General features: G+C 47.9%; 55 protein-coding genes (1 of these 55 running past the window's edge). 46 read left to right on the top strand and 9 right to left on the bottom strand.

All coding sequences use genetic code 11. The features are described 5' to 3' along the window. Positions 1 to 147 precede the first annotated feature (147 nt). Together ACO9K6_RS11125 and ACO9K6_RS11120 are read right to left on the bottom strand one after the other, a co-directional pair. On the bottom strand, positions 148 to 585 hold the full coding sequence (locus ACO9K6_RS11125; RefSeq protein ID WP_424767633.1) for an ASCH domain-containing protein: 438 nt from the start codon (positions 583 to 585) through the stop codon (positions 148 to 150). A gap of 47 nt (positions 586 to 632) precedes the next feature. Then, positions 633 to 3,965: a DEAD/DEAH box helicase gene (locus tag ACO9K6_RS11120; protein WP_424767632.1), complete on the bottom strand. Its 3,333-nt coding sequence runs from the start codon at positions 3,963 to 3,965 to the stop codon at positions 633 to 635. Positions 3,966 to 4,313: 348 nt separating this feature from the next. Between ACO9K6_RS11120 and ACO9K6_RS11115 the strand changes: the two genes are divergently transcribed. Both ACO9K6_RS11115 and map read left to right on the top strand, forming a co-directional pair. Next, positions 4,314 to 5,288, top strand: a complete 975-nt coding sequence (locus ACO9K6_RS11115; protein ID WP_424767631.1) for an aldo/keto reductase — start codon at positions 4,314 to 4,316, stop codon at positions 5,286 to 5,288. Between the two features lie 232 nt (positions 5,289 to 5,520). Beyond that, entirely contained in the window at positions 5,521 to 6,264 is a 744-nt protein-coding gene (gene map, locus ACO9K6_RS11110; protein WP_424767630.1) for a type I methionyl aminopeptidase, read from the top strand. Positions 6,265 to 6,280: 16 nt separating this feature from the next. On the opposite strand, the gene thpR is transcribed toward map, so the two are convergent. After that, a complete protein-coding gene (gene thpR, locus ACO9K6_RS11105; protein ID WP_424767629.1) occupies positions 6,281 to 6,850 on the bottom strand; it encodes an RNA 2',3'-cyclic phosphodiesterase in 570 nt (189 codons plus the stop codon). 45 nt (positions 6,851 to 6,895) lie between these two features. Further along, complete coding sequence (locus ACO9K6_RS11100; protein ID WP_424767628.1) at positions 6,896 to 8,686, bottom strand: ABC transporter substrate-binding protein; 1,791 nt, start codon at positions 8,684 to 8,686, stop codon at positions 6,896 to 6,898. A 171-nt stretch (positions 8,687 to 8,857) separates the two neighbouring features. Between ACO9K6_RS11100 and ACO9K6_RS11095 the strand changes: the two genes are divergently transcribed. The 5 genes from ACO9K6_RS11095 (at position 8,858) to ACO9K6_RS11075 (ending at position 14,787) form a co-directional block, all read left to right on the top strand. Beyond that, positions 8,858 to 10,360 (top strand): DUF4153 domain-containing protein, encoded by a 1,503-nt coding sequence (locus ACO9K6_RS11095; protein WP_424767627.1) that lies wholly within the window; start codon positions 8,858 to 8,860, stop codon positions 10,358 to 10,360. A 225-nt stretch (positions 10,361 to 10,585) separates the two neighbouring features. Continuing rightward, on the top strand, positions 10,586 to 11,449 hold the full coding sequence (locus ACO9K6_RS11090; RefSeq protein ID WP_424767626.1) for a metallophosphoesterase: 864 nt from the start codon (positions 10,586 to 10,588) through the stop codon (positions 11,447 to 11,449). A 315-nt stretch (positions 11,450 to 11,764) separates the two neighbouring features. After that, the gene (locus ACO9K6_RS11085; RefSeq protein WP_424767625.1) at positions 11,765 to 12,913 is read left to right on the top strand and encodes a type III polyketide synthase; all 1,149 of its coding nucleotides are present in this window, start codon (positions 11,765 to 11,767) and stop codon (positions 12,911 to 12,913) included. Further along, on the top strand, positions 12,906 to 13,652 hold the full coding sequence (locus ACO9K6_RS11080; RefSeq protein ID WP_424767624.1) for a methyltransferase domain-containing protein: 747 nt from the start codon (positions 12,906 to 12,908) through the stop codon (positions 13,650 to 13,652). Before ACO9K6_RS11085 ends, ACO9K6_RS11080 begins: the two co-directional genes overlap by 8 nt. Then, positions 13,642 to 14,787 (top strand): NAD(P)/FAD-dependent oxidoreductase, encoded by a 1,146-nt coding sequence (locus tag ACO9K6_RS11075; protein WP_424767623.1) that lies wholly within the window; start codon positions 13,642 to 13,644, stop codon positions 14,785 to 14,787. The genes ACO9K6_RS11080 and ACO9K6_RS11075 overlap by 11 nt, the downstream gene beginning before the upstream one ends. 69 nt (positions 14,788 to 14,856) lie before the next feature. Here ACO9K6_RS11075 and ACO9K6_RS11070 read toward each other — a convergent pair whose 3' ends face one another. Beyond that, the gene (locus tag ACO9K6_RS11070; RefSeq protein ID WP_424767622.1) at positions 14,857 to 15,942 is read right to left on the bottom strand and encodes a ParB/RepB/Spo0J family partition protein; all 1,086 of its coding nucleotides are present in this window, start codon (positions 15,940 to 15,942) and stop codon (positions 14,857 to 14,859) included. A 482-nt stretch (positions 15,943 to 16,424) separates the two neighbouring features. Next, positions 16,425 to 17,093, bottom strand: coding sequence for an AlkZ-related protein (locus tag ACO9K6_RS11065; protein ID WP_424767621.1), 669 nt, complete (start codon positions 17,091 to 17,093; stop codon positions 16,425 to 16,427). 350 nt (positions 17,094 to 17,443) lie between these two features. On the opposite strand from ACO9K6_RS11065, the gene ACO9K6_RS11060 reads away from it, so the two are divergent. From ACO9K6_RS11060 to ACO9K6_RS11030, 7 genes are all read left to right on the top strand, one after another. After that, positions 17,444 to 18,217, top strand: coding sequence for a VOC family protein (locus tag ACO9K6_RS11060; protein ID WP_424767620.1), 774 nt, complete (start codon positions 17,444 to 17,446; stop codon positions 18,215 to 18,217). A gap of 111 nt (positions 18,218 to 18,328) precedes the next feature. Beyond that, on the top strand, positions 18,329 to 18,742 hold the full coding sequence (locus ACO9K6_RS11055) for a DUF2203 domain-containing protein (RefSeq protein WP_424767619.1): 414 nt from the start codon (positions 18,329 to 18,331) through the stop codon (positions 18,740 to 18,742). A gap of 121 nt (positions 18,743 to 18,863) precedes the next feature. Next, entirely contained in the window at positions 18,864 to 19,772 is a 909-nt protein-coding gene (locus tag ACO9K6_RS11050; RefSeq protein WP_424767618.1) for an aldo/keto reductase, read from the top strand. 32 nt (positions 19,773 to 19,804) lie between these two features. Beyond that, a complete protein-coding gene (locus tag ACO9K6_RS11045; protein ID WP_424767617.1) occupies positions 19,805 to 20,050 on the top strand; it encodes a hypothetical protein in 246 nt (81 codons plus the stop codon). A 176-nt stretch (positions 20,051 to 20,226) separates the two neighbouring features. Continuing rightward, complete coding sequence (locus ACO9K6_RS11040; RefSeq protein WP_424767616.1) at positions 20,227 to 20,577, top strand: DUF805 domain-containing protein; 351 nt, start codon at positions 20,227 to 20,229, stop codon at positions 20,575 to 20,577. Positions 20,578 to 20,862: 285 nt separating this feature from the next. Then, positions 20,863 to 21,306, top strand: a complete 444-nt coding sequence (locus ACO9K6_RS11035; protein WP_424767615.1) for an RrF2 family transcriptional regulator — start codon at positions 20,863 to 20,865, stop codon at positions 21,304 to 21,306. Positions 21,307 to 21,406: 100 nt separating this feature from the next. Then, complete coding sequence (locus tag ACO9K6_RS11030; protein ID WP_424767614.1) at positions 21,407 to 22,423, top strand: LLM class flavin-dependent oxidoreductase; 1,017 nt, start codon at positions 21,407 to 21,409, stop codon at positions 22,421 to 22,423. A gap of 66 nt (positions 22,424 to 22,489) precedes the next feature. Here the strand turns inward: ACO9K6_RS11030 and ACO9K6_RS11025 are convergent, their stop codons facing one another. Next, complete coding sequence (locus ACO9K6_RS11025) at positions 22,490 to 23,143, bottom strand: M15 family metallopeptidase (RefSeq protein ID WP_424767613.1); 654 nt, start codon at positions 23,141 to 23,143, stop codon at positions 22,490 to 22,492. Positions 23,144 to 23,293: 150 nt separating this feature from the next. Here ACO9K6_RS11025 and ACO9K6_RS11020 point away from each other — a divergent pair, with 150 nt between their 5' ends. From ACO9K6_RS11020 to ACO9K6_RS11010, 3 genes are all read left to right on the top strand, one after another. Further along, positions 23,294 to 23,737, top strand: a complete 444-nt coding sequence (locus ACO9K6_RS11020; RefSeq protein ID WP_424767612.1) for a MarR family winged helix-turn-helix transcriptional regulator — start codon at positions 23,294 to 23,296, stop codon at positions 23,735 to 23,737. An 82-nt stretch (positions 23,738 to 23,819) separates the two neighbouring features. Continuing rightward, the gene (locus tag ACO9K6_RS11015) at positions 23,820 to 24,794 is read left to right on the top strand and encodes a ring-cleaving dioxygenase (RefSeq protein ID WP_424767611.1); all 975 of its coding nucleotides are present in this window, start codon (positions 23,820 to 23,822) and stop codon (positions 24,792 to 24,794) included. Between the two features lie 62 nt (positions 24,795 to 24,856). Continuing rightward, entirely contained in the window at positions 24,857 to 25,705 is an 849-nt protein-coding gene (locus ACO9K6_RS11010; RefSeq protein ID WP_424767610.1) for a pirin family protein, read from the top strand. A gap of 175 nt (positions 25,706 to 25,880) precedes the next feature. Here ACO9K6_RS11010 and ACO9K6_RS11005 read toward each other — a convergent pair whose 3' ends face one another. After that, positions 25,881 to 26,189, bottom strand: coding sequence for a thioredoxin family protein (locus tag ACO9K6_RS11005; protein WP_424767609.1), 309 nt, complete (start codon positions 26,187 to 26,189; stop codon positions 25,881 to 25,883). A 438-nt stretch (positions 26,190 to 26,627) separates the two neighbouring features. On the opposite strand from ACO9K6_RS11005, the gene ACO9K6_RS11000 reads away from it, so the two are divergent. From ACO9K6_RS11000 to ACO9K6_RS10875, 26 genes are all read left to right on the top strand, one after another. Next, the gene (locus ACO9K6_RS11000) at positions 26,628 to 26,837 is read left to right on the top strand and encodes a VWA domain-containing protein (RefSeq protein ID WP_424767608.1); all 210 of its coding nucleotides are present in this window, start codon (positions 26,628 to 26,630) and stop codon (positions 26,835 to 26,837) included. An 88-nt stretch (positions 26,838 to 26,925) separates the two neighbouring features. Beyond that, the gene (locus ACO9K6_RS10995; protein WP_424767607.1) at positions 26,926 to 27,519 is read left to right on the top strand and encodes a TerD family protein; all 594 of its coding nucleotides are present in this window, start codon (positions 26,926 to 26,928) and stop codon (positions 27,517 to 27,519) included. Positions 27,520 to 27,547: 28 nt separating this feature from the next. After that, positions 27,548 to 28,123, top strand: coding sequence for a TerD family protein (locus ACO9K6_RS10990; RefSeq protein WP_424767606.1), 576 nt, complete (start codon positions 27,548 to 27,550; stop codon positions 28,121 to 28,123). An 83-nt stretch (positions 28,124 to 28,206) separates the two neighbouring features. Then, positions 28,207 to 28,785 carry a TerD family protein gene (locus ACO9K6_RS10985; RefSeq protein WP_424767605.1) on the top strand — a complete coding sequence of 193 codons (579 nt, stop codon included), beginning with the start codon at positions 28,207 to 28,209 and terminating at the stop codon, positions 28,783 to 28,785. Positions 28,786 to 28,821: 36 nt separating this feature from the next. Continuing rightward, entirely contained in the window at positions 28,822 to 29,403 is a 582-nt protein-coding gene (locus tag ACO9K6_RS10980; RefSeq protein WP_424767604.1) for a TerD family protein, read from the top strand. Between the two features lie 76 nt (positions 29,404 to 29,479). Then, positions 29,480 to 30,736 carry a TerD family protein gene (locus ACO9K6_RS10975; protein WP_424767603.1) on the top strand — a complete coding sequence of 419 codons (1,257 nt, stop codon included), beginning with the start codon at positions 29,480 to 29,482 and terminating at the stop codon, positions 30,734 to 30,736. A gap of 24 nt (positions 30,737 to 30,760) precedes the next feature. Then, on the top strand, positions 30,761 to 31,546 hold the full coding sequence (locus ACO9K6_RS10970; RefSeq protein ID WP_424767602.1) for a DUF475 domain-containing protein: 786 nt from the start codon (positions 30,761 to 30,763) through the stop codon (positions 31,544 to 31,546). A gap of 89 nt (positions 31,547 to 31,635) precedes the next feature. Beyond that, entirely contained in the window at positions 31,636 to 32,841 is a 1,206-nt protein-coding gene (locus ACO9K6_RS10965; RefSeq protein WP_424767601.1) for an HpcH/HpaI aldolase/citrate lyase family protein, read from the top strand. Beyond that, positions 32,783 to 34,177: a phosphoribosyltransferase family protein gene (locus ACO9K6_RS10960; RefSeq protein ID WP_424767600.1), complete on the top strand. Its 1,395-nt coding sequence runs from the start codon at positions 32,783 to 32,785 to the stop codon at positions 34,175 to 34,177. Before ACO9K6_RS10965 ends, ACO9K6_RS10960 begins: the two co-directional genes overlap by 59 nt. Then, positions 34,167 to 35,309 (top strand): cysteine protease StiP family protein, encoded by a 1,143-nt coding sequence (locus tag ACO9K6_RS10955; protein WP_424767599.1) that lies wholly within the window; start codon positions 34,167 to 34,169, stop codon positions 35,307 to 35,309. Before ACO9K6_RS10960 ends, ACO9K6_RS10955 begins: the two co-directional genes overlap by 11 nt. Further along, on the top strand, positions 35,306 to 36,100 hold the full coding sequence (locus tag ACO9K6_RS10950; RefSeq protein ID WP_424767598.1) for an HAD family hydrolase: 795 nt from the start codon (positions 35,306 to 35,308) through the stop codon (positions 36,098 to 36,100). Before ACO9K6_RS10955 ends, ACO9K6_RS10950 begins: the two co-directional genes overlap by 4 nt. A 56-nt stretch (positions 36,101 to 36,156) precedes the next feature. Continuing rightward, the gene (locus ACO9K6_RS10945; protein ID WP_424767597.1) at positions 36,157 to 37,176 is read left to right on the top strand and encodes an ATP-grasp domain-containing protein; all 1,020 of its coding nucleotides are present in this window, start codon (positions 36,157 to 36,159) and stop codon (positions 37,174 to 37,176) included. Positions 37,177 to 37,296: 120 nt separating this feature from the next. Beyond that, positions 37,297 to 38,013: a hypothetical protein gene (locus tag ACO9K6_RS10940; RefSeq protein ID WP_424767596.1), complete on the top strand. Its 717-nt coding sequence runs from the start codon at positions 37,297 to 37,299 to the stop codon at positions 38,011 to 38,013. Between the two features lie 17 nt (positions 38,014 to 38,030). Then, entirely contained in the window at positions 38,031 to 39,125 is a 1,095-nt protein-coding gene (locus ACO9K6_RS10935) for a toxic anion resistance protein (RefSeq protein WP_424767595.1), read from the top strand. Positions 39,126 to 39,659: 534 nt separating this feature from the next. Further along, the gene (locus ACO9K6_RS10930; protein WP_424767594.1) at positions 39,660 to 40,457 is read left to right on the top strand and encodes a TerC family protein; all 798 of its coding nucleotides are present in this window, start codon (positions 39,660 to 39,662) and stop codon (positions 40,455 to 40,457) included. Positions 40,458 to 40,548: 91 nt separating this feature from the next. Further along, entirely contained in the window at positions 40,549 to 41,139 is a 591-nt protein-coding gene (locus ACO9K6_RS10925; RefSeq protein ID WP_424767593.1) for a thymidine kinase, read from the top strand. A 205-nt stretch (positions 41,140 to 41,344) separates the two neighbouring features. Beyond that, positions 41,345 to 41,677, top strand: a complete 333-nt coding sequence (locus ACO9K6_RS10920) for a hypothetical protein (RefSeq protein ID WP_424767592.1) — start codon at positions 41,345 to 41,347, stop codon at positions 41,675 to 41,677. Positions 41,678 to 41,803: 126 nt separating this feature from the next. Then, positions 41,804 to 42,823, top strand: a complete 1,020-nt coding sequence (locus ACO9K6_RS10915) for a LacI family DNA-binding transcriptional regulator (RefSeq protein ID WP_424767591.1) — start codon at positions 41,804 to 41,806, stop codon at positions 42,821 to 42,823. A 309-nt stretch (positions 42,824 to 43,132) separates the two neighbouring features. Continuing rightward, positions 43,133 to 43,306 carry a hypothetical protein gene (locus tag ACO9K6_RS10910; protein WP_424767590.1) on the top strand — a complete coding sequence of 58 codons (174 nt, stop codon included), beginning with the start codon at positions 43,133 to 43,135 and terminating at the stop codon, positions 43,304 to 43,306. A gap of 8 nt (positions 43,307 to 43,314) precedes the next feature. Further along, a complete protein-coding gene (locus tag ACO9K6_RS10905; RefSeq protein WP_424767589.1) occupies positions 43,315 to 43,914 on the top strand; it encodes a hypothetical protein in 600 nt (199 codons plus the stop codon). A 63-nt stretch (positions 43,915 to 43,977) separates the two neighbouring features. Further along, positions 43,978 to 44,190 carry a hypothetical protein gene (locus ACO9K6_RS10900; protein ID WP_424767588.1) on the top strand — a complete coding sequence of 71 codons (213 nt, stop codon included), beginning with the start codon at positions 43,978 to 43,980 and terminating at the stop codon, positions 44,188 to 44,190. 295 nt (positions 44,191 to 44,485) lie between these two features. Beyond that, a complete protein-coding gene (locus tag ACO9K6_RS10895) occupies positions 44,486 to 45,847 on the top strand; it encodes an FAD-dependent oxidoreductase (RefSeq protein WP_424767587.1) in 1,362 nt (453 codons plus the stop codon). Positions 45,848 to 45,889: 42 nt separating this feature from the next. After that, positions 45,890 to 46,105 (top strand): hypothetical protein, encoded by a 216-nt coding sequence (locus ACO9K6_RS10890; RefSeq protein WP_424767586.1) that lies wholly within the window; start codon positions 45,890 to 45,892, stop codon positions 46,103 to 46,105. Then, a complete protein-coding gene (locus ACO9K6_RS10885; protein ID WP_424767585.1) occupies positions 46,102 to 46,275 on the top strand; it encodes a hypothetical protein in 174 nt (57 codons plus the stop codon). The genes ACO9K6_RS10890 and ACO9K6_RS10885 overlap by 4 nt, the downstream gene beginning before the upstream one ends. A 637-nt stretch (positions 46,276 to 46,912) precedes the next feature. Beyond that, on the top strand, positions 46,913 to 47,344 hold the full coding sequence (locus tag ACO9K6_RS10880) for a MarR family winged helix-turn-helix transcriptional regulator (protein ID WP_424767584.1): 432 nt from the start codon (positions 46,913 to 46,915) through the stop codon (positions 47,342 to 47,344). A gap of 271 nt (positions 47,345 to 47,615) precedes the next feature. Continuing rightward, on the top strand, positions 47,616 to 48,656 hold the full coding sequence (locus ACO9K6_RS10875) for an NADH:flavin oxidoreductase/NADH oxidase (RefSeq protein ID WP_424767583.1): 1,041 nt from the start codon (positions 47,616 to 47,618) through the stop codon (positions 48,654 to 48,656). Positions 48,657 to 48,939: 283 nt separating this feature from the next. Here the strand turns inward: ACO9K6_RS10875 and ACO9K6_RS10870 are convergent, their stop codons facing one another. Then, positions 48,940 to 49,320, bottom strand: a complete 381-nt coding sequence (locus tag ACO9K6_RS10870) for an SET domain-containing protein (protein ID WP_424767582.1) — start codon at positions 49,318 to 49,320, stop codon at positions 48,940 to 48,942. Between the two features lie 268 nt (positions 49,321 to 49,588). Here ACO9K6_RS10870 and ACO9K6_RS10865 point away from each other — a divergent pair, with 268 nt between their 5' ends. From ACO9K6_RS10865 to phnE, 3 genes are all read left to right on the top strand, one after another. Further along, positions 49,589 to 51,511, top strand: a complete 1,923-nt coding sequence (locus ACO9K6_RS10865) for a DEAD/DEAH box helicase (RefSeq protein ID WP_424767581.1) — start codon at positions 49,589 to 49,591, stop codon at positions 51,509 to 51,511. Between the two features lie 431 nt (positions 51,512 to 51,942). After that, the gene (phnD, locus tag ACO9K6_RS10860; protein ID WP_424767580.1) at positions 51,943 to 52,884 is read left to right on the top strand and encodes a phosphate/phosphite/phosphonate ABC transporter substrate-binding protein; all 942 of its coding nucleotides are present in this window, start codon (positions 51,943 to 51,945) and stop codon (positions 52,882 to 52,884) included. A 2-nt stretch (positions 52,885 to 52,886) separates the two neighbouring features. Then, positions 52,887 to 53,461, top strand: the 5' portion of a protein-coding gene (phnE, locus tag ACO9K6_RS10855) for a phosphonate ABC transporter, permease protein PhnE (RefSeq protein ID WP_424767579.1). The gene runs 172 nt beyond the window's last position; the window shows 575 of its 747 coding nt (coding positions 1–575); it begins with the start codon at positions 52,887 to 52,889; its stop codon lies off the right edge, out of view.

Below are 53,461 nucleotides of genomic sequence, written 5' to 3'. Positions count from 1 at the left end.
TCTTTAGGCATGAAAAAACTCCCCTTACAGTAGCAGGTTTTATTATTTCACCTGTCTACCGTATGGGGAGCATATCACGGTCGTTTAAACCGTTTAGACAGCTTCTTGTTATTGGCCTATAGCTCTACGACTCAGACTAGGGAAGCATCATTCTGATCCCTCTGATATGTACTCCCACAAACCAAGCTTTCCTTTGGCCGGGATGAAAGCGCTCAGTATTTGCCGATCCTTGATTTCCCAGGCGTAATAGCCGGTATCATAGTCGCCGAACAGGTAATCGACACCCGAAACGACCTGTCCTTCATCTAGTATCGCAGACGTTCCGCTGTTCTCGATCACCTGATAGCAGTTTGTAAGCTGGCAGGTTGCCATGATAACCCCGTTTGGAAGCATTTCCGCCGAGTATCCGTGTTTGGCGAGCTTTGCGATGACCAGCTCATGCCTGCAGACCTGCTTATCCGTTTTTTGGCTGGCATGGATGGCAAGCGGACCGCGATATTTTGTTTTCCAAGATCGGGTTTCGTATTTGGTCTCGCCAAGCACCAGTAGAGAAGCCCAGGGCTGAATCATCGATAGTACCTTCATTCATCCGCCTCCTAAATGAATAAAAGCTTCTCCCTTTAAGCGTTGTTTTATTCCAGCATAAGGATCTCGCGAATATCCTGCTCGGACAAGGAAGACAAAGTTTCCTGTCCCGGCTGGATCATTTCGTCGATGAGGCTTTTCTTCTTCTGCTGAAGCTCGTACATTTTATCCTCGACCGTTCCATGCGTCACGAGACGGATCACCTGTACAACATTTTTTTGTCCGATGCGATGCGCGCGGTCGGCGGCCTGCTGCTCGACGGCAGGGTTCCACCAGAGGTCGTACAGAATGACGGTGTCAGCTCCCGTCAGGTTGAGACCGGTGCCTCCAGCCTTCAAGGATAGTAGGAACAGGTCGCGCTCGCCGTTGTTGAAACGGCTGCACAGCTCAACGCGCTCGGCGGCGGGAGTCTGGCCATCGAGATAGAAATACGGCACACCCAGATAGCCAAGCTCGCGCCCGATCAGGGCGAGCATCTCGGTGAATTGCGAGAATATAAGCAATCGCTTGCCCGCGCTTTGACATTCCTCAATAATTTCCAGCAACTGCTCGAACTTGGCGGAGCTGCCTTTGTAGTCTTCGACGAACAAGGACGGATGGCAGCAAAGCTGACGCAGTCTGGTGATGCCTGCCAAAATTTTAATTTTATTTTGATGGAAGCTCTGCTCGTTCAAATGCTTGACCGTTTCCTGCTGCAGCTTGGCCAGCAAGCTCACATACAGCTTCTTCTGATCCGGCAGCAGCTCGGACGCCTGAAGCGTTTCGATTTTCTCCGGCAGCTCCTGCAGGACGTCGCGCTTGAGACGGCGCAGAAGAAAGGGACGTGTGCGGCGAGCGATTGTCTCACGGGTAAGCTCATTAAACGTTTTGCGGCTGGGAAACAGCTCGGGAAAGACAGCGCCGAAGATCGACCACAGTTCCTCGAGTGAGTTTTCTATCGGCGTTCCGGTTAGCGCGAAGCGGTAATGGGCCTGTATTGCTTTTACGGCTTGGGCCGTCTGGGTCGTATGGTTTTTGAAATATTGCGCTTCATCAAGTATGAGCGTATGGAAGTCTTTCTTCGCATATTGAACAATATCTCGTCGAAGCAGCGGGTATGACGTAATGATAATGTCCGCTTTTGCCGAATCTCTTATCACCGTATTGCGCTCCGCTTTGGTACCATCGGCGATGACGGCGAGAAGCTCTGGGGCAAACTTTTTCAGCTCGTTCAACCAGTTGTAAACGAGGGAAGCGGGCGAGACGATCAGCACAGGCTTCTGCTGCTGGCGTATTTCAGACAGCATGGAGACGATAAAAGAAATGGCCTGCACCGTTTTGCCAAGTCCCATATCATCGGCAAGAATGCCGCCAAAATGGTAGTGCGCGAGCGTCTTCATCCATTGGAAGCCATACTTCTGGTAATCACGAAGCACGGGAGCCAGATGCTCCGGAACAGGGAAGTCCAGATTGTCCGGGTTCCGCATATTTTCCAGCAGCTGACGAAATGATTTGCCAAGCTTAACGGCCTTCCTGTTCTCATTCGAATCAATGAGGTGCATGGCGCGAACGGCCGGCACACGAAAATTTGTGCCCTGCAGCTCGCTCTGACGTATGCCTACATCGTTTAAGAAACGAATGATCTCTTGAAATTCCGCGGTTTCAAGCGGCAGCAGCGCGCCATCCGGCAGCCGGTGGTATTTGCGCTTGAACTCAAGTGATTGCAGCAGGTTCCGAACGTCCGATTCTGGAATGCCGTCCATATTAAATTTGAATTCGAGCCAGTCGGTTCTTTCGTTTATATCGACCTTGATAGAAGGAGGCGCATGCTTGGTCACGATCCGCACCTTCACGGCCGACGTGGCGTATACCGCCAGCAGCTTCTCCAGCTGTGGAACGATATGCTGCAGAAATTCGTACTCCATATCCTCATTCTCCATGTAGTAGCCTTCCTCGGTTTTGGCGAAGGGGGTCGAATCCATGAGCTCAAGAATGCGCCGCTCTTTCTCTCCGTCCCGCATAAGAATGCGATCGGTGCCGCGTTTCTTACCTCTCACATCGAGCGGATTGATGACGATATCGCCATATTGGAATTCAAGCCCAGCGAGAAGCCGGTCTCTGACCCGATCCAGATACAGCTTGGCTTTGAGCTGGGTTTGCAGAATGCGGTCTGCGATCGTCTCGGCGATTTGGACGCTGCCGAGCTTCATCAAGCCGGGTACGACCTTTTCCATGAAAGGCTCCATTTGCTCGGGAGCAATATGGATTTTTGGCTGTTGTGAAGTGGAGAGCAGCTGCTTCAGCTCTGCAAGGCGCTTGCACGCGTCTGAATTTAGCTTGATCAGCCTTCCTTCGGATACAGCCAGCTCGTACTCTTCCATAATCGTTATCTGATCGAGCCCTTCGATAACAAGCTGATAACCGTCGCTTCGGGCTTCATCGAATGAAAAATGGAGCGGAACCGCCTCATCGGACAACTGAAGGCCGTCAAATGTACGGCCGCCTTGGACTAGCTTCACGGAAGGCGCAGCAATGATCAGAGGCAGCAGTGCCTCCCATGTGAAGGGAGGGACGAGCAGCAGCCGGTCGCCGCCCGCAGGCGCCTCTTTTAAGAAGGAGCGCGTGGAGGAGTCCCGGTACATCGTTTCATAGCGAAACACTTGAATGAGCTGCTTCATGATCGCATCGTTAGCGAGCGAGAAGCTGTACAGGGCCGGATCATAGGTGAAATGCTTGGAGAACATGTATGGCTCGCGCCTGTCGACTTTATCGAGAAAATCTCTTACTTTCTGAACGATGTACAGCCGTCCTGGGCCGACCTTCAGCTCAATGCCGATCATATGCTTACGAAAGCCGTAAGGGTGAAGCTTGCATGTGATTTCTAGTTCGAGCGGAGTTCTGGTGTCAAAAAACTGACCGCTGCCGCTGGAGCGAAGCGGCTTGCCGCCGAACAATCCGAGCAAGTCACTGGCAAGCCGTGTATCTGAACTGAATAGTGCCGCATTCCGCGCATACTGCGGGCGAAGATGCCCCTCAGCTTCGTAGTCTTCCTCTTCGTCTAAGGGCTGATTCTCCGGATGCAGCAGGGAAGGATATTTGCGTGCCGGCTTATTGCTGGCTTCCTCCAAAGCATGAATTTGCAATAGCGCGGCCGCGATATGCTTGCAGTAATGGTCATAGGTGCTGAAAGCCAGGCAGCTGCAGTGGGCATCCACATCACCGCTGCGATCCATAACGATAGACACGTCATATCTCATTTCTCCATGAACGACCGCATCATAGCTTGTCTCTTCGGCATGGGTGATCGATACTTTTCCAGCCTTATAGTAGTCTTCGCCTCTCTCATAGAAGGCGTCGCCGCATAGCAATTTAATGATTCGTATGGATAAAGGTGCACGCATGGCGTTAGTCCCCCCGGTAGACGGAAACGGGTGTTCCGATAAATTCATTAGTTCTTATCATATCAGATGTCACAGGGACAGAGCCAACAAAAGAATAGGCTAGTCGTTATTCGTGCTTCAACACGGGAACCCGAGGGAGTTTGGCTGGAGTTGGCCCGATTTATGGATGGCTAGTTAATCAAGCGAGTGGAATGCGGTCAGAGGAGCAATATAGCGAAAAAGTGCGAGAAAACTTATCTTTCTAAGGGAATGCGATGCGCTGCAATGAAACTGATTTTGCGTGGATAGAAGTCAACGTTATAATTAGGACAAGCAAATGAAGCAGTTAACTTAAAGGAGCTGATTGTTATGGAATATCGCCGACTCGGCGGCAGCGGCTTAAAGGTATCGGCGTTGGGGCTAGGTACGAACTCCTTCGGGAAACGTGCTGACTTCGAAGCCTCCAAGCAAATCATTCATCATGCGCTGGATAAAGGAATCAATTTTATCGATACCGCTAACATCTATGCGGGAACGCAGTCTGAGACGATTATCGGACAAGTATTAGAAGGTAACCGCCACAACGTCGTGCTCGCAACCAAGGCGGGTCTGCCAAAAGGACAGGGAGTTAACGAACGGGGCTCATCGCGTTACCATTTGCAGACGGAGCTCGAGAACAGTCTGAAGCGGTTGAAAACCGACTACGTGGATCTGTATCAAATTCATACCTTCGATCCGGAGACGCCGCTAGAGGAAACACTCCGCACGCTTGAGGATATGGTGCGTTCGGGGAAGGTTCGTTATATCGGCGCCTCCAACTACCATGCATGGGAGTTGATGAAGGCGATTGGAATCAGCGACCGGCTCGGGCTGAATCGATACGTATCGACCCAAGTCAGCTATTCTCTAGCCGACCGGACGCCGGAGAACGAGCTTGTCCCGATGTGTCTTGACCAGGGTGTCGGCATCATACCTTATTTCCCGCTGGCAGGGGGGATCTTATCAGGCAAGTACAGCTCAACCGGGCATGCGCCGGAAGGTTCGCGCGCGCAGACGGATCCGAATTTCAAACGATTTCTGGACAGCAAGACGATCGCGCTAAGCGATAAAGTCGGAGAGCTGGCGAATCAAATCGGCTGCACTGCCAGCGTGCTATCGCTGTCCTGGCTTATGCAGCAGGCGGTCGTATCGACGGTGATTGTAGGCGCGACACGCGTGGAGCAGCTGGAGGAAAATGTGAAGAGCATCTTATTGGAGTTGAGTGCTGATATCCGCTCAGAGCTTGCGGCCATTAGCGAGTCCTTCCGTTATGGAGAGCCATTCGCGATTTATCGCTTGTCTTAAGAACGCTCGAAGGCAACTATCTAATCCCCTTGTGTGTCGCATTACGATAACAACAAGAATTGGAACGATTGTAAACATCAATCGAAGCCTCCGCCCAAAGACGGTTCAAATCCATTCTTACCCCTCACCCTCCATGATCTGTATAATATATTGTATTTCATATTTGTACGCAGCAGCATAATACGCGTTGCGTAATACAATATTAGTGCAAGAAGCTGAAGGGAGGTTTAGCATGACGGCAGATTCACTGAAGGATAAAGAGGGACTTAGGGAAATCGGCAGAATCGTAGCATTAACATTAAACGAGATGAAGCGCCAAACACGTGTTGGAATGACGACGAAGGAGCTGGATGAGCTCGGTGGACAAATATTGCAAAATCACGGCGCAGTCTCGGCACCGAAGAAACGATACAATTTTCCAGGTCATACTTGTATTAGCGTAAATGATGAGGTGGCCCATGGCATACCGGGCAGCCGGAAGCTGCATCCAGGCGATCTTATCAACATTGATGTATGCGCGGAGAAGGATGGATATATAGCGGACACAGGACACTCCTTTCAATTGCCGCCCTATAACGAAGCCTTGCTTCGCTTATGCAATTACACGCATGATACGATGATGAAAGTCATTTCATCCTTGAAGGCCGGCGTCAAGGTTAATGAAATCGGCCGAATTATTCAAGCGGAGGCGAGGCAAGGCGGCTATAAGGTTATTGAAAGCTTGTGCAGTCATGGTGTTGGTAGAGCGGTGCACGAATGGCCGCAAATACAACACATTAACAACAAGCGCGATAATCGCATCTTGAAGGAAGGACTTGTCATTACGATTGAGCCGTTCCTATCAACCGGAGCTAATTATGTTGTCCAGCAAATGGATGGCTGGACGCTCCGCACGCCTGACAGAAGCTTCGCGGCGCAGCATGAGCATACGATTATCATTACGAAGGATAAGCCGATTATTTTGACGGTTGCCTGATGGTGCTGGAGTGCATTCAGCGCAATGGGAATGTGCCGATCGCTTCATACATGGGTGACGCATGCATGTGGGTTCGCATCAACACGAAATGCTCCGCCGTCCAACCGAAGCCCGTCGGAAGTGAAGCTAAGGCTTCCATCGGCATGTCCTTTTTGCCCACATAATTCCGGGCCAGTGTAATATGCGGGCTAAAGGGTCTATCCTCTGGTATGAAACCGAGGGGACGAGTCTGCTCTATGATTTTATTGTGCAGTGAAACTAGTCCTTCCAGTTGGCCGGATACGCCGGACCAAAGCACGCGAGGAGCCTTCGGCTGGCCGAAGGCTCCTCCTTTACTTAGGACCAGTTCAATTTGAGCTGCTTGTACCTCCCGAAGAGCGCCCTGCAGCGTTCCCGTCTTGTCAGCAGATACATCGCCGAGAAACTGCAGCGTGATATGATAATCCGCAGCATGCACCCATTTTCGAAACGGCAGCCGTTCTTTCTCAGTAGATACCCACTGATTCAAGGCCTCGGCAGCGTGGCCCTTCAGCGGCAAAGCAACGAATAAACGCAATGTGTTTTCCTTATTGATGGCTTTTTCCATTCCTTTTACCCCCGTAAATTTGCTGTACACAGGAATCATTCTCTACTACGTAAACCAAATATCGCGGAAACGGACCCAGCCCAGCGATTCCAGCGAAATGCCGCGGACGGATGGGTGGAAGGCGGTCTTCAGATGCTTCCGGTAGAGGAACAGCAGGCTGTGCCTCTCTTTGAGCTGATCTTCAATTTGTCTGAATAGTTCCGCTCTGCGCTCCGGCTCCGGCTCGGCCAGCAGCAGGCCGATGCTTCGCTCGAGCATGTCATTAACGATCGGCAGCGCATGCTGCTGCATGCTCTTGAACAGATCGATCAGCCTAAGCTCGCGATGCTCGTCCAGCATAATCGCAAAGAGGAGGAGATCGGCAGACATGCGGGCGGAGCCCTTAAAGTCTTCCGCGGAAATCAGATGGATTTCAAGCGGAATGCCGGATCTCGCGCATACTTTCTGGATGATCGCTGCATCCGCTTCGTATTGGGGGATCGTCGCCAAGCTGAGCGTCTCTCCATTATAGCCTGATGAGACCAGCTCTTTTTGGATGCCCGCCCAATCCATCACCGCTTCGCTTACGCTCTCACGATTCTGAGAGGTTTCTTGCCAGAAGCTGTTCACGGCTTCGGTGACATCGCCCGATAACAGCTGCAGCAGCTCCGTCCGATTAATTGCTAAATCAATTGCCGATCTAATTGTTGGATTGGCGAGCTGACCATCCTTTCTATCATTGACGGTAATGAATTTGCATGTCATGCCGGACTGTCTGACCTGCTGCCAGCGCTGTGCGGCCGTATCCGACAATCTCGCATTGTGCATGATCTGGAAGGTTTGCTGCTCATCACTGCTCTCGCCTAGAGCTTCATCTGCTAATGTCCAGACCTCAACCCGATCCAGAAAGGCTCTCCCGCGAAAATAAGGCTTAAACGCCTCTAATATCCAAACGCCCTGCTCATGTCCATCCAGTCGAAAGGGGCCAGTGCCGACAGGCCGGCTGCCGAATCGGTCACCCGCGGCTTCACATGCATCCTGTGGCACAATCGATGCCCGGTTCGTTGATAAAAACGAAAGGAAGGCTTCGTTCCGCTTCGCTAATTGAATGCGAATCGTCGTGTCATCCGGCGTTTCCATAGATAGGATATCCGAATATACCCAGCTGTATAAGCCTTGCGGCGCCAGCGCTTTTAATCGCTCCAGCGAATATTTGACATCGGAGGATTCGAGCTCCCGGCCATGATGGAACAGCACCCCTTTGCGCAAATAGAAGGTCCATAATGTACGCGAAGCATCGACCTCCCAGGCATGAGCTAGCTGCGGCAGAATCTGCTCGCCCTTCGGATCGATCTGAACAAGACCGTCGAACAGCTGATTCACGAGATGTGATTCGCCGGTGTAATGGATAGCTGCCGGATCTAGGGTATGGATATGCTGCGGCAGCGGAAATCTCAAAATATCGGTTCGCCGTTTGCCCTGCACAGCCGTATGAAAGCCGAATTGACTGGACAGCCAGTCCTGAAATTGCCCGCGAAGTTTCGCTGACTCCTCTTGCTGCCCCAGCAGCTGAAGCGCGGAACGCAAATCCTGCTTCCGCACCATTTCCTGCGCTTCCTGAAGGGCGATTTCCTCCAAGCCTGCCAGAAAGGTAAGGCTGGAGCGATTGCCCCGACCCCGCTTAGGCGCCCAGGTTAACCAATTTTCCTGCTGCATCCGCTTGAGCAGCAATACCATATTTCGATGTGTGCAATCCAGCAAATTTGCAAGCTCCTGCGTCGTAGCTTCAAATGGATGATCTTCGTGAATAGAAGGGAATGCAGCTCTGATTGCTAGGTAATGCCGCCTGATCTTCATATAAAAATACACCTTTCATAAAATATGAAATTTTCCAATTATAACTTGCACTTTTTGTTCTTGTTTTCTAGGTTACAATAAAAGGAGGTAAATAACAAATAGCATAACCTGTGGCAACTGCTGCTCTCGCGGCAGCGTATTCTGCAGACGGCATGCTAAGGAGTGAATGATATGAGAGATCCGGCACCATGGCAGAAAAGGTATGAAAGAATGCTCGTTCTTGCCCTTTTGTTCGGGGTGATTAGTCAGTATTTGTACATTGGGGCGTCTGCCGGCATTTCCGCTTTACTATTTGTCTTCGGCTTCTACGGACTGTTTTTCTACTCCATTAAGGGGAGGATGGGAGGCTTCGAGAAATGGCAGGGACAGGCGAGCTCAGGCTTGCTGCTCTTTATTCCTATATTTCTGTTAACGCTGACGTATGCTTTATATGCAAACAGCCTCTTTCGGATGTTGAATAGTTTTGCGATATTTGCCTTAGTTGTTGCGCAAACGGTGCTGCTTACGCGCAGCAGCGTGCAGCCTTGGTATAGAGGGGGATTTTATACCGAGCTGCTGTTTCTCAGCTTAGTGAAGCCATTCGCGTTCGTCGCGGTGCCGTTCACCCTGTTTAATGACCGTTGGAAAACGAACAGAAGCGAAAATTCAACCAGGAGCACGCTGGGCAAAATAGCGCTTGGCCTCGCTCTCTCCGCTCCCATTCTGATCATTGTCGTTTCTCTGCTTGCGTCTGCGGACCAAATTTTTCTTTCATGGCTGATTGAAATTCCGGACGCGCTGGGCCGGTTCTCGTTCGGTGAAGGGGTGCTGCGGGTAATCGCTGCCGGCCTCTTCGCGTTGTATGCATTCTGTTACATATGGGGGCTGTTGTTCCGCAAATCGACCGATACAGCCAGCGGCATGCAGCCATCCGTGCAAGACAACAGCGTCATTCAGCGTAAAAGGCTTGAATTTGATCCCATTACGGCAGGCACGCTGCTCATTATGATGAATATCGTGTATGTACTCTTCGCCGTCATTCAATTTTCATACCTATTTGGAGCGGCGAACGGGCTGCTGCCAGAATGGGCGGCTTATGCCGAATACGCGCGCAGAGGCTTTGCGGAATTAATTATGGTTGCCCTTATCAACATCGGTTTGCTTATGTGCGGACTTCATCTGATCCGGCGCACGAGCACATTAGCGGAATGGATTCGCAAGCTTTCGCTTAGCGTGCTGATCGGCTGCACGATCGTGATGCTCGTATCCGCCTATAGTCGGCTTTCTTTATATGAGGATGCATACGGCTTTACGCAGACAAGACTGCTGGTGCACGGCTTTATGATTTACTTGGGCATTCTGCTTGTCGTTGCGATAATCCGTATTTGGAAGGAACGGTTTTCCTTGGCGAAAGTGTACATTTGCGTATCCATCGTCGCTTATGTGTTGATGAACTACGTCAATTTGGATGCGCGTATCGCTGAGACTAACATTGAACGCTTCGAGCGTACCAAAAAGATCGATGTTGCTTATTTAGGCACCTTGTCGGTGGATGCGGCCCCCGCACTGCTGAAGCTTCAGGAGAAGTATCCGAAGCTGGAGGGGCTGAATGAAGCTATCGAGGGATTGCGAGATCAGGCTCGTAAGGACTACAAATGGCAGTCATGGAATCTGTCGAAGGAGCGGGTGCAGTGATGAGCGGGAGGCAGAGCTGTAGTGTGGCTAAAATAGCATTTTTGGATCGGTGCGTACGCTCCTGAGGTTATCCGGTTTGACCAAAGCTGCCAAACACTTTATAGTCGAAGATAACTAGCATTCGATTCAAATTTATAGACCCTATGCTGTAGTTGGCGCTATTAAAAGTATACTGCGGCCGGAGGGCGATTTTACCTGAAAGGTTAGTAAGGAGTCTTGTAAATTATGCGAAAAAAGAAGCGAAAGCTTTATCTCATTCCTCTGATCATACTAGCGTTTGCGGCCTTTCTTTATTTTGAAAATAACGAGCTCAGCGTAACTGAATTTCAGATTAGCTCCAGCAAGCTGCCTGAGGGCTTTGATTCCTATCGTATTGTCCAACTGACGGATCTGCATAACAAAGCCTTTGGCAAGGAGCAGCAGCGATTGGTTCGAAAGGTCAGCGGGCTAAAGCCGAATCTTATCGTTATGACTGGCGATTTGGTGGATAGCAAAAGGTACAACGCCGAGGTTAGCCTTACTCTTATGCGAGAAATGACAAAGCTTGCGCCTGTTTATTATGTAACGGGCAATCACGAATGGGCCTCGAACCGATATGAGACGCTTGAAGAAGGCTTGCTTGGCCTAGGCGTTCATGTGCTGAGGAACGATACCGAGATTATTACCCTCGGTCAAGGCGAAATTCGCATGGCCGGTGTGGATGATCCGATCTTTAACGTGGTTGCCGATGGCGATGTTGATAAGATGAATGAACATATCAGCAAGGCACTTGAGGCAGCGGAACCGCAGGAAAATGATCTCTTTACGATTCTATTATCCCATCGTCCGGAGCTATTCTCAGTTTATTTAAAGCATAAGATAGATTTGACCTTCTCCGGCCATGCACACGGCGGTCAGGTCAGGGTGCCGTTCGTCGGCGGGTTGATCGCGCCAGGTCAAGGCTTCTGGCCGAAATACGACGCAGGAAAGTATGAGGAAGAAGGTACAACGATGATTGTCAGCCGAGGACTTGGAAACAGCGTCGTGCCGCAAAGGCTGTTTAACCGTCCAGAGGTCGTGCTGGTGGAGCTTACGCGTTCAAACCATTAACCTATAAGGAAAAAAGTGACCCACAGCTACGATGCTGTGGGTCTTTTCCATATATATATTACAAAAGGGGGTTGAATTCAGTATAGAGGGTTTATATTAAAACAAGATGAAAATTAGATTTCAAGTTTATTACAAATGAAATTTGGACGCAGCTGCTTGACTATGGAGTTATAGTTTTGGACTGAAAGCATCATCCACGAAGATCTGCTAGATCCGAATAAGAACCGGAAAAAGTCATATTGTGGACATGCTAAGAATAGATTTGATTATAGGAACAAACTTGTCCGTTAGATGAGAGAGGATGGATGTAACCGTATGGAGCATACAAATCCCGTGATTGCGATAGTAGGAATGGGGACGGCGTTGCCGTCTTATCGGCTTGATCAGATGGATACAGCGCGCAGATTAGCTGATGCGCTAAGCGACAAGCCGGATTCGGCACGCTGGGCGAGGAGAATATTCAAGCAATGCGGCGTAGAGCGCCGCTATACCTGTGAGCCGAACCTGCTTGCTGAAGCCTCGGAGTGCCGTTACATGCAGAGCAATTCGGCCGCGGATGCACCCACGACTGCTGAACGTATGGACATTTACAAGAGAGAGTCCGTCCCTCTAGCGTTACAAGCGGCAAGAGAAGCGTTAGCGGACAGCAAGACGGAGCCAAGCGGCATTACGCACCTGATCACGGTTAGCTGCACCGGGCAGTTTTTACCCGGCATCGATGCTGCCTTGATACGCCAGCTTGGCTTAGCGTCTAATGTCACCCGGATCCCTCTCAGCTTTATTGGCTGCGCTGCAGGTCTAAAAGCAGTCTGCTTGTCCAAGCAGCTTGTATCAAGCGATCCGAAAGCAAATGTTCTTATCGTGTGCGTCGAGCTGTGCACGCTCCATATTCAGCCGTCAGGCGATCGTGATTCGCTGTTCGGCGCATCCTTCTTCGGTGATGGCGCATCGGCTTGCGTAGTAGGCGCTGCCGGAGAACAGCATCGGCATATTTTTCAGTTAGGAGACGATCATTCCATTCTCCTCTCCGAAGGGGCGGAGGAGATGGTGTGGGAGGTGGGCAATTACGGCTTCGATTTGTACTTGTCGACCAAAATCCCAAAGCTGATCGGGGAATGGATTCCGAGCGAGGTAGAGCGCTTATGCGGAGACTACCGGCCAGAGCTATGGGCGATTCACCCCGGAGGACGGGGCATCGTCGATACGCTTCAAGCCAGGTACGGGCTTAGGGATGAGCAAGTCGCGCCAAGCCTTAGCGTCCTTCGCGAGATCGGGAATGTTTCCTCTGCTACGATTTTGTTCGTGCTGGATGCGATGAGAAAGCAGCTGCAGAAGAAGGGTTCAGCAGGGGCGGGAGGAATTGCTCTGGCCTTCGGACCGGGCCTGACTGCGGAGATGATCAAAATCGCTTATGCTCCATCGATCTTAACAAATGAGCAGCTTGCGGGCGAGCTGTATGCCTAGCGCGCTGCAGAGCCGGGCGACGGCTGCTGAATTAATGGACGATTTCTCGAGTGGAGGAGACGAGCTACGCGAAGCGCTGCGGCAGCTCCGGCTGCTCAATCGGCTGTATGCTGCAGCGGCGCCTACGCTCCATGGGGTAAAACGGCTGTGGCGCGCAGCAGGCAGGCCGGAACAATTGTCTGTCCTGGATATCGGTGCAGGCTCCGGCGATGTGAATCGCAGATTACTAAAATGGGCTGATGCCAATGGGGTTAAGCTCACGATTACATTAGTTGATGTAACGGAGGAAGCTTGCGCGGAGGCGAGGCAGTTGTTCCGCAACGAGTCTCGTGTTCAGGTGCGGCAAGGGGACTTATTTGCTTTGCCACGCGAGAGTGCGGATATGATTACGGGAACGCAGTTCTTGCATCATTTTTCCGAGGATGAGCTTCCGTCTGTCGTTGCAAGCATGATGAACGCTGCAAAGCTTGGCGTTGTGATTAATGACATTCATCGCCACTGGCTGGCATGGACTGCGGTATGGCTGACGACGCATATCCTTTCCTCGAATCGCTATATCCGGCATGACGGTCCGCTGTCCGTGGCGAAGGGCTTTCAGGCGAAGGATTGGAAAAGGCTCAGAAATACGCTGGCATTAAGGGAGTTTTATTACAGCTGGAGACCTTTATTTCGTTACGCAGTCGTGATCGGCAAGCCAATACTAAAGCCAATCGACGGAGTTGAACAGAATGGGATATAGGGTTGATGCAGCTGTACTCGGCGCTGGCCTTGCGGGAAGCAGTCTGGCTAAGGACTTGGCCGATAGAGGCTGGGATACGGTGCTTCTTGATCGTCAGACTTTTCCTCGGCATAAGGTATGCGGGGAATTTCTTTCGCCGGAAGCGCAGAGTACGCTGGAAGCTTTCGGCTTGATGGAATCGCTTAAGACGCTCCGGCCAAGTCTGATCGAAAGGCTGCGGTTCGTGTTTGAAAATGGAGCGGAAATCGAAATGCCGCTTCCCGGCACAGCCTGGGGACTCAGCCGATATTCGCTCGATACCGCACTGCATCATGCCGCTGTGGAAGCTGGCGCAAGAATCCGGACTGGTGCTGTCGTTACGGCTGTTCAGCCTAGCGGAAAGGGCTATAAGGTATGGACAAGGCAGAACGGGGAGGATCGCCTTATTGAAGCCAGGACGGTCATTGCGGCATGGGGCGGAAATCCGAGATCCGGGCTGCCGGGCTATAGACCGGGACGCTCTGCGAAGCAGTCGTATATGGGGGTAAAATCACATTTTCACGGGATTGAGATGGAGCCGGTCGTGGAGATGTATTTTTTTCGCGGAGGCTACTTAGGGATATGTCCGATCGAAGGCGGACTTGTGAATGCGGCGGCGCTGCTGGAGCGGGAATCCTTTACGAATACGGGAAAATCGATACAGGCCTTCATCGAAGAAGCAGCACGGAGAAACCCAAGACTGAAGAAGAGGCTCGCACACGCCGAGATGGTGGCGGGCACGCAAACTGCTGTTGCTCCTGTTCTTCTTAATCGCAGGCCGGTTCCATGGGATAAAATGCCTATCTTAGGCGATGCGGCTGCAATGATTCCTCCACTTTGCGGAGACGGGATGTCGATGGCGCTGCGGTCGGCGGCCTTGTGCGCTCCGCTTACAGATCGTTATTTACGAGGAAATCTCTCGATGGAGGAATGGCGCGATACATTCACACGCTCTATACAGAAGGAGTTTAATAGACCGTTACGATGGGGAAGCCTGCTTCAATGGCTGCTGGGCATGCCTCAGCTGTCCAGACTGCTGCCTGGTGCTGCAAGGCTTGCGCCGGGAATCGCACAGGAATTGGTTCGAGCTACAAGATTGAAGCCGTATCGAGCGTAATGCGAACATTACTCAAAGAGAAAAAGGCTGCTTCCAGGGTCATGGACCTTGGAAGCAGCCTTTCTGTTGCTACTCCTGTAATGACGCTATAGCCGTTACGGATGTGGTCTTGACGAGCTCACGCACCGTTCTCCATTCTGTCAAATGCTGCTCTAGGCTGTTAATGATCGAGTTTACGGCATGGGCAAAGCGGTCTTGCTCGCTTGCGCGGATCGCAGCGACGGAATTCAGCACATCTGCCGGCAGCGGACTATGGGGTGGAAGCGCGGCCGCGAGCGTTTGAAGCATGAGCTCAATCGGAACAACTGTAGCTGAGGGCTGGGACACATCTTGCTTCGTTGCCCGTTCTTGCTCTTGTGCCGGTTGTTGTGCCAGCTCCTGCTCCTGCTCGTGCTTCTTCGCCTTCGCAGACGGCTTCGGCTCTGCAGCGGGCTTGGCGCGTTCCGCCTTGTTCTGTTCGTAGGTCGACCACGTTTCGATAAGACCGCTGCCTGTCTTGAATAGGAGCTTGTCCTTGGTGCTATCCGAGATCGACTTGTCCTTGAACAGCTTTGCTATCTTCTTCACATCGCTTACCGGCAGCTCGTCTCTCGCAACGATGAGCGCGAGCGGATCACGGTGCTCGATTGGCAAATCCTTTAGCGGGAGCAGTTGGTCCTCCGTCAGCTTGTCCTTCCGGATTTCGGTGCCGTTCACAATCAGCTTCTTGACTGCATTGCCGAACTTCAACAGCTCGCATTTGTTTTTGATATAGCTTTCCGGTTTGCCAAGCTTGCCAGAGAGAAACTTAGTAGAGCTTCTGAATTTCGGATCGTTCAGCAGCTTGTTGAACGCCTCCGCTTCCTCGATTGGCGAGAAGCCTTCGCGCGTTAAATTTTCCGCGATTTGCTCCAAGTAAATTTCCATCTCATCCGTAACGGTAGAGACGATGCAAGGAATTGTTTTACGGCCGAGCATTTTGCTCGCTTTGTAGCGGCGGTTCCCATATATGATTTTATAACGTCCGTTACTCGTTGTTCTAACTTTAATGGGAGATAGCAGCCCTAGCTCCTCGATGCTCTTCATTAATTCCTCCAGCGCTTCCTCGTCGAACTGGTATCTAGGCTGATCGGTATCCTCGTCAATTAACTCCGTTAAAATTTCAATGATATCCATTTTAATTCTCCTTACTTTTTTATGAAGTAAAGCTGGCATGGGAAGCGACGGCTTCCGTTTTAGTTGGCTGTTTCGATTTGAGTGCGTCCGATAGGAACCTATCTATTATAGCTCATGGGCTTATTTGAGGAAATGATTGGTTTGACTACTGCTATGAGTTACATTTATGGTAGTAATTTAAATAATCGGCTGATGGGGCCCGTTTCATATCATCGATCACATAAGGTGATGTGCTGCAGGAATGCAGCAGAATGGGCGGCTTATGCTGTGTTGAGTGAGGAAGGGGCTAATTCTGCTGTAAATACCGAAGGTAATTATATTGAATCCAAAATCACGAATTTCAATTTTAGTAAATCCTACATTACTCTTGTAGAAGATAGGGATAACTTTGAAAAAGTGCTTCAAGACTCGAGAGCAATCTAAGCTAAAGGAAGATGCCCAAGCAAAGTATGAGCATCTTCCCAAATTCCCCAATCCAGAACCTACAAATTAAATTTTAGCTTCTTATCTAAGTATTTCATTGCTTTTTCCGTGCAAACGCTGCTTAGCTCCGCTTTGACGGCAGCTTTAGCGCTTGCTAGATTATCCGGCGCAGCGGGTTTTCTGCCAAGCGTCACGTTTAGCCAATGTTCCGCGCTTTCGAAGCACATGCTGCTCCAGCCGCCGTCGAAGTCGCTCTCCTGTGCGCCGGTGATAACGATATCCGCAAAATTTTGAAGCTCCACAAGCGCACGCTCGTAATCCTTTTTTTGTTCCTTGGGGGTCAGACCGGATGCCTTTCGCAAATTGCGAGAGTCGATTCGGCCAGCCTCTTTTATAATGCTGAAAATGTTTCTGGCATCCTTGGACATCAAGCCGCTGCCATACCTTTCCTCCACACTTTTGCCCTGCGAGAGCAGCATCTGAACGGAAGGGAAGAAACCAACCTGGATGAAGGTCAGCTTGCTGCCAAAAAATTTGCCGTAAGCCGCATGCTCATCCTGTACGATTTTGACGCGCCACAGCCATGGATCGAGCTCGGTACCGGTATGCCATACGTTATCTGCGACTACGGCCGTTAGGGAAGGATGCTCGGGAATAAGATCGGAGAACGGAAAAATCTTAAATTGCTTGACTAAATGAACGAATTCCGGATAAATCGATATGTTCATGCTTTCACTCCTAAATGAAGGTAGCCAATTCTATTAGTATTATCCATAATTATCGTATCTCACACAATCTAAAAAATAAGATTGAGAGGCGTATAAGGTTAAAAAGAAAATGGATTATCTTTATCGTGAGGTCGGGAAAATAAACGGGCGATAGGAGGTACGCATGACGGCGTTAAACGCACCTTCCGCCAGTAGGAAGTATGTGCTTGAAGGATACTATGGCGAAGTCGGTTTAATAAAAATACATTTAATGGAATTGTTTACAAAAGAACATATGTTCTGTATAATTTGTGATAGATAAAGTGTCTAAAGAGGTTGAGCAGTCTATTGGAAAATAAGGAGGCATCGAGATGGAAGCGATGCAAAGTCCGATTGAGAATATAGTAGGAAGCGTATTTATTCATGTGTCCAATCTTAGGCGCTCGGCTGAGTGGTACAGCATGGTCATGGGATTGCCGCTGCTGGAGGAGAGGCTGAACGGCGGTCCTGTTTATTGGTTGGAGCTGGAAGGCGGCACGGGGATGATATTGGACGATAACAGTCACAATAATCCGGATACCGAGCATGTGCTGTTCAGCTACAAGACGGGGGATATCGATGAGGCGTATCGTTATTTAGATAAAATGGGAGCGAGGCTGCTGTATCCGATTGAGCGTCCGCATCCCGGGCTCGCCTTTTTGGGTTTTGCCGATAAGGACGGCAATGCAATCATGGTAACGCAATCCAACTACCATTCCCCGCCTTTGGAGCGGCTTAAGCAAACGGATAGTCCCATTTCGAACAAAGTGGGTTCGGTCTTCATTAATGTCACCGATATCAATCGCGCCATTCCGTTTCATAGTGAAGTGCTCGGTCTTCCGTGCCGTCAAGCTGAGCCAGAGGAGTCTATTTATGTGCTGGAAATGAAAAGCGGCAGCGATGTGCTGCTAGACAATAATCGCTTTCGTCAAGGCGATGATTATAAGACTTTGTTTATGCTTCTATCAAGTCATATTGAGGGGGCGAAGGCATATTTGGTTGCAAACGGAGTACAAGTATTTACTGATATCGAGCGGAATGGAGAAATAGCCTTCTTCACCGTTAAAGACCCGGATGGCAATGTCGTAATGGTTTGCTCCGAATAATGGAGTAGTACCATATAGAGTGATGGATCAAGTGGATTTCAACTTATAATAAAGGTCAGGGTATTTCTAAAGCAGAGATAGACAATATGGACATAAGGAGTCGATGACACCATGGAGAACAAACGATTTACACGCAGTGAAGCGAATGCGCTGCTCCCTCAGTTAAAGGCCGATTTGAGACAGCTTCAGCAAGTAATGGAGCAGTTCGAGGACCTCCATACGGAGTATCAAATGACGAAAGCGACGTATAAGCAGGCTCACAAGGGGAGCATGGACGCGCAGGATCCTTTTTTTGAGATGGAAAGCAAGCTTGATTTTATGAAAATAGAAACCGATCTGTTGATTGAAAATTTTTCCCGTAAAGGTGTCCTTCTAAAAATGATTAAGCCCGGCCTGCTTGACTTTCCGGCGATGCTGGACGGTGAAGAAATTCTGATTTGCTGGAAGGAAGGGGAAGACGAGGCTTCCCATTATCATGGCTGGCATGATGGCTTTATCGGGCGTAAGCCGTTTCCTGAAGCATGAGGGTGCAATGCGCCATGTCCTCCATGGTTATCCGCAACCTTCTAAGAAGCTCGTGCGTCAAAGAGTCACGGCTTGAAAAGTTTATTAAAGAAATCGTAGGGTGAAGAAGGGAGTGTTCCCGATGAAGCGAAATCGATTGGGAAAATCAGAGCTTGAGGTGAGCGAGATCGGCTTTGGCTGCATGTCGCTTGGAACGGATAAGGAAAAGGCGGCTAGCATCATTCACGAAGCGCTGGATCGCGGCGTTAATTTTCTCGATACGGCGGATTTATACGATGAAGGGCGCAATGAGGAGATTGTTGGTGAAGCGCTGCGTGGACGTCGCTCTGATGTCATTCTGGCAACGAAGGTAGGCAATCGCTGGGAGCCCGGCAAGGCCGGCTGGACATGGGATCCGTCCAAGACTTATATCAAAGCAGCGGTCAAAGAGAGCCTGCGCAGACTGCAAACCGATTACATCGATTTGTATCAGCTGCACGGCGGAATGATCGAGGACAAGATCTCGGAAACGATAGAAGCGTTCGAGGAACTGAAGCAAGAAGGGTATATCCGTTATTATGGCATATCCTCGATTCGTCCGAACGTCATTCGGGAATATGCGGAGCGCTCCAATATCGTTAGTGTAATGAGCCAGTATAGTATTTTGGATAGAAGACCGGAGGAGACGGTGCTTCCTTTGCTTGCAGATAAGGGGATAAGCGTTATTGCCCGCGGGCCGGTGGCGAAAGGGATTTTATCGAGCAGAGGAATTGAAAAAGCGGGAAGCGGATATTTGGATTATGGTAAGGAGGAGCTGTTGGAGCTCATACAAGGCTTGCAGAGGCTGGATGGCGGCTCCCGGGATTTAGCGCATACGGCTATTCGATACGCGCTGTCTAATCCGGCTGTAGCTACCGTTATACCAGGAGCCAGCTCCATTGAGCAGCTATTACATAATCTAGAGGCGGGCAGCGAAGAGGAGCTGACGCAAGCTGAGCTTCATGCGATTCGGCAACTAAGCAGGGCTAACCACTATGAACAGCACCGTTAGAAAGATGAGGATAAGAGAAGGCGGGATTGAGAATGGATCTGCATTTAGCTGAGGAGCAGGTAAAAGAGTGGGCCATAAAACATTCATATGCGCATGATGAAATATTCGAACGAATGGAGCTTTATTTTAGAGTGAAGCTTCTGGATGATGTGATCGATGTGCTCGCTGATTTCATTGACGCGGAGAACATACCCGAAGTGAAAGAAATGACACAGAAACGGGCTATGGATATACATCCGCGTGCTTACCCTGAATATTTGAGGCTCTATATCAATTAAAGTAATTAAAAATGAGTGATTTGAATAAACTCCCTTTATAAAGCATTCGAGGTATAATATGTTGTGATTTTGAGTATTCATCTTTAATTATGTATTCTTTTTACCGAAGAATATAAGAGTTATGAAATTTACGGTTCCCGTAAATATAATAAATAACTAGATGAGGTGGCGTTCAGATGGAATGGTATTTGAAAGTGTTAAAAAATTACGTGGGATTTCAAGGAAGAGCAAGACGTAAGGAATATTGGATGTTTGTGCTTTTTAGCTTCATCATTTCACTTGTTCTTACCATAGTGGAAGCAGTGACAGGTATGCCTGCGGTATTAACAGGGCTTTATTCCTTAGCTATTCTTCTGCCATCTTTAGCTGTTAGTGTACGAAGACTGCACGATACGGGAAGAAGCGGTTGGTGGTTATTGATTAGTCTTATCCCACTAGTTGGAGGTATTATCTTACTTGTATTTATGTGTTTAGATAGTGAAGAGAATAATAAATATGGACCCAATCCAAAATATTTAAACAACTAAAATAAAATCATTTGGTATAAAAAGAGAGATCTTCGTGGAGGTCTTTCTTTTTATTTGTATCATCCAGCAGCAGCCCTGGACTGACCCCTTACATTCATGACGACAGGCTGGGCAGAGGATGGAACCGTTGAGCCTTAAAATGTGCTATGATAATAGCATGAAAACCAGCAACGGGGTGAAATTCCTAATGCGGTTTTTATCGTTGCTTATCATAGCACAAGATTTGACTTCAAGAACTGTATGAAATATGATTACAGTATCTCTTCTAGAGAGGGAGTTCCCTTTATGAACAGTGAATTTACTGTAGCGGTTCACAGCTTGATGCTGTTAGCTTATTTGCCCGATCATATGGCCAGCAGTGAGGCGATTGCACGTAATGTGGGAACGAATCCAACACGAATTCGCAAGGTTATGAGTATTTTGCGGAAGCATGGCTTTGTCACAACGAAGGAAGGCATCGGCGGCGGTTATATTTTAAATTGTGAACCACAAGAGGTTACGCTCGCTGACATTTATCGAGCGCTCTCCGGCGGGACGCTGAAGCCGCATTGGTGCTCTGGTAATCCGGAAGAGGATTGTGTGATATCCGCCAATATACAAGGTGTTATGGATCATTTTTTCCACGAGGCGGAGCAGCATTACGTCGCTTATTTGGAGCAAAATACGCTGCAAACGGCTTTGGACAAGATCAAAGAATGTCGACAGCAGTATAAGGTACAGCAGCAATAACGAATGCTGAGTAAGCCGCGGCATTTGTTTTTTTGTTGGCCAATATGTACTTAAAATTAATACAGTTAAAGAGCCGATAACGAAGAAAAAGGTGATCATGATGTCTACTGCACTGCAAAAAAACGAAGCTTATGGTATCCCCCTGTCAGTTCTCGATGTTTCTCCTATCGTTGAAGGAGGCACTGTCGCCGAGTCACTCAGCAACACATTAGATCTTGCCCAGCATGCGGAAAAATGGGGCTACAACCGCTACTGGCTTGCGGAGCATCACAACGCGCCGAGTATTGCCAGCTCAGCTACATCCATTGTGATTGGTCATGTAGCTGCAGGAACCTCAACGATTCGCGTAGGCTCTGGCGGCATCATGCTGCCTAACCACGCACCGCTTGTTATCGCCGAGCAGTTCGGTACGCTGGAGTCGCTGTTTCCAGGCCGAATCGATTTAGGGCTGGGCCGGGCGCCCGGCACAGACGGCCTTACAGCCGCAGCTTTAAGAGGCAGTCGGCGAAGCAACGGACAAGATTTTCCCGAGCAGCTTGCCGAGCTAAGAGCCTTTCTGGATCCGTCCAGTGCGGAAGTGGGTATGCCGATTCGCGCGATTCCGGGCGAAGGGCTGGATATTCCGATCTGGCTGCTTGGGTCCAGCGATTTTAGCGCTATGCTGGCTGCGCAGCTGGGTCTTCCGTTTGCATTTGCCGGACATTTCTCGCCGAACTTTACCATTCCGGCCATGAATCTGTATCGCAGCAGCTTTAAACCGTCCGCTATACTGGATAAACCATATGGAATGGTTGCGGTTAATGTGATCGCTGCGGATACGGACGAGGAAGCGGCATACTTAGCCACGTCGATGCAGCAGCTTTTCCTTACGTTTATTCGCAACACACGGGGTCCGCTGCCTGCGCCGGTCAAAGATATGGATCAGGTGTGGACCATACAGGAAAAAGCAGCGTTGCAGCAGCAACTGGGCTCATCGATTATAGGGGGACCAGAGACGGTTCGCAATAAGCTAAAGCAGTATATTGAAGCGACAAAAGCGGATGAAATCATGGTTGCCGCACATATTTTTGACCATCAGGCCCGTTTGCATTCCTATGAAATTATCGCTGGGCAATGAAAGTGCAAGTAAAATGAACGAATAACAAAAAGAGTGAAGATCATGAATAGGTCTGCACTCTTTTTGCTAGGGATTCAATTGTTCTACCGGTGGCCGCTGTCCGCGCTGCAACTCGCGAATGGAGTATCCAAAATCCATTTGCAGGTGCGGATAGTCTGGAAAGTCATCCCAGTCACCGCCCCACGAGAAGCCGAGCCGCTTAGCAATCTCAACGACCTCCATCCAGTCCGCATGACCGTTGCCGTTGCCGTCATATTCCATATCCCAGACGACCTCGCCTTCCTTCGTTCGCAGGGCAAAGTCAATCGCGAGGCCATAATTGTGATAAGAGCCGCCGCCGCGTACTTGCGTGACAATCGAGCCTCCGGTTGTGCGTCCTTTTGCATATATTGCATCCTGCTCCGCGTTGGAACGGAAGCCGTCAGTTATGAGGATGGTAATGTCTGCTTTTTTCGTTTGAGCGATTAGCTCCGTTTGTTTGGCGAAGACGGAGGGATGAAGCTCTTTGACAGGCGGAGCGGATATTTCATTTGGTATAATATCGATAGGAGGAAGAGAACGCTCCAACTCCCATATGGCTCTCCATAATATAATGGCGGAAAGCAGCAAGGTTATAAATAATAGCAATCGATTACGTTTCCGTCTGCTTCTTGCTGCAGTATCCGGTGTCGTTCGTCCAACCGGCATCGGATGCTGGTGCAAAGAATTCCGTTCAATCATGCGTGTTCTCCTTATATGCGGTATTCGCTTATAGTAACATACTGCGAGCAGAGTTTCCCTAGTCCTAAGTAGGGGATTGGCCTCCATACATTTGACTTTTAATCAGTTTAGATCTAAACTGATTAATATAACGAAGGCTGAGGTGTTGATATGACACAAGATCAATCGAATTCCTTCTTATCTAAGCGCGACGAACGGTTAGGCTTAATGATATGGTTTCGTTTATCGCGGGTTTATAGCCAGAGCGTTCGGGAGACCCATCAGCATTTGAAAAAATGGGGCCTGTCCGCCGCTCAGTTTGATATGATCGCGCAAGTTGGCGTCCATGATCGGTTAACGCAGCAGCAGCTGGCCAATAAGCTTTTTGTAACCAAGGGCAATATTACACAGCTGCTTGGCAAGCTGGAGGGGCAGGGCTTGGTGCAGCGGGAGCAAGAGTGGAAGACGAAATACGTATCGCTAACGGAAAAAGGCAAAGAGCTCTTCAACGAGGTTGTTCCGATGCAAGAGCAGTTTCAAGCTTCACAGTATAACGGCTTGAATCAAGCGGAGAAGAAGCAGCTGCTTGAGCTATTGAAGAAAATTCAACATTAGTGCGATGTCTCACAATACAAAAACGAAGCGTAGGCTTTCGAAGTAAGTTTTGCTTCACAAAACTTTGCAGGAGGTTGTTCATATGATGCTCAAAGGCATTCACCACGTATCCGCGATTACAGGCGGAGCGTCGGAAAACTTTAACTTTTACACACAGCTATTAGGCCTTCGATTGGTCAAGAAGACGGTAAACCAGGATGAAACGTCGGTTTATCATTTATTTTATGGGGATGAGAAAGGAAATCCGGGGACGGAGCTTACGTTCTTCGAGTTTCCGATGACCGGCAAAAATCGCGAAGGTACAAGCAGCATCTCCTCCTTGTCGCTTCGCGTTGCGAATGATGCGGCACTTGCGTTTTGGAAGAAGCGTTTCGAGCAGAAAAGCATCGATCACGACAGCATCATTGAAAGAGCTGGTCGTAACACGCTCGCTTTCAGAGATTTTGAAGGACAGCGCCTAGTCCTTGTATCTGATGAGCATAATGAGGGCGTTGCTGGCGGCGTTCCTTGGGAGAAAAGCACGGTGCCAGCCGAATACGGCATTCTCGGACTCGGTCCTGTTCAGTTAACGGTGAAAAATCCGGAGCCGACTGTGCTTGTGCTGACAAAGCTAATGGGCTTCCGCGAAAAAGGAAAGTATCCTTCGACCATTGCTGGCCAGCCGGATATTGTTGTATTTGAAACCGGTGAAGGCGGCAGCGGCGCTGAGGTTCATATCGAGGAGCGCAACGATCTTCCGCGCGAGCAGCAAGGCTATGGCGGTGTCCATCATGTCGCGTTCCGCGTCGATAATGATGACGAGCTGCGCGAGTGGATTGAGCATATCAAAGGCGTACGCATTCCAAACTCCGGCTTTGTTGATCGTTACTACTTCCGCTCATTGTATTTCCGTGAACCAAATGGCATTCTCTTTGAGCTTGCGACTGATGGTCCAGGCTTCGATACAGATGAGGATATTAACCACCTGGGTGAATCCCTTGCATTGCCTCCATTTCTGGAGCCGCATCGGGAGCAAATTGAATCCAGACTGAAGCCTCTTCAGACAAAGCTGCAGTAAGAATTTGTTTTTCGAAAGTTGACAGAGGACATACTGAGACTTTCAAAAGGAGGCCACATGCCATGAGTACAGAGCAACAGGTCTATAAGCGGAGCATCAAGAAGGTCCGTACAGCCGAAATCAATCATATCAGCCACCAACATAAAAATAGTCTTATTCTTGAACAAGGCCGCTATGAGGAGCATGATCCATTCCTAATGCTGGCAGAGGATTGGTTTCAGAAAGGCTCCTTCGACGTCCATCCGCATAGAGGAATCGAGACCGTAACATACGTGATGGAAGGAAAGCTTGAGCATTACGATAATGCCTCCGGGGGCAAGGACGAGCTGGGGCCGGGCGATGCGCAGTGGATGACGGCCGGTCGCGGCGTTATTCATAAAGAGGATCCGGCGCTGGGAGAAACGGTTCATTCTCTGCAGCTGTGGGTCAATCTTCCGGCATCGGATAAAATGACGGCTCCCCGCTATCAGAATCTTCGCAGCGCGAATATGCCGACCAGAGCCGAAGAAGGCGCGGTTATCCGTGTTTTCTCGGGCTCATCGGGCGATGTCCAAGCAGACACGCAAAATGTCGTGCCAATTACGATGGTAGAGATCACCCTCGAGTCAGGTGCGAGCGTAAAGCAAGATTTACCGGGCTCTTATAACGGCTTCCTATATGTGCTCGAAGGCGAAGGCGAGTTTGGCAGCGAAAGGACAAAGGCCAGCCAAAGGCAAGTGTTATCGCTTAGCCGGGAGGAAGGCAGTGAAGCAAGCGAGGTAGAGATTAATGCGCTTACAAAGCTTCGCGTGCTCTTATATGCAGGCGAGCCGCTTGGCGAGCCGATTGTCGCTTATGGTCCATTTGTTATGAATACAGAAGAGCAAATTCGCGAGGCGTACGAGGATTACCGGAACGGGAAATTCGTATAAATCGTTCACCTTCCATTGCTGCAGAAGGAAGGCTTTACGGTTACGCGCAGCAAATAGCATACTGATCGCATATACATGAAGGCAAGCCCGTGGTAAACGGTGCTTCCGCAGCCGGATGATCCTGCCAAGCAGCAGCAGCTGCAGGAAATACACAGATTGCGCATCTAAATAGATTTCACTTCAACATGAGATAAACGTGATCAACTGATTTCATCGCGTATTCTTTCTGAACAGGCTTGCCATTTTCGAGCAGAACCAGGCATGGGACGCTTGCGATTTGCCATTCGTCACGCAGCCGGGGGGCGAAATTAATGTTGAGCTTAAAAAGCGGGACAGAGATCCCTGCGACCTCGGCGATTTCCAGCATTCTTTCCCCGATTTTGCACGTGCCGCACAAAGGCGTATAGAAAAAAACAGCGGTTCTGCCGCTGACCTCGTGAATTTGTTTTTGCAAAGAAGCTTCGTTAATTTCATGTATGGCCATCTTCATGCTCCTTAACGGTGATAGCTGTAATGATTAGCAGCTGCTTTAATCCGCTGTGGCGGGCATCAGCGCAAACAAGCAGACCCTTCATGAAGCGAGGTCTGCTTGTTCTTATTCTTGAGAGAGCAGGATTGACAATAGAAATAACCCGTTAATGAGAATTAGCACTCCAAAGATTAAACCAGTTTTGTTCTTCTTAATAAACTCCACGAGATCACCTCGTATAAGTGGATTTACTACTAATAATTATCGCGGTTGTATGCGGATATTTCCACCTTTTTTTCATATTGTAACGGAACTGTCGCATTCTTATGTAACTTATGGGAATATCCAGTTTTTATGTGTGCTTGCTTTCAAATTTTGCAGTAATTTGTATTTAAAAGGACGGATGAGATAAAATGACTGAAGAAGAAAGGATTATCCGGTGTATGTGCGCGCGTGGGTCTTGCACTCGATATTTCAGAATCTAAGGCGCAGCTATTTCGTAATGGAATTGTGCAAAACACTTGCGAACAGACGCTTGGCCTGGCCATGAATTTTGATGATAATCAAGCGGCAGATGTTTTTCTGTTCGGAATTAGCGATTACGCGATTGGCGAGATCGAGAAAAGAATAAAGGTACTTTCGAACGGATGTAGAATAATGTAAGGGTGCAATTTTTTTGGAACTTAAATGTCGAATAGGCGTATAGCTACTTATTGAATCAATACTTTCATCGAAAGGAGGTGCAAATGCGATGGGAATCTCTCTCGTTAAAGGTCAGAAGGTCGATTTAACTAAAGGTAATGCCGGCCTCAGCAAGGTTATCGTTGGATTAGGCTGGGACCCAGCTGAAACAAAGGGCGGTTTCTTCGGCTTAAAGAAAGCGGCTAACGTGGACTGTGATGCATCGGCCTTGCTGCTGGATGCGAACGGCAAGCTTAGCGGCGAGAAAAATCTCGTATGCTTCTACAATAAGCAAAGCGGTTGTAATTCAGTTGTTCACACGGGTGACAATATTACAGGCGAAGGCGATGGCGACGATGAGCAAATCATTGTGCAGCTTGATCGTGTTCCTGCTAATATTCACAAAATTTTATGCGTGGTCAATATTTACGAGTGCGAATCCAGAAAACAGGATTTTGGTATGATTAAATCCGCGTACATCCGCATTCTCAACCCGTCAAACAATCAAGAGCTTATTCGCTTCAATCTGACGGAAAATTACTCCGGTAAAACGGCGTTGGTCGTCGGTGAGCTTTACCGTCATAACGGGGAATGGAAATTTAACGCAATCGGTGAAGGCACACATGCTCCCCATGTCGATATTTTTGCTCGTCAATACCAATAATTCTTCATAGAAGAGAGGGCATTGCACAATGGCTATCAGCTTATCCAAAGGACAAAAAATTGATCTTACGAAAACAAATCCCGGTCTATCGAAAATTATGGTAGGTCTCGGCTGGGATACGAATAAATATGACGGAGGCAAAGACTTTGATCTTGATGCATCTATATTTTGCTTGAATGCACAAGGCAAAGCTGGCTCTGAAGCTGATTTTATTTTCTACAACAATCCTAAGAACGCTAACGGTTCAGTCGTTCACGAAGGCGACAACCGTACGGGCGAAGGCGATGGCGATGATGAGAAAGTAAAGGTAGATCTCGCTCAAGTTCCAGCTGAAACCGATAAAATTGCATTCTGCATCACGATTCATGAAGGCAAAGAGCGCAGCCAAAACTTTGGACAAGTTTCGAATGCTTTCGTACGTATCGTTGACGAGCAAAGCGGCACAGAATTGATCCGTTACGATCTTGGTGAAGATTTCTCCATCGAAACAGCAGTCGTTGTAGGCGAGCTTTACCGTCATTCAGGCGAATGGAAATTCAGCGCAGTCGGAAGCGGCTTCCAGGATGGCCTTGCCGGATTGGTTCGCGATTACGGTTTAGCTTAAGACAAATAGCAGCTTTTACCCGCGAAGGGTCGCCTATGGCGGCCCTTTTTATAAATGATACAATTCGACGAGGAGGCACTCTGATGCCAGTTAATTTATCTAAAGGACAGAAGGTTGATCTGACCAAATCCAACCCGGGCTTGACCAAAATTTCCGTAGGTCTCGGCTGGGACGTGAATAAGTACGATGGAGGCAGTCAGTTTGACTTGGATGCAACTGCATTTTGTTTGAATGCATCGGGTAAAGTGAACAGCGAGAAGGAATTCATTTTTTACAATAACCGTTCCAATTCGAATGGCTCCGTTGTCTCCTCGGGTGATAATCAGAGCGGTGAAGGCGCCGGCGACGATGAAGTGATTAAGATAAAACTAGCAGAAGTGCCTGCGGATACGCAGAAGGTCGCTTTTTGTATTACCATTCATGATGCCGCTCAAAAAAACCAAAACTTTGGCCAGGTTGCGAATGCGTATGTTCGGGTAGTGAACGAGGATACAGGGGTTGAATTAATTCGTTATGATCTGGGTGAGGATTTCTCTGTGGAAACGGCAGTCGTTGTCGGCGAAATCTATCGTCATAACAGCGAATGGAAATTCAGTGCTGTAGGCAGCGGTTATCAGAATGGCTTGGCAGGCTTATGTAATGATTTTGGCGTTCTAACTTAAATAATAAACATGCTTTTCGTTAAGGAGGAGTAAACCATGTCCATTATTAACCTTTCTAAAGGACAACGTATAGACCTTACCAAGACGAATCCAGGACTTACTAAGGTTGTCCTTGGCTTAGGCTGGGACACGAATAAATATACGGGCGGCGGCGAAATCGACCTGGATGCGAGCGTTTTTTTGCTGCATCAGGACGGGAAAGCCAAGGACGAGAAAGATTTTGTATTTTATAACAACCTAATTGGTTATAATGGAGCGGTTGAGCATACGGGCGATAATCGTACCGGCGAGGGTGACGGGGACGATGAGAAGATCAAGATTGACTTCTCCAAAGTGCCTGCCCATATTCAACGCATCGGTATTAGCGTTACGATTCACGATGCGGAAAACAAAAATCAAAATTTTGGACAAGTATCGAATGCTTTTGTCCGTTTGGTAGACGAAATCTCCGGCAGAGAAGTGCTTCGCTATGATCTCGGAGAAGAATTTTCGATCGAAACGGCGATTATTTTCTGTGAGTTGTATCGACATGGCGCTGATTGGAAATTTCAGGCGGTCGGTTCCGGCTTCTCCGGCGGCTTGGCTGCGCTTTGCCGCAATTACGGACTTGCCGTTTAATTCATATTCTCTTTAGGTTGGCATGAGCAGGATTGCATGTCACCCTATCCTATGACTAACGAAGGGCGGTTTAAGCATGGAGCTAGCATTAATGAAGGGTCAGAAGGCCGATATTACAAAAAATAACCCCTCTTTTCGAAATCTTGTAGTAGGGATGGGCTGGCAAGCGGGTACCGGGATGGAGGTTGATTTATCGGCATTTCTGCTGCGTGATAACGGAAAAGTGGCGGGAGACCAGGATTTGATATTTTATGGTAACCCGAAGGACGGAAGCGGCTCGATCGAAATAGCTGGCGCAAACAAGAGGAGCTTGGCCGGTAAGACGGATAATGAACAGGTTATGATTCGTATTCATGATGTACCGAGGAACATTGAACGCATTTCTTTCGCATTAACGATTCACGAGGGAGAAACGAGAAGACAGAGCTTTGCGAGCGTAAATGACGCATATATTCGAGTGATTGACGAAGGGACGGGGCGCGAAATTTTGCGCTATGAGCTTGGAAAAAACTTCTCTGTAGAGACTGCTATTGTCGTAGGAGAATTATATAGATATAATGGCGAATGGAAATTTAATGCTATCGGTTCCGGCTATTCGGGGGGCTTGGCCGCGCTGTGCAACAGCTTCGGCATAGAGGTGAAGGCTGATACACCTGCGCCAGCGCCGACGCCGGCTCCAAAGCCGACGCCTCCACCAGCACCTGCGCCAAGACAGGCACCAACACCAGCGCCAGTAAACTTAAGCAAAATATCACTCACCAAACGCGGAGATACGATCAATCTGCAGAAAGGCGCAGGCGCGCTGGGTGAAATCGTCATTAATTTGAACTGGAATCAGAAGAAAACGACTGGGTTTTTCGGCCGTTCCAGCGGCGTGGATCTCGATGTCGGCTGTCTGTTTGAATTAAAGAACGGGATGAAGGGCTCTGTACAGGCGCTGGGTAACAGCTTTGGCGATTTCTCAAGAGCGCCTTATGTGTCTCTTGACGGCGATGATCGAACAGGCTCTATAACGACTGGTGAAAATCTTCGAATCAACGGCAATAATGTATCGGAGATTCAAAGAATCGTAGTTTATGCCTATATTTACGCAGGGGCTACGAACTGGGCTGAGGCGAATGGCGTCGTCACAATTAAGCAGTCTGGCGGGCCGGATATTGAGGTTCGAATGGACGAGCATAACAATCGAATGGGCATGTGCGCGATTGCGATGATCGAGAACGTAGATAATCAAACCTTCAGTATACAGAGGCTTGTCCAATATTTTACAGGGCATCGTCAACTGGATGAGGCATTTGGCTGGGGCCTTAGATGGGTGCAAGGCAGCAAGTAATTGTAATATCCGGAGGTTGTCTAAATGGTTGATTTTTTTCAAAGTATAGCCGCTAATTTTGGCGACTTCTTTAGCTGGGATAGTTTAGCGTCTGTCTTTACGCCCGCCAATCTCGGTATTATTGCAACACTTATCATATTAGAAGGTTTGCTTTCAGCGGATAATGCGCTTGTTCTTGCCGTTATGGTTAAGCATTTGCCGAAGAAGCAGCAGAGGCGCGCTCTATTTTACGGTATACTGGGTGCCTATCTCTTCCGCTTTGTTGCGATTGGCGTAGGCGTCTATTTGGTTCAGATTACGTGGATCAAAGTAGCAGGAGGCTTGTATCTTCTATGGATCGCGTTAAGCAATCTATACGAGCTTCAATTTAAGCTCGCCCGCGTGGGCGGCATTCCGCTGCTTCCATACATCGGGAAGAAGGAAGAACAGGAAGAAGAAGTTAAAAACAAGGGCTATGGCTTCTGGCGTACCGTTCTTGCCGTTGAGTTAATGGACATTGCCTTCAGTATTGACAGCGTGCTTGCCGCTTTCGGCGTAAGCGAAGAGGTATGGGTGCTGTTCCTTGGCGGTATTATCGGGGTATTGATGATGCGTGGTGTCGCTCAACTCTTTCTTATGCTTATTGATAAGTTTCCCGAGCTGGAGAAGGCGGCATTTATTCTCATCATTATTATCGGCTTCAAAATGATTGTCGGGGCATATGGGCTGCACATTCCGGACTCGTGGTTCTTTGGACTAATATTCCTCGTATTTGGCGGCACGATTATCCTTAGCCTGATCCGCAAGAAGAGAGACGCAGAAGCAACATAAGAAGCGCACATACACCTGCTGTCGGAATATCCCTCAATGAAATGTGAGGGATATTTTTTCACTTTTGATTCATAAAGGAGGAATGAACTTTGAGGTACTTTAACTATCTTACCACTGATGAAGAGCAGTCCTTCTTCCACTCCTTGCCAAAACAGTTTAATAATTGCGCCGATAAAGATGTGCTTGCTCATGCCATAGGCGCAGCGCTCTATATGCCGGCAACCAAGGACAGTATTGCGGACGATTTGTCCGCCGGCAAACACGAAGGACTCGTATCGATGGTCATCGACCTTGAAGACGCAGTAGGCGATAATCAGCTGGAATATGCTGAGAAAATGCTGAAGCAAACGCTGCAGAGGATCAGTCGGTATCTTTCGATTGGCCTGCTGAGCACTGAACGCATTCCGCTTATTTTCATACGAGTACGGTCAGTTGATCAGTTGAAACGGCTGTTAGCTTATTTTGGAGAAGAGATTGAATACGTTACAGGTTTTGTATTTCCGAAGTTCGATGTGAAGACCGGGGAAACGTATTTCAGACTTCTGGCGGATTATAATCGAGACAAAAGGAACTCGGACACCGTGCTGTACGGCATGCCGATACTGGAGAGCTCGAATGTGATCTACCGCGAGAAACGACTCGAGACCTTGCATGGCATTTCCCAGTTGCTTTATTCCTACAAGGAGTACGTGCTGAATGTCCGCATTGGGGCGACGGATTTCTCGAGTCTGTTCGGACTTCGCAGAAGCCCTGACAATACGATCTATGACATTGCCGTCATTCGGGACTGCATTGCGGATATCATAAACATGTTTGGGAGAATGGACAATCATTACGTCATTTCCGGACCGGTCTGGGAGTATTTCAAGAGCGATCGCGTATTTAAGCCGCAGCTGCGGCAGACGCCCTTCGAGGAGAGCATGGGCAAGCACGGGCGAATTTTGCGCATGTCTTATATCAACGAATATGTAGACGGCCTGATTCGTGAGGTGGCCATGGACAAGGAAAACGGCATTATTGGCAAAACGATTATTCATCCTACTCATATTAAGCCGGTACAGGCGCTCTATGTCGTTACACATGAGGAATACATGGACGCTCTTCACATCCTAGAGAACGGTCAAGGCGATTTAGGCGTTATGAAAAGCTGCTATTCCAACAAAATGAATGAATTCAAGCCGCATATGACCTGGGCGAGACGCATTATGATCAGAGCAAACATTTATGGGGTGCTAAATGAAAACCAAAACTTCACCTGCTTACTCGCAGAAGAACGAGAATCAGCAATCGTATAATATTATTGGAGATTTAGAGGTTTCCATTGCGGTGACGGGCAATCCCTTCGACCTGCCGTTGGAGCAGCTTTTTCAGATGGCAGCGAGAATCAATAAAAAACGCAGCTTTTTATTTGTCAGCAAGGTGCTTGGCAAGCATATTCCGGTACAACCGCATGTGTCTCTTCTGGCAGGAGCATCGCTCGGACTGCTGTATCAGCACGACAGGGGCAGACCGCTTCCGGTTCAATTAGAGCAATTGCTGCATGCGTTTGAAGCGCCTGAGACTGCAGCAGAAGTATTTGCTGCGCTGAAGCGGGACAAAATGGCAGTAGGCGAGCGAACCTTGTTTATTGGATTCGCGGAGACGGCAACGGCACTCGGTCACAGTATGTTTGACGTGTTCGAAGGGGAAGCGGCATTTCTTCATACGACCCGGGAGAGTATCGCTTATATGACCTCTTGCATCGATTTTGAGGAGGAGCATTCTCATGCTACAGCTCATCGCTGCTATGCGACCGATCCATCAATTTTCCGGGAGGCAGAGACGATCATTCTGGTGGATGACGAAATGACAACCGGCAAGACGGCATTAAACATTATTCACGACCTGCATTCGAAGTATGGCAAGAAAAACTATGTGGTGGCCAGTCTGCTTGATTGGCGGTCGAAGGCGGATATTCAGCGTTTTGGAGAAGTGGAGCAGGAGCTTGGCATTTTAATCAAGTGCCTGTCTCTCGTTGCCGGAGAAATAACGGTTCATGGCGCTCCGATCGAGAGCACCGACTACCTTGAGCAGAAGATCATAGAGGACGCCGAAGCGTATATTGACTTTTTATACGTAAATAGCAGCTTTTCAAGTGTTGCCTCAGCACCAAACGAAGAGACGCCTTATCTAAGAAATACCGGACGCTTCGGCATCACTGCTGAAGAAAGCGGTTTGCTGGATCGGGAGGTCGCGCAGGCAGCGGCTTACTTAGCTGGGCATCGCTTAGGTGAACGAGTGTTATGCATGGGGACCGGCGAGTTTATGTATATTCCGATGCGTGTTGCCGCGGAGCTTGGGACGAATATTTGGTATCAATCCAGTACACGCAGCCCTATTCATCCCTATCCAGAACCGCAGTATGCTGTTCATTCCGCTTATCGATTTGCATCGCCTGAGCAAGCTGATGTAACCAACTATATGTACAATATTCCTCGCGGCCTTTATGATGAGATGTTTGTCTTTATAGAACGAGAGGTGCCGGCACAGCAGCTGGTTGAATTGAAGGAAGTACTCACTTCATTAGCGATTCCGCGTATCCATATCGTCTATTTCAGTAAAAGGGAGGAGGGCGAAGCTGTTGAAGCCTAACCCCGAAATCAGAAAAATTCCCGCTCCGGCACTGATTGGAAGCTATAGGCAGGAGGATGTCATTTTTCTTCTTAAAGATCTAAGCCTTATAGAACTGGAGAAGCGAACGGAGGAGCGCGAAGCGGCGATGCAGACTGGCGGACATTATTCCGAAAGCTTGCCCATCGAGTACCAGCCTACGCCAGAATATATTCAGCTATTTCACGAAACTCTTCGAGACTCCGCAGAGAAGATCGCACTTGCGGTGGGAACCGTCTCCGAGATGCTCCTCAAAAAGCATGGACCTCATATCGTGCTTGCGTCTCTTGCAAGAGGCGGTACGCCGATCGGCGTATTAATGAAACGGTATTTGAAGCAAGTTTACGGTATTGAAGCACCTCACTACAGTCTCTCTATTATTCGGGGTAAAGGGATAGACGAGAACGCACTTCTTTTTATTCATCAGAATCATCCCGATAAGCATGTACAATTTGTTGACGGCTGGACGGGTAAGGGCGCCATTCGCAAGGTGCTTATTGCGGCGTGCAGCGATATGAAAGTGAAATATGATCTGAGCTTTGATGACGAGCTTGCGGTGCTGGCGGATCCAGGCCGCTGCGCGGGAATTTTTGGTACGAGAGAGGATTTCCTCATCCCTAGCGCTTGCCTCAATTCTACGGTATCCGGTTTAATCAGCCGTACTGTATTGCGTGACGATCTCATAGGCCCTGATGATTTTCACGGCGCGAAATATTATCGGGAATGGAAGGAGTCGGATCTGTCCAATCGGTTTGTGGATACGATTTCGTCTTATTTTGAACAGACCAAGGCTGACGCGAAGGCGAAAGCTGATCATATAGAAGCAAATCCAGAAGATAATCAAGTAACCTGGCAAGGATTGCAGGATATTGCAGCCATACAGCAGGCATTCGGCATTACTGATATTAACTTTATTAAGCCTGGAGTAGGCGAGACGACTCGCGTTCTGCTGCGAAGAGTACCCTGGAAAATTCTTGTTGACCGGCTCAGCAATCCCAATCTGAAGCATATTCTTCTGCTTGCGAAGGAGCGCGGCGTAACCGTAGAGGAATATCCGAATATGAAGTATTCCTGCTGCGGGATAATCAAAGCTCTAAAGGGGGATCGCGAATGATTTTTGCAAGCGATTTAGACCAAACGTTGATTTTTTCTGCTAGATCAAAGGGAGATATCGAAATAGAGGATATGATTCCAGTTGAGCTGCATGAGGGCAAACATATTTCGTATATGACAAAGCCGGCTATGAATAAGTTGAAAAATCTGTCGGATATTATGCCGTTTGTTCCAGTTACAACTCGCGTTCCGAAGCAGTTCGATCGTATATTCGGTATTAAGGAACAGCTTCAGCCGGAGTATGTCATCGTAAGCAACGGTGGAACCATTTTGCAAAATGGGCGTATTGATCAGGAGTGGCATGGCTTTGTGCGGGAGGCTGTGAAGCAGCATTGTGCGGAGAACACGGAAATTGCAAGTCTGTTCGGGAAAATCGCATCGTCGCATTGGGTGAAATCAACCGATTTGTGCGATGAGCTGTTCTTTTCAATTGTGGTAGATAGAGACCAATTGCCGATTGATGCGCTTGGGGAGCTGAAGCTGAAGCTTGCTTCTCTAGGGTGGAGCTATTCGCTGCAAGGGCGGAAGATTTATTTGGTTCCCGAGAAAGTAAGCAAGGGCGCCGCAATTCAATATGTGAAGGAAAAGCTGGGGTCGGGCTTCGTTTACGCAGCGGGTGACAGTCTGCTGGATGAGAGTCTGCTCCTTGCAGCTGATTATGCCATCTCGCCAGTACATGGCGAGCTTGGGCGAGCTTATTCGGCGCACCCTCATATTCGGTTTACGACAGCAAGAGGGGCATTGGCCTCCGAGGAATTGTTGGATTCTATCTTGGAGCATGCTCTCAAATAAGGCTCAGTATTAAATTGAATATTAATCTTAATTACAATGGAAGAAGGTAAACGGATATGATACGGGTTTATATGAATCGTTGGTTTTCGGTTGCGTACCACTATATCAATATGATTCGAAATAATCCGGATGGCGAGCAATTTGAATTTTACGGCACGCATCCCGATATTCATCATATATCGCTTCTGGCAGCCGATCATAAAGGGACGGAGCCGGCAGTCTTTGGATTTGAGTATGTACAATTTTGTGTGGATTTCTGCAAGGAAAATCGGATAGATATCTTCATTCCTCGTCTACATATGGAGGAAATTTCGCGTTATGTGCATTTATTTGATGAAATCGGCACGAAGGTAATGGTGTGCCGCAATATCGAGCTGCTTGATGCGATGATCGAGAAGGATAAGTTTTATGAAGCGCTGGCGGACAAGGAACTGGTTGCGATTCCAAACTACCGCGTTGTGAACACGGCCGAGCAATTCAAGCAGGCATATGAAGAAATTTCGGCAGAGGGGCATAAGGTATGCTTCAAGCCAACGAAATCCGAAGGCGGAATGGGCTTCCGGATTATCGACAATGCTCGTGATCCGCTTGCTGAGTTGTATGGCTACGTGACCTTGTCGACGAGCTTTCAACAAGCCTATGAGACCTTATCCTTAACCGACCGATTCGAAAATTTGATGGTGATGGAGCTGCTGGATGGTGTTGAATACAGCATCGATTGCGTTTCGAGCGCTGAGGGAAAGCTGATTACAGCGATTCCGCGCCGCAAATCGACGGGGCGAACGTATCTTCTGGAGGAGCAGCCCGAGCTGCTCGATATAGCGGCTCGCATCGCGCAAAGCCTTCGCATTCCTTATGCTTTTAATATTCAGGTGCGTTATAACCAAGGTGTGCCGAAGCTATTGGAGATCAATCCGCGCATGTCGGGCGGTCTTTATATTACGTGTCTTTCAGGAGTCAACATGCCATATTTAGCTGTTCAAGCGCTGCTGGGCAAGGAAATCGACGCTCCGACTCCGAGGTTCGGCATTCAGGCTGGCTATGTGGAGCAGCCGCTGCTGATGAACGAGTTATAGACTCAATTTTCCCAATAGATCGTACTTCCAATTGACTTCCATACACAAAAAACGACATAATTAAATGATGTATACAAGCTCTGCTTCTTGATGCTGTACATTCCGGATGGAGGTGCAACAATGAGTACAATGAATAAGACAATCGCTTTTGCATTGGGCAGCTATGTCGTTGCTCTAATTGTTTATTTTATTTCATCCCCCTTTATTGCGTTAGCTGTTCCAGTTGTTGGACTTTTTGGCGCGATGCTGCTCAGGCAACGGGACCGTAAGAAATTCGCGGAGCAGGTTCGTGATATAGAGCTTCAGGTCAGGCCGCAGGTCCCGCCCATCCCAAATCAGAATGCGGGCTCAGTCCGTCCAGCAGGTTCTAATAATCAGCCTGTACCGCAAATGGCGCCACAGACGTTGCAGCCACCTGCTCCTGCCGGACCGCCGATGGATCCTGAGCTCGCTTCCGCTCAAGAATATATTGGGATTATTGAAGATATGGTTCTGCTGGAGGGCGAGAAAAATAATCTGGATGATGAAATCGTCCAGAAAACGTTATCGCTGCTTGCACGTTTGAATCGCTTAATACCGGATCTGGTTGCACTTGGAGATTCCGGCATCAATCATAATATCGTTCGACTTGTCAGGAAGGATCTTAATTCAACGATTAATCCGTTCCTTCGACTCAGCGGCGAAGCGAAGCGGCAAAACCGGCGCTTGCTCTTGGACGGCATTAAGGATGTGGACTCCAAGCTCACCTTCTATACGAAGACATTGGAGCAGAAGGATTTGATGGAGCTGCATACAAAGGCTGAATTAATTCAACAACGTTATCGTCTTAACGACTAATAGAGGAGGAATTAACGATGGCACAACAGCTCGTACAATTGAAGAACGATGATTTAAGCAAGGTGGAGCAAGAGGTTCAGAACACGATGCAGAAATTAGCTTCGACAGACGTCATGCAGCTGGACTCCCTTATGGATGAAATTACAAATAAGGGGCAGAAGACGCTGCAGCGCTCCAGTCAGACGCTGACGATGCTGGAGCGTCCACTTTCCGACCTGATGTCTGGCAAGCGGAACGAGGTAGCGAGTAACATGCTGAAGCTTCGCAATGAGGTGGAGGATTTGAGTAGAAGCAAACAGCTCACCCTCGTACAGAAGCTGCTGCGCAAGGCGCCCATGAAAAATTATATTTATAAATATCAATCAGCCAAAACGAATGTAGAGGTTATCGTAAAATCGCTGCGTGACGGTCGGGATAATCTCGAAGAGAACGTCGTTCATATGAGAAACTTGAAGCGCAGCAGCTTGGATAATGTGTATGATTTGCAGCTGCTGATTGAATACGGAAATCGTCTTAAAACGATGTTCGAGGAAGAAATAGCGAAGCCGGAGAATGAGCACCGCAAGACGCATCTGGAGCGTGGGCTTCGCAAGGTCGTGACTAAGCTTCAGACGTATACGGAAATGGTTATGCTATACCAGCAGGCTATTGCCGCTACCGATATTATTAATGATACGAATGATAAGCTGATGGATGCGCTTGACAGCTCGATTGATAAGACGCAGCATTTGATGTCGGTATCCGTTCTTATTGCAAGTGCGATTGACGATCAGATGAAGGCGATTGAAGCGGTTAATTCGACAAATGAAATGCTCGGCAATCAATTCGCGGAAAATGCGCGTCTTCTGAATGAGACGGCGGACAGAGCGAATCAGGCGCTCACGAAGCCAGCAATGAGCATGGAGCTTGTGGAGCGCGCGATGTCGGATCTGTTCTCAGCGATGGACAAGTATGAGAATTCCAACCGTCAGATCATTCAGACCGTTTCGCAGCAGACGCAGAAGATGACGCAGATCAACCAGCAGGTGGGACAGCGTCTCGGTCTCCAAGAGGGCTCCAGTGCAGGTCAAGCTCAAATTCAGTCACCTGCGGCAAAAGGATTTTTGGAATAAAGAAAAAATAAGCATAAGCACATAAAGTGATAATGCCCGGCATACTGTTAAAGAAAAAACCGAGGTGTTGCTGCTATGCTGGGCAGTATTTCTCTTTTTGTGCTCGTTATTGTGCTGATTGTCATTGCAAGCTCGGAAAGAGCAGAGTTTATTATGGAAGAATATGACTAAGATTCTATTGGCGTTCGTCTCTCATTCATGTAATAGGGTGATATTTTATTAGCTGATCGGAGATGTTCCGTCTGGAGTTTACGTATGGGATTGTTTATTTGGCGTTGAATATTATTTTTATCATTTGTGAAACTTATTGTTGAGATAACTCGTATCAAGATGTATGCTAGATACAAGTTCAGATTATATAGGTTAGTACCCAGCTCCAAAGGGGAGTAGCTTCCACAATAAAGTCGTCAATACGAGAATCGACCTTCTCCGGCTTTATTGGCAACGCCACAACGTTGTTAGCGAGACCTTTGCCTACCCAAGGCAAAGGTCTCTTTTTTGGTGCTGACTGAACGAAAACAAGGAGGAATAGAGATGGATTTAGGTTTATTGATGGAGTATGGCTGGGTATTGCTTGTCCTGATTGCGCTTGAGGGATTGCTAGCGGCAGATAATGCGCTTGTCCTTGCGATTATGGTTAAGCATTTGCCCGAGAAGCAGCGTAAGAAAGCATTGTTTTACGGATTGGCGGGTGCTTTCGTATTTCGCTTCGGTTCGTTATTCGCAATCTCGTTCTTAGTAAATGTATGGCAGGTGCAGGCAATTGGTGCATTATACCTGTTATTTATAGCGCTGAATCATCTCTTTAGAAAAGTACTCGTTAAGAAAGCAGAGGATGAGGCTGCTGAGGAACAGAAGAAAGAAAAGAAAAAAAGCGGCTTTTGGTTTACAGTATTTAAGGTTGAAATTGCCGATATTGCGTTCGCGGTCGATTCTATCCTTGCAGCTGTAGCTCTTGCCGTGGCACTTCCAACTACAAACCTGCCGAAAATCGGGGGCATGGATGGCGGTCACTTTATCATCATCTTCCTTGGCGGCTTTATCGGACTCGTCATTATGCGTTTCGCTGCAACGGTATTCGTAAAGTTGCTTCACCGCAAGCCTGGATTGGAAACAGCGGCATTTATCATCGTTGGCTGGGTAGGGGTAAAGCTCGCGGTATACACGTTGTCCCACCCGTCTGTCGGCATTATTTCTTACGAATTTGCACATTCGACAGCGTGGAAGCTTACGTTCTACATCGTGCTTGTTCTGATCGCAGTGCTCGGCTACTTCCTGTCGAGTACGAAAGAAGAAGAAGACAATGATAACGTAGCTGAGGCTGCTCGTTAATAGGCTTTGGGGAAAAACTGAAGTTATTGCTCGTGATCACTTCCGCTTCCTGTATAATAGGAGTATTGAACTGTTGCAGGAGGAGATTGAATTGGCTCAGCTGTATTACAAATATGGAACAATGAACAGCGGCAAATCGTTCGAAATCATTAAAGTCGCTCACAATTATGAGGAGCAAGGCAAACCGGTTCTCATCTACTCGCCATCTGTTAGCGCGAGAGGTTATGAGGATCGCGTTGGCTCAAGGGTTGGCTTCGAGCGTGCAGCTATTGCGGTCTATGAAGAAACGAATCTCTATGAGAGCGTAAAAGCGCACGTAGCGTCATCGGCGAATTCGAAAATCTACTGCGTGCTTATCGATGAGGCGCAATTTTTGAAGAAGCATCACATTCTCGAGCTCACTCAAGTTGTGGACGAGCTGAACATACCGGTCATGGCTTTTGGTTTGAAAAATGATTTTCAAAACCAGCTGTTCGAAGGCAGCTATAATTTGCTCGTACAGGCCGATAAAATCGAAGAAATAAAGACGATTTGCTGGTTTTGCGACCGCAAGGCAACGATGGTTATTCGATTTAATGAAGGACAACCTATGAATGCCGGCGAGCAAATCCAGATCGGCGGCAACGAGGATTATAAACCGGTCTGCAGACGCTGCTATAATAATGCGTTTCGTAAAGCTTAATTTAATAGTAATGAAGAGTCCTCAACCTGATTATTCAGGCTGGGGACTTTCTTTTGTTAACGATGCCAGATGGTTATCATCGTGATTCAGTCTATTACAGCATGGTTGACGATGAGTGGGCGGACGTTAAACAAGGGTGGAAGGCTTTTGGCAAGATGAATTTTTCATACGGTATCGAGTTGAATTTTGCAAGGCAGGTTTACTGGTGCATTATATTTTTGCGGTTGACCATGGATGGGAGCTGCGGATATTTAACAAGGATGAACTAGTTTTTGAGTACAAGTGTGATTGGACAGATGATATCCAGATCGAGAAAAACCTTTATGATATTGCATTGATCAGACAATTAATTACGGAGCAAGGCAACTCGGCAGAAGATATTGAATCCTTGTTTGATCTGAATGAGGATGTCTTTACATCCGAGGAGCCGCCAGCGCACACAATGGCACAGAAGCTTGGCTTGGTAAACTATGAATGGATATCGGCAGATTATCTTGACCGTGATGAGTTGGATCAAGAGATAGTAGTGGTGCAATAGACTAGAGTTTAAGTACCTAAAATTATAAGTGTATTCGCTACGAACGGTTTATTGACAACGGACAACGTATTACACATAATAAGCTTATAATTGTGGGAGCGCTCTAATGAAAGCAGGGTAGACAAGATGCACACGTTGGAAACGATCGCAAAGCTGGCAGGCGTATCAAGGGGAACGGTATCTCGGGTCGTCAATAATCAGCCTGGCGTCAAGCCGTTGGTAAGGGAAAAGGTATTAAGCATCATTCAACAAACCGGGTATCATCCGAATGCTCAAGCGCGCAGTCTTGCAGGCGGCAAGACGGAGAATATCGGTGTTGTGGTGTTTGGGAATGATTCGAATTTTCTGTCGCACCATATTTTTTATGAGGTGCTTCAAGGTATTCAAAACCATTTAACGTTAAATCAATATGATTTGCTGCTGTTTGCCAATCGCTCGGAGATGGATCATGAATATTGGAAACGTATTGGGGATAAGAAGAAGGTAGACGGCCTTATCGTGATGGGAGAGAATATTCGGGAAGAGTATTTGGTCTACTTCAAGGAAAAGCAACTTCCATTCGTACTGGTGGGCAAGCGACACTTTCATCAGGTTCCATTATTCTGCGTGACATCCAATTATAGGCAGGGAGCGTACGATGCAACGAAGCATCTTCTGGAACAAGGTCGTACACGGATTGTTTTTCTAAGAGGCTTCCCGGATACCTACCATGAAGGAGAGAAGATGGCTGGCTATCAGAAGGCGTTGAAGGAGTATGGCATCAGCATGGACCTGTCTCTGATTGTCGATGGTCAGGCGAATCAGGAGGTTGCATGGGAGCAGATTGATCGGCTTCTAGAGAAAGGCGGATCGTTCGATGCGTTATTCGCGGGCAATGACCTGATGGCTTTCGGTGCAATTGAGGCGATGAAGGCGCGAGGGGTTAAGGTTCCGCTGGATGTTTCCGTTGTTGGCTATGATAATATACAAGCCTCGTCTTATTTTAACCCCAAGCTCTCGACCGTCAACCAGAACAAGCATATCCTGGGGCAGATGGCAACGGAATTGCTGATGAAGCTGATGAATAAAGAGCTTGAGACAGAAGCAGGTCATGACATCCTTGTTGAGAATAGTCTAGAGATAAGAGAGAGTTCTCTCATTTATTAGAGGAAAATAGTGGATAGAAAAGAGTAGCGGCAGACTTTCTCTGGCGAAGAGGATAAATGCCGTTTTCTTTTAAAAAGTATATGGGAGCGCTCAAAAAAGGAGGGTGATATGGATAATATTTGAGCAGAGAATGGGAAAGCGCTGAAACGTCAAGGTGGGGGAAGGGACCAGAGAAAACGGATCGTTCTGGAATTTTCACGGGAAGAGCTGCAGCAGTGGACTGAGGATGAGCAATCGGTTACAGTAATAGGTTTAGAGACGGCAGTGTTGCCCCGTAATGGTTGTATTATCGGCACATGGGACGATCTTATGCAAAGTGGCATAGATCTATCGATCGAGCTGCCGGAAATGCTGGAGGCAACTTCCGATAAGGATCAATACGTTTTGCTGGAGCAGAATAACCGTATTTGGATATCCGGGAATAATGAGCGGGCTACGCTGTTCCCCGTCTATGAATATATTTCGCGTATATGCTTGAGATGATCGATTGGATGGCTAAAAATCGGATGTCTGAGATCTTCTGCACCTTTCAATTATGGGATCGGCTGCGGCATAAGCTTGAACCGGAGATAGCGAAGCGGGGGATGAAGCTTACATTGGGCGGGCATAGCATGAAGTTTTTTCTTAATGGAGCTGGGCCAGAGGGGCAGACAGCCGATCATCCCTATACGGCCAAGAAGCAATTAGATTATACCGATATCAGCTGGCAAAATAATTTTTTTCATAGGTTGTCAGCCTATTGCAAAGAAATTTCTACTTTGGATCGCATCTCATTATGGCCGGAGGATATCGGTGTTCAGCAACAGAACGGAGCAGCAGTGCAAGGTCAAAAGCTGTTCCTTCATACGTATCTGGAGTTCACCGAGCGACTAAAGGAGGCGCTCTTGAAGGCGCTGCCGTCGGTTCAAATAGAGCATATCGCCTATAATGCAGGTTTTTTCTGGGAAATTCTGGATGGAAGCGGCGCCAATAATTCCAATCAGCTCGATACGCTATTTGCTTATTGGGGTCGAAGCTATGTTCATCCCTTCTTCGAATCTGTGCTTCCGGAGGATTCTCAAGCTGCTCAAATTCTGAGAGAGGTAGAATAGTCCGATTATGGCCAACTGCTTGGAGATCAAAGCGAGTACCTGCATTGGAGCTATGGCGGGTCCATGTATGAATTTGAAGTGTTTAAGCAGCGTGATGGCCTTATGCACAAGTTCGATGCCTTTAATGGCCAGGTCCGTGTATCGCTACCTTATGATACGACCTTGCTGGAAGGTGAATGGGTAACTGCGGTATTTCGATTCGTTCCGGAATTGGGGGAATGGGAATATGTTGGCGGGACAAAGGAGGGTGAAAAGATTAGCTTTCTAGGCTGGTAATGATACAGCGTATGCTGCTGCACATGTAAGCTTATGAATAAGCGTGGAGATCTCCGAATAATCGGGACTCTCCGCGGATTACTGACAATCCTTTTTGTTGACAAATGATGTAAAATATTTAATAATGATTCTATATGGGAGCGCTCCCGATTATAATTTTTAAGAGGGAGTCTTCTAGAATAATTGGTGAATGAGGCAGGAGAACAGAGCAGGAGTTTATCCGGATGAGCGCGTGAAATAGACCTTTTCAGTCCAATTTTGGGAGCGCTCCACGGTTGTGGGAGGTTAGAAGGCAGTGAATAAGTTTACAGATCATTATGACGTTGCTGTGTTGGGCGGCGGTCCTGCGGGTATTGTTGCCGCACTTGCTGCTGCCCGGTCGGGTGCGAGAACGATACTTGTAGAACGATATGGCTTTCTTGGAGGGATGTCTACGCTCGCCCTTGTCTATCCATGGATGACCTTTCACTCCTATTCAGGAGAGCAGGTCATTCACGGAATCGCCCAAGAAATAGTTGATAATCTCATGAAGCAGAATGCTTCACCGGGACATCTTCGAGATACGATTGGATTCGTATATTCAGTAACGCCTTATGAGCAGGAGGCTTATAAGGTGCTGGCTTTCGATATGCTGCAGGAGTCTGGCGTGGAACTGCTGCTTCACGCGATAGTGACCGGCGTAGAAACTGATGCTGGAAGAATAAGCGGGATTGTGCTTCACAGTAAAAGCGGACAACTCACGATCCGCGCATCGGTTTATATCGATGCGACAGGAGACGGTGATGTGGCCTATCACGCCGGGGCGCCTTGGGAGAAGGGCAACGAAGACGCCAAGGTTCAGCCGATGACGATGAAGTTTCGTATGAAGGGCGTACAGCTGAACCAAATCAAGGAATACATGAAGCAGTCGCCGGATCAATTTTATAATAAATCATTAATTTCACAATTGGATGAGCTGCCGCTCACAGGTGTAATGGGTTTTTACAAGCAGTGGAAACAGGCAGGACTGCCGATTCCGCGTGACGGTGTATTGTTCTTCGCAGGACCCAGAGAGGATGAAGTGCTGATCAATATCAGCCGAGTGTCCGGACTGGATCCCAATCTAATTGAGGATCTGACACTGGCGGAGATTGAAGGACGCAGACAAGTCATGATGCTGGAGAAGTTCTTTCAGGAGTCTATTCCGGGCTTCCAGCAGGCCTATGTATCCCAGGTAGGCACGCAGATTGGCATTCGGGAATCACGACGCATCATTGGTGAATACGTACTGACCGGTACGGATGTGCTGAATGCAACCAAATTCAACGATGTTATCGCCCGCAGCGGCTATCCCGTGGATATTCATAATCCGGAGGGAGAAGGGATTACGGCTAATTTTATAAAGGAAGGCGGAGCCTATGACATTCCCTATCGATGTATCGTAGCTAAGAATGTAAACAATCTGCTGCTCGCCGGCAGATGTATCTCCACCACGCATGAAGCGCAGGCAACGACACGGTTGACGCCTAGCTGCATGGCTCTCGGTCAGGCAGCCGGTACCGCTGCGGCTATAGCGGTAAAGCAACAGTATAATACAGCTGATGTTCCGATCGGCAAGCTGCAGGAGATGCTGCTGGAGGGCAAAGCTAATCTCGGTCTGGCAAAAATGCCGAATTGATTAAGTAATGGAAGTTACGGTTGCAGAAAGGGGAATGGAATCGTGAAATATACCGCTGCTTTGAGCAGGGCGAAGGCTGTCGCTGATGCTTCGCTGCATTTTAACGGCTTACAAATTCCACATGTTTCTCAGGGCAATTCGTACAAGAAAGGTTTTCATCCGAAGATTATGTGGATGGCAGGCTTCTGGCCAGGTCTGCTGTGGCTGCTCTATCAGTACACGGGTGATCAGAAATATGCTGACAAGGCTAGGGGATGACGGACGAACTGGAGACGATCTTGGAGAAAACGGGACCGCACTCCGGTCATGATCTCGGTTTTCAGTTCTATCTGTCGGCGAATGCGGATTATCAATTTACAGGAAGTCAGAGCGCGAAAGAATTGGCCCTGAAGGCAGCCCGGATGCTCACTGAGCGATTCAATAAGTAGGGTCAATTTATTCGGGCATGGGGCCATTTGGAAACGGATGAGGATGAGGGCAAAATCATTGTAGACTGTCTAATGAATCTGCCGCTTCTATTCTGGGCTTCTGAAGTGACCGGCCATTCCTTGTATCGTGAAATAGCCAAGTAGCATGCGATGACGAACTTTCGCTATTTGATGAGAAAGGATGGGACGGTCTGCCATACGTATGATTTCGACGCGAAAACGGGTCTTCCAGCGGGGCCAGGCACACACCAGGGTCATGCGACAGCTTCGACGTGGGCTCGAGCTCAAGCATGGGCTATCTATGGATTTACGCTTGCTTATAAGCATACGGGGGAGCGTTCCTTTCTAGAAGCTGCCAATCTTGCGGCAGATGCGTACTTGCGGCTAAGAAAGGGAGCCTTCGGCTCCGCCGGAAGAAATTGCATAAGAACTGAGTCGTCTTTCCAGATAATGTAATACGATGAAATAACATTAGCTAATGTATGCTGTTAAAGGATTCGCTGTTTTTAATTCAGCCTCGTTAAATGAAGGAAAGGTGATATAATCATAAGAGCCTTACTCAAATGAGGAAGGCCGAAGCTTAGTAATTATTCCTCTGTTTACTTCAAATAGATATGGTGAAATAGGTGATCGTTACATGGAAAATGAACAAAATAATAATCTTATAACGAGTTGGTTATCGTTAACTCAGATCCAGATGAACATTGCTAATGCACTGGAAGCCGCTCTGCAGGACAATCATCAGATATCGCTAAAAGAGTTTTATTTGCTTTTATTTTTATTCGGAGCGCCAGATAAAAAGTTGAGGCTGCAACAATTAGAAAATTTGGTTGGTCTAAGTCAGAGCGCTATGTCAAGACTTGTAAGCCGATTTGAAGAAAAGGGCTGTGGTGCCTTACAAAGATCTATTTGTAAAGATGATCGCAGAGCCGTCTACACGTCTTTGACCGAAATAGGTGAAGATAAGCTCGAAAAAGCTTTAGTTACCTTCCAAACAGTCCTTGCAAAAGAGCTGCCGAGAATAGAGCTCCAAAACCTGCTGCAACAATTAATTCATCAAGAACAATAAATAGCCAATGGCATAAAATGAAGATATTTTCTCGTAAAACGTTATACTTTGAATTTCGCTTGTCATATCTGAGAGTTGACGGGATGATTTGTATTATGCTATTTTAAATGCATGCACATGCATTTATTTTTGGCCAGATGAATGTGTTTGACATATGTGGGAAACCTAGTTTAAAAAATCCGGCCTGACTATTAAAGCTTGTTCGAAATGTTTGGATTTCGAGTGTAAGTTAGTTCTGTCGCCGAGTAATTGTTAAAAAGGAGTTATCATAATGAATCATCTATTTAGTACATATCAGTTAAAAGGGTTAGAGCTAAGAAATCGGGTCGTTATGCCTCCAATGTGTCAATACTCCGTAACGGAAAAAGACGGTATCGCAACCGATTGGCATTACATGCATTACGTAAGTCGAGCTATTGGGGGAGCTAGCCTCATCATTATTGAAATGACGGATGTTGAGCCCGATGGCCGTATTACAGACTTTGATTTAGGCTTGTGGTCAGATGATCATATTCCTGCCTTAGCACGTATTGTTGAAGCTTGTCATCAGCATGGAGCTAAAGTTGGTATTCAAATTGCTCACGCGGGGCGTAAAGCTGAGGATGCTGCTGTTCCTGTTGCACCATCGGCTGTTCCTTTTGATGGTAAATCAAAAACACCAAGAGCACTTACAACAGATGAAGTAAAACAAATGGTTGAAAAATTCCGTAAGGCAGTGCAACGTGCTATAAAGGCTGGGGTAGATACGATTGAGCTTCATGGTGCTCATGGATACTTAATTCACCAATTCCACTCGCCGTTAACGAATCAAAGAACGGATGAGTACGGAAAAGATTTAACTAAATTTGGTGTAGAAGTTATTCAAGCAGCAAAAAGTGAAATGCCTGCAGATATGCCGCTAATTATGCGAATATCCGCTCAAGAATACGTAGAAGGCGGATATGGAATTAAGGAGAGCACAGCGTTTTCTAAAGAATATAAAGAAGCAGGTGTAGATATGTTCCATATCAGCGCGGGAGGAGAAGGACCAATCGCTGCTGAGGGTAGACCGGGTACACATGTTGCATACCAAGTGCCATTAGCAAGAGAAATCAAGCAGACTCTCAATATTCCGGTTATTGCTGTTGGAAGATTGGATGAGCCGGTACTTGCCAACGCGGTTATTGGAAACGAAGAGGCAGACCTTGTTGCTGTAGGAAGAGGAATGCTCAGAAATCCTTATTGGGCATTGGAAGCCGCAGTGAAGCTTAGTAAAGAGACGCTTATACCAAAGCAGTATGAAAATGGATTTCCAAGAGGAATACAAGGGTAGGGATCTATTCCTAAGGGAGTAAAAATTCCTTATTTAGATATCATGAATGAACCGTTAGTTGAAGAGGGAGAGCTGCCGAAAGGCAGCTCCTCTCTATTTTTCTGTGAAAGTCTTTTTTAGGAAAGGGTCGAACCACCAAAGAGCCGCATCGTAATAAAAAGGCTGCCAAAGTTTTTGCACGGCAGCCTTTGCGATACTGACGTTCAGTATAGCTCATTAATCATAAATTGAAATGTATAGAACGATTTAGAAATAAACAGGAGAGTTAGATAAGCAGGCACTTTTAATCTTTTTCATAAAACCATAAAGGATCGTTGCAATCGACGTCACCATTATAGTTGATTAGTATCTCATCCCCTGCTTTTATGTCTGTATAGGCATAGAAGTCAAATGTGTGATTTTCAAAGTTAATTTCATAAGTGGCATTAGGGGTATAGGAATGGTTAAACAAACTGCCATATCCTAAGAGGATGGCCGTATGGTTAGCGCCATACTGAAAAACATAATCTGCGAGTATTGTTTTTTCTATGAAAACATCATCCTCATTAGGATAAGGAATGACCGGAGCTTCATGGATAAGATCACCCTTTGATATATCACGTGTCGCAAAAACACCTCTATTGAACTCTCCATTGCTAAGCTTGGACTTTTTTATCTCGATCATGCTAGTCTCCTACACGTTTTTAGTTTGTGGATTCCATTACTCACTTGAAAAGGCTGGAAACAATTATTTTAACTCATCCTCGGTAAAACAGCAATTAAATATTATAACCATTATTTTAAAACTATACTGACATAATTAAATTGACCACCATAATTTGATTTAACAACATATCCATACGTCATGCAACTGTACATATCGCTTATGCGTCTAGTTGGTATGAAAAAGCATCCTTGGTACCTTAAATAATCAGAACGTGAGGTGATAAAAAATGGCTTACATGGTCCCGGAGGTTATTCGGACGAGCGCGACAGCAGGAGAACGATTATTGTTTCGGTCGCTAAAGGATCATTTGCCGAGCGATTATGTGGTATATTTCGAGCCGGAAATTGAGGGGAGCCGGCCGGACTTTGTGATTATAGGTCCCGATCTGGGAGTGGTCGTTCTGGAAGTGAACGATTATACGAGGTCCTCTCTATTCGAGGTTGACCGCGAGGAATGGCAGGTATACACGTCTGCGGGACAACTGGAAACTGTTCAGAACCCCTATCAACATGCGAGGGATAGTTTGCGCCATGTGGTTGCCGAGCTTAAGAAGGACGACAGACTCATTCAGCTGGAAGGAAAATTTCAAGGGCAGCTCAAGTTCGCATACGGCTTCGGAACGGTGTTTGCGCGGATGAAACAGAAGGATTTCATCGAATACAACTTATATGATATCATCTCGCAAGCATTCGTGCTTTGCCGCGAAGAAATCGATGCGGATGATGTTGGGTTTTCCGAAGCCGTCCTGATTGAGAAAATTCATGGCATGTTTACGGAGTGGAGCCGCAAACGGTATCTTTTATCGCAGGAGGATATTGGGGCCATTCGTCGTCACTTGATACCTGAGGCAAGGATCAGTACGGAATTCCGTCAGTCGGCGAATGATCAGGAGCAGCTCGTACTGTCTCTTCACAATATGAAGACGCTGGATCTGCGCCAGGAAAATATGGCGAAACAGCTCGGTGATCGTCATCGGCTCATTCGGGGCGTTGCAGGGAGCGGGAAAACGCTTGTCCTCGCAACCCGTGCCAAGCTTCTGGCTAACCATTATCCGGATTGGAAGATTCTCGTTCTCTGCAACAGTTTCGCCTTGTCTCAAAGCCTTCAGCAAATGATTGACCAGATGATGGACGAGCCGGAGGATCTGCTGGACTGGATCAGACTGGCGGAGCAGAAGGACGGCAAGCTTCGCCAGCAAAACGTGGAGGTTTATCACTTTCATGAGTGGCTGCAAAAGGCGCTGAACGCCAGAGATGCGGATATTCCTGCGCTTATTGGCAAGCTGGAGAGAAAGGAAGCAATTCTTCCTAATTATGAAGCTATCCTAATCGACGAGGGCCAGGATTTTCAGCCGGAATGGCTGAAGCTGCTTAGCTATTTGCTAAATCCGGCTACACAGAACTTTCTGCTAGTTGAGGATCGTGCTCAATCTTTTTTTAAGCGGAAATCCAGCTTGCTGCAGGACACGGGGCTTGATTTTCGGGGGCGCTCGCGTATTCTCAGCATCAATTATCGCAACACGGCACAGATTGCCCAGTTTGCTTGGGATTTCTATCAGCGGCATTCGCTGCTCCAGAATAAGGTTCAGTACGGCTCGACGAAAGGAGTCGAGATTATCCCTCCTCAGAGCACAAGGAGAACCGGGCCGGAGCCGTCGATTAAAAGGTGCGGCAGCATCCAGGAAGAGCTTCGGGAGGTCGTGCAGCATATTCAATACTTGCATAAGGAACACCACATTCCTCTTTCCGAAATAGTTATATTGTATCGTGTGAAAAGTAACTACTATTCCTCGTATATCGATACGATTCGCAGGGAGTTAATGAGGCAAGGGCTGCCGCTCCATTGGATTACGGGGAGCGCCGAAGAGAATCACGAGCTTGGCAGGTCCGGCGACGCGATTAACGTATCGTCCATCGAAAGCGCGAAGGGCCTCGATTTCCGGGCCGTTTTTATCGTCAATGCGGAAAACATGCCTTTTTCGCTGGAAGAGGTGGAGGAGCGCGAGGTATCGCTGTTTTATATCGCAATGACCCGCGCACTGGAGTGGCTTTACATCTCCTACAGCGGGGACTCCAAATTTACGCTTTATCTGGACGAGGCCCGGCAGCAGCGGCAAGAGCAGAGCTATTCCGTCAAGAAGATGGGATGATAGAAATTAGAAGCTGGCCAATAAAGGGCTCACTCAAGTTACATTGCATATTTGCAGCAGAATTGTCCAGAATCGGCAGGAAAGCTGGTGAAATCCAGATCCTGTTGTATGGAGTACAATGTAGTGAGCGAGGTAGCGAGTATCCGTCCAATCTGTTGTACAAAGTGCAACGTAGCTATATTGCGTCCTAATTAAGTTGGACATTTTCGGGCTAAGTACTAAGTTCATTCGCATTGCCGCTCCACCACTAGTGCGATGACGCGCACGCCCGGATCTGTAAGAGGCCTATGCGCATGCGCATAGGCCTACTCGATTTTGGCGTTTGCAGTGCAGTCCCGCATGCGGAATTGGGAGCTTTTCTTTTTTTTCGACAGAAACTGTGGTAATCTCAGTTATTGAAAACAATTTATAAATAGAAGGAGAAAAGAAAAATGATTCGATTAAAACCATCCTTTAATGTATTAATATGTATATTGATTTCTTGCGTGCTTATTGTCGCATGCGGTAATCAAGGAAATAAAGAATCGGGTAATGAAAATACCCAGCAGGAACAGAATGGTGAGAAGCGCGATGAGCTTCTCATTGGTGTGATTCCTGCACAAGGCAGCAATCAGATGGAGCTGGGCGCTGACAAGCTCGCAGACCTGTTGACGGAGAAGCTGGGTTACACGGTTCGTGCTGAAGTATATCCGGATTATAACGGTGTGGTAGAAGCAATGGGGGCAGGCAAGGTTCAGATGTCTTACCTCGGGCCGCTCACATATGTGGAAGCGCATGAGCGGTATGACGTGAAGGCGATTGTCACTCAGCTCATCGAAGGTAAGCCTTTTTATTATTCCTATATGATCGCGCCGGCGGATTCTCCCTATGCCTCGCTTGATGACGTTGTGAGGGAAGCGGGCAATATCCGTTATGCGTTTGGCGACATCAGCTCGACATCGGGAAGTCTTATTCCCGGTATTGCTCTTAAAAAAGCAGGTGTGTTTAAGACCCAGCAGGAGAATGCGTTTAAGAGTGTCACTTACACTGGGGACCACACGGCAACAGCGCTTGCCATTCAAAACAAAATGAGCGACGTAGGGGCCATCGATAGTGCGTACTTTAACAGCTTGGTTAAGCAGGGTAAGGTAGACGGAGATAAAATAAAAATCATTTGGAAATCGGAAGAGCTTTTTCAATATCCTTGGGCTGTTGTGAATACTCTATCCGATAGTGACATTCAAATCATACAGGACACTATGCTTGCCATTACGGATGCTGATATCTTGAATGCATTTGGAGGGGCAAGTGCTTTTACAAAGGCGAGCAATGAGGATTATGAATCGATTCGGCAGGCAGCTATAGAAGACGGACGCATCAAGCCGCGGCAGTAGAAGTGAAAAAAATTGCTGTTGTCACGGTGGTCGTTGCCCTTCTTCTGTGGTCAGGAGCGGGCGTGAACATTACAACGGGATCGTTCGGCGATCTTGGCAATACGTTCCGCTTCATATCCGAGCATTGGTTTCCTATAGATCTAACAGATTGGCGAATTGCGTTGAAAGAAATGCTGGTTACACTTGAAATCGCCGTGTTCAGCACACTTGTTGCAGTACTGATTGCCTTCCCGTTAAGCTTTCTCGCGGCGCGGAATTGGGCTCCGTTTCGCTGGCTCTATGATTCTATGCGATTCTTGTTTAATCTTATTCGATCAATACCAGAGCTTGTACTGGCTCTGGTCTTTATTCCAACACTCGGACTCGGTCCTTTGCCGGCGATCATGGCGCTGATCATTCACAATATTGGCGTGTTTGGCAAATTAATATCCGAGATGATTGAGTCAACGGATGAAGGACCGCAGGAAGCGGTAAAAGCACTCGGCGGCACTCGGCTTCTCGTCGCGATATATGGCATTATTCCTCAAATGCTGCCTATTGTGCTGTCCCAATACTTTTATAGGCTTGAGGTGGCGAT

Source organism: Paenibacillus praedii (genome assembly GCF_049725345.1).
Taxonomy (GTDB): domain Bacteria; phylum Bacillota; class Bacilli; order Paenibacillales; family Paenibacillaceae; genus Pristimantibacillus.
The sequence above is the reverse complement of the archived record's forward strand: the minus strand, read 5'-3'. Positions and strand labels throughout refer to the sequence as shown.

Bases quoted from the DNA above. Each gene is read 5' to 3' on its own strand.
- ACO9K6_RS11125 (WP_424767633.1), bottom strand. From the start codon at position 585: ATGAAGGTACTATCGATGATTCAGCCCTGGGCTTCTCTACTGGTGCTT.
- ACO9K6_RS11120 (WP_424767632.1), bottom strand. From the start codon at position 3,965: ATGCGTGCACCTTTATCCATACGAATCATTAAATTGCTATGCGGCGAC.
- ACO9K6_RS11115 (WP_424767631.1), top strand. From the start codon at position 4,314: ATGGAATATCGCCGACTCGGCGGCAGCGGCTTAAAGGTATCGGCGTTG.
- map (WP_424767630.1), top strand. From the start codon at position 5,521: ATGACGGCAGATTCACTGAAGGATAAAGAGGGACTTAGGGAAATCGGC.
- thpR (WP_424767629.1), bottom strand. From the start codon at position 6,850: ATGGAAAAAGCCATCAATAAGGAAAACACATTGCGTTTATTCGTTGCT.
- ACO9K6_RS11100 (WP_424767628.1), bottom strand. From the start codon at position 8,686: ATGAAGATCAGGCGGCATTACCTAGCAATCAGAGCTGCATTCCCTTCT.
- ACO9K6_RS11095 (WP_424767627.1), top strand. From the start codon at position 8,858: ATGAGAGATCCGGCACCATGGCAGAAAAGGTATGAAAGAATGCTCGTT.
- ACO9K6_RS11090 (WP_424767626.1), top strand. From the start codon at position 10,586: ATGCGAAAAAAGAAGCGAAAGCTTTATCTCATTCCTCTGATCATACTA.
- ACO9K6_RS11085 (WP_424767625.1), top strand. From the start codon at position 11,765: ATGGAGCATACAAATCCCGTGATTGCGATAGTAGGAATGGGGACGGCG.
- ACO9K6_RS11080 (WP_424767624.1), top strand. From the start codon at position 12,906: ATGCCTAGCGCGCTGCAGAGCCGGGCGACGGCTGCTGAATTAATGGAC.
- ACO9K6_RS11075 (WP_424767623.1), top strand. From the start codon at position 13,642: ATGGGATATAGGGTTGATGCAGCTGTACTCGGCGCTGGCCTTGCGGGA.
- ACO9K6_RS11070 (WP_424767622.1), bottom strand. From the start codon at position 15,942: ATGGATATCATTGAAATTTTAACGGAGTTAATTGACGAGGATACCGAT.
- ACO9K6_RS11065 (WP_424767621.1), bottom strand. From the start codon at position 17,093: ATGAACATATCGATTTATCCGGAATTCGTTCATTTAGTCAAGCAATTT.
- ACO9K6_RS11060 (WP_424767620.1), top strand. From the start codon at position 17,444: ATGGAAGCGATGCAAAGTCCGATTGAGAATATAGTAGGAAGCGTATTT.
- ACO9K6_RS11055 (WP_424767619.1), top strand. From the start codon at position 18,329: ATGGAGAACAAACGATTTACACGCAGTGAAGCGAATGCGCTGCTCCCT.
- ACO9K6_RS11050 (WP_424767618.1), top strand. From the start codon at position 18,864: ATGAAGCGAAATCGATTGGGAAAATCAGAGCTTGAGGTGAGCGAGATC.
- ACO9K6_RS11045 (WP_424767617.1), top strand. From the start codon at position 19,805: ATGGATCTGCATTTAGCTGAGGAGCAGGTAAAAGAGTGGGCCATAAAA.
- ACO9K6_RS11040 (WP_424767616.1), top strand. From the start codon at position 20,227: ATGGAATGGTATTTGAAAGTGTTAAAAAATTACGTGGGATTTCAAGGA.
- ACO9K6_RS11035 (WP_424767615.1), top strand. From the start codon at position 20,863: ATGAACAGTGAATTTACTGTAGCGGTTCACAGCTTGATGCTGTTAGCT.
- ACO9K6_RS11030 (WP_424767614.1), top strand. From the start codon at position 21,407: ATGTCTACTGCACTGCAAAAAAACGAAGCTTATGGTATCCCCCTGTCA.
- ACO9K6_RS11025 (WP_424767613.1), bottom strand. From the start codon at position 23,143: ATGATTGAACGGAATTCTTTGCACCAGCATCCGATGCCGGTTGGACGA.
- ACO9K6_RS11020 (WP_424767612.1), top strand. From the start codon at position 23,294: ATGACACAAGATCAATCGAATTCCTTCTTATCTAAGCGCGACGAACGG.
- ACO9K6_RS11015 (WP_424767611.1), top strand. From the start codon at position 23,820: ATGATGCTCAAAGGCATTCACCACGTATCCGCGATTACAGGCGGAGCG.
- ACO9K6_RS11010 (WP_424767610.1), top strand. From the start codon at position 24,857: ATGAGTACAGAGCAACAGGTCTATAAGCGGAGCATCAAGAAGGTCCGT.
- ACO9K6_RS11005 (WP_424767609.1), bottom strand. From the start codon at position 26,189: ATGGCCATACATGAAATTAACGAAGCTTCTTTGCAAAAACAAATTCAC.
- ACO9K6_RS10995 (WP_424767607.1), top strand. From the start codon at position 26,926: ATGGGAATCTCTCTCGTTAAAGGTCAGAAGGTCGATTTAACTAAAGGT.
- ACO9K6_RS10990 (WP_424767606.1), top strand. From the start codon at position 27,548: ATGGCTATCAGCTTATCCAAAGGACAAAAAATTGATCTTACGAAAACA.
- ACO9K6_RS10985 (WP_424767605.1), top strand. From the start codon at position 28,207: ATGCCAGTTAATTTATCTAAAGGACAGAAGGTTGATCTGACCAAATCC.
- ACO9K6_RS10980 (WP_424767604.1), top strand. From the start codon at position 28,822: ATGTCCATTATTAACCTTTCTAAAGGACAACGTATAGACCTTACCAAG.
- ACO9K6_RS10975 (WP_424767603.1), top strand. From the start codon at position 29,480: ATGGAGCTAGCATTAATGAAGGGTCAGAAGGCCGATATTACAAAAAAT.
- ACO9K6_RS10970 (WP_424767602.1), top strand. From the start codon at position 30,761: ATGGTTGATTTTTTTCAAAGTATAGCCGCTAATTTTGGCGACTTCTTT.
- ACO9K6_RS10960 (WP_424767600.1), top strand. From the start codon at position 32,783: ATGAAAACCAAAACTTCACCTGCTTACTCGCAGAAGAACGAGAATCAG.
- ACO9K6_RS10950 (WP_424767598.1), top strand. From the start codon at position 35,306: ATGATTTTTGCAAGCGATTTAGACCAAACGTTGATTTTTTCTGCTAGA.
- ACO9K6_RS10945 (WP_424767597.1), top strand. From the start codon at position 36,157: ATGATACGGGTTTATATGAATCGTTGGTTTTCGGTTGCGTACCACTAT.
- ACO9K6_RS10940 (WP_424767596.1), top strand. From the start codon at position 37,297: ATGAGTACAATGAATAAGACAATCGCTTTTGCATTGGGCAGCTATGTC.
- ACO9K6_RS10935 (WP_424767595.1), top strand. From the start codon at position 38,031: ATGGCACAACAGCTCGTACAATTGAAGAACGATGATTTAAGCAAGGTG.
- ACO9K6_RS10930 (WP_424767594.1), top strand. From the start codon at position 39,660: ATGGATTTAGGTTTATTGATGGAGTATGGCTGGGTATTGCTTGTCCTG.
- ACO9K6_RS10915 (WP_424767591.1), top strand. From the start codon at position 41,804: ATGCACACGTTGGAAACGATCGCAAAGCTGGCAGGCGTATCAAGGGGA.
- ACO9K6_RS10910 (WP_424767590.1), top strand. From the start codon at position 43,133: ATGCAAAGTGGCATAGATCTATCGATCGAGCTGCCGGAAATGCTGGAG.
- ACO9K6_RS10905 (WP_424767589.1), top strand. From the start codon at position 43,315: ATGGCTAAAAATCGGATGTCTGAGATCTTCTGCACCTTTCAATTATGG.
- ACO9K6_RS10900 (WP_424767588.1), top strand. From the start codon at position 43,978: ATGTATGAATTTGAAGTGTTTAAGCAGCGTGATGGCCTTATGCACAAG.
- ACO9K6_RS10885 (WP_424767585.1), top strand. From the start codon at position 46,102: ATGACGGACGAACTGGAGACGATCTTGGAGAAAACGGGACCGCACTCC.
- ACO9K6_RS10880 (WP_424767584.1), top strand. From the start codon at position 46,913: ATGGAAAATGAACAAAATAATAATCTTATAACGAGTTGGTTATCGTTA.
- ACO9K6_RS10875 (WP_424767583.1), top strand. From the start codon at position 47,616: ATGAATCATCTATTTAGTACATATCAGTTAAAAGGGTTAGAGCTAAGA.
- ACO9K6_RS10870 (WP_424767582.1), bottom strand. From the start codon at position 49,320: ATGATCGAGATAAAAAAGTCCAAGCTTAGCAATGGAGAGTTCAATAGA.
- ACO9K6_RS10865 (WP_424767581.1), top strand. From the start codon at position 49,589: ATGGCTTACATGGTCCCGGAGGTTATTCGGACGAGCGCGACAGCAGGA.
- phnD (WP_424767580.1), top strand. From the start codon at position 51,943: ATGATTCGATTAAAACCATCCTTTAATGTATTAATATGTATATTGATT.